Source organism: Pseudomonas sp. Au-Pse12 (assembly GCF_021341665.1).
Classification (GTDB): Bacteria; Pseudomonadota; Gammaproteobacteria; order Pseudomonadales; family Pseudomonadaceae; genus Aquipseudomonas.
In genome coordinates, this window is record NZ_JAJTTH010000002.1 from 115,344 (window position 1) to 170,695 (window position 55,352).

Annotated in this window: 53 protein-coding genes and 2 tRNA genes (2 of these 55 cut by a window edge); 29 read left to right on the top strand and 26 right to left on the bottom strand. The window is 63.7% G+C overall.

What is annotated here, in order from left to right; all coding sequences use genetic code 11:
• From LXM55_RS05055 to LXM55_RS05065, 3 genes are all read right to left on the bottom strand, one after another.
• A protein-coding gene (locus tag LXM55_RS05055; protein ID WP_442799737.1) for a fimbria/pilus outer membrane usher protein crosses the window boundary here: on the bottom strand, positions 1-2,045 show its 5' portion. The gene continues 640 nt to the left of window position 1, outside the view; the window shows 2,045 of its 2,685 coding nt (coding positions 1-2,045); the start codon lies at positions 2,043-2,045; the stop codon falls past the left edge of the window.
• A 67-nt stretch (positions 2,046-2,112) separates the two neighbouring features.
• Positions 2,113-2,856, bottom strand: coding sequence for a fimbrial biogenesis chaperone (locus LXM55_RS05060; protein WP_233319240.1), 744 nt, complete (start codon positions 2,854-2,856; stop codon positions 2,113-2,115).
• A 27-nt stretch (positions 2,857-2,883) separates the two neighbouring features.
• Positions 2,884-3,450, bottom strand: a complete 567-nt coding sequence (locus LXM55_RS05065) for a fimbrial protein (protein ID WP_233319242.1) — start codon at positions 3,448-3,450, stop codon at positions 2,884-2,886.
• A gap of 41 nt (positions 3,451-3,491) precedes the next feature.
• On the opposite strand from LXM55_RS05065, the gene LXM55_RS05070 reads away from it, so the two are divergent.
• Positions 3,492-3,686 (top strand): hypothetical protein, encoded by a 195-nt coding sequence (locus LXM55_RS05070; protein WP_233319244.1) that lies wholly within the window; start codon positions 3,492-3,494, stop codon positions 3,684-3,686.
• A gap of 325 nt (positions 3,687-4,011) precedes the next feature.
• Here the strand turns inward: LXM55_RS05070 and LXM55_RS05075 are convergent.
• The 5 genes from LXM55_RS05075 to dapA form a co-directional block, all read right to left on the bottom strand.
• A tRNA-Ser gene (locus tag LXM55_RS05075) sits at positions 4,012-4,101 on the bottom strand.
• 84 nt (positions 4,102-4,185) lie between these two features.
• Complete coding sequence (purC, locus tag LXM55_RS05080) at positions 4,186-4,899, bottom strand: phosphoribosylaminoimidazolesuccinocarboxamide synthase (RefSeq protein ID WP_016963914.1); 714 nt, start codon at positions 4,897-4,899, stop codon at positions 4,186-4,188.
• A 28-nt stretch (positions 4,900-4,927) separates the two neighbouring features.
• Positions 4,928-5,686 carry an MBL fold metallo-hydrolase gene (locus LXM55_RS05085; RefSeq protein ID WP_233319245.1) on the bottom strand — a complete coding sequence of 253 codons (759 nt, stop codon included), beginning with the start codon at positions 5,684-5,686 and terminating at the stop codon, positions 4,928-4,930.
• A gap of 4 nt (positions 5,687-5,690) precedes the next feature.
• A complete protein-coding gene (gene bamC, locus LXM55_RS05090) occupies positions 5,691-6,806 on the bottom strand; it encodes an outer membrane protein assembly factor BamC (protein WP_233319247.1) in 1,116 nt (371 codons plus the stop codon).
• A 17-nt stretch (positions 6,807-6,823) separates the two neighbouring features.
• On the bottom strand, positions 6,824-7,702 hold the full coding sequence (gene dapA, locus LXM55_RS05095) for a 4-hydroxy-tetrahydrodipicolinate synthase (RefSeq protein WP_233319249.1): 879 nt from the start codon (positions 7,700-7,702) through the stop codon (positions 6,824-6,826).
• Between the two features lie 326 nt (positions 7,703-8,028).
• Here dapA and LXM55_RS05100 point away from each other — a divergent pair, with 326 nt between their 5' ends.
• Both LXM55_RS05100 and LXM55_RS05105 read left to right on the top strand, forming a co-directional pair.
• The gene (locus LXM55_RS05100; protein ID WP_011059795.1) at positions 8,029-8,589 is read left to right on the top strand and encodes a glycine cleavage system protein R; all 561 of its coding nucleotides are present in this window, start codon (positions 8,029-8,031) and stop codon (positions 8,587-8,589) included.
• A gap of 9 nt (positions 8,590-8,598) precedes the next feature.
• On the top strand, positions 8,599-9,072 hold the full coding sequence (locus LXM55_RS05105) for a peroxiredoxin (RefSeq protein WP_060837998.1): 474 nt from the start codon (positions 8,599-8,601) through the stop codon (positions 9,070-9,072).
• A 36-nt stretch (positions 9,073-9,108) separates the two neighbouring features.
• Here LXM55_RS05105 and LXM55_RS05110 read toward each other — a convergent pair whose 3' ends face one another.
• Together LXM55_RS05110 and LXM55_RS05115 are read right to left on the bottom strand one after the other, a co-directional pair.
• The gene (locus tag LXM55_RS05110; protein WP_233319252.1) at positions 9,109-10,179 is read right to left on the bottom strand and encodes an AI-2E family transporter; all 1,071 of its coding nucleotides are present in this window, start codon (positions 10,177-10,179) and stop codon (positions 9,109-9,111) included.
• A 40-nt stretch (positions 10,180-10,219) separates the two neighbouring features.
• The gene (locus LXM55_RS05115) at positions 10,220-10,459 is read right to left on the bottom strand and encodes a sulfurtransferase TusA family protein (RefSeq protein ID WP_233319254.1); all 240 of its coding nucleotides are present in this window, start codon (positions 10,457-10,459) and stop codon (positions 10,220-10,222) included.
• 233 nt (positions 10,460-10,692) lie between these two features.
• Here LXM55_RS05115 and LXM55_RS05120 point away from each other — a divergent pair, with 233 nt between their 5' ends.
• A complete protein-coding gene (locus LXM55_RS05120) occupies positions 10,693-12,126 on the top strand; it encodes a M48 family metalloprotease (protein WP_233319256.1) in 1,434 nt (477 codons plus the stop codon).
• 75 nt (positions 12,127-12,201) lie between these two features.
• Here the strand turns inward: LXM55_RS05120 and LXM55_RS05125 are convergent, their stop codons facing one another.
• The 4 genes from LXM55_RS05125 to rpoE all read right to left on the bottom strand — a co-directional run bounded on the left by LXM55_RS05125 (position 12,202) and on the right by rpoE (position 16,022).
• Positions 12,202-13,632, bottom strand: a complete 1,431-nt coding sequence (locus LXM55_RS05125) for a DegQ family serine endoprotease (RefSeq protein ID WP_233319259.1) — start codon at positions 13,630-13,632, stop codon at positions 12,202-12,204.
• Between the two features lie 224 nt (positions 13,633-13,856).
• A complete protein-coding gene (locus tag LXM55_RS05130; protein ID WP_233319261.1) occupies positions 13,857-14,813 on the bottom strand; it encodes a MucB/RseB C-terminal domain-containing protein in 957 nt (318 codons plus the stop codon).
• Between the two features lie 8 nt (positions 14,814-14,821).
• The gene (locus LXM55_RS05135; RefSeq protein ID WP_047284332.1) at positions 14,822-15,409 is read right to left on the bottom strand and encodes a sigma-E factor negative regulatory protein; all 588 of its coding nucleotides are present in this window, start codon (positions 15,407-15,409) and stop codon (positions 14,822-14,824) included.
• 31 nt (positions 15,410-15,440) lie between these two features.
• On the bottom strand, positions 15,441-16,022 hold the full coding sequence (gene rpoE, locus LXM55_RS05140; protein ID WP_007930230.1) for an RNA polymerase sigma factor RpoE: 582 nt from the start codon (positions 16,020-16,022) through the stop codon (positions 15,441-15,443).
• A 558-nt stretch (positions 16,023-16,580) separates the two neighbouring features.
• Between rpoE and nadB the strand changes: the two genes are divergently transcribed.
• Positions 16,581-18,197, top strand: a complete 1,617-nt coding sequence (gene nadB, locus LXM55_RS05145) for an L-aspartate oxidase (RefSeq protein ID WP_233319263.1) — start codon at positions 16,581-16,583, stop codon at positions 18,195-18,197.
• Here the strand turns inward: nadB and LXM55_RS05150 are convergent.
• A complete protein-coding gene (locus LXM55_RS05150) occupies positions 18,166-18,618 on the bottom strand; it encodes a protein YgfX (RefSeq protein WP_233319265.1) in 453 nt (150 codons plus the stop codon). The genes nadB and LXM55_RS05150 overlap by 32 nt on opposite strands.
• On the bottom strand, positions 18,602-18,856 hold the full coding sequence (locus LXM55_RS05155; RefSeq protein WP_011059785.1) for an FAD assembly factor SdhE: 255 nt from the start codon (positions 18,854-18,856) through the stop codon (positions 18,602-18,604). The genes LXM55_RS05150 and LXM55_RS05155 overlap by 17 nt, the downstream gene beginning before the upstream one ends.
• Before the next feature lie 149 nt (positions 18,857-19,005).
• On the opposite strand from LXM55_RS05155, the gene ygfZ reads away from it, so the two are divergent.
• Both ygfZ and LXM55_RS05165 read left to right on the top strand, forming a co-directional pair.
• The gene (gene ygfZ / locus LXM55_RS05160) at positions 19,006-19,947 is read left to right on the top strand and encodes a CAF17-like 4Fe-4S cluster assembly/insertion protein YgfZ (RefSeq protein WP_233319267.1); all 942 of its coding nucleotides are present in this window, start codon (positions 19,006-19,008) and stop codon (positions 19,945-19,947) included.
• 37 nt (positions 19,948-19,984) lie between these two features.
• Complete coding sequence (locus LXM55_RS05165; RefSeq protein ID WP_233319269.1) at positions 19,985-20,806, top strand: HDOD domain-containing protein; 822 nt, start codon at positions 19,985-19,987, stop codon at positions 20,804-20,806.
• Here LXM55_RS05165 and LXM55_RS05170 read toward each other — a convergent pair.
• Together LXM55_RS05170 and LXM55_RS05175 are read right to left on the bottom strand one after the other, a co-directional pair.
• Positions 20,800-22,197, bottom strand: coding sequence for a sensor histidine kinase (locus tag LXM55_RS05170; protein WP_233319271.1), 1,398 nt, complete (start codon positions 22,195-22,197; stop codon positions 20,800-20,802). The two genes, LXM55_RS05165 and LXM55_RS05170, sit on opposite strands and share 7 nt — an antisense overlap.
• Positions 22,190-22,861, bottom strand: a complete 672-nt coding sequence (locus LXM55_RS05175; RefSeq protein ID WP_233319273.1) for a response regulator — start codon at positions 22,859-22,861, stop codon at positions 22,190-22,192. Before LXM55_RS05175 ends, LXM55_RS05170 begins: the two co-directional genes overlap by 8 nt.
• Before the next feature lie 236 nt (positions 22,862-23,097).
• Between LXM55_RS05175 and LXM55_RS05180 the strand changes: the two genes are divergently transcribed.
• The 5 genes from LXM55_RS05180 to LXM55_RS05200 all read left to right on the top strand — a co-directional run bounded on the left by LXM55_RS05180 (position 23,098) and on the right by LXM55_RS05200 (position 28,535).
• The gene (locus tag LXM55_RS05180) at positions 23,098-24,390 is read left to right on the top strand and encodes an OprD family porin (protein ID WP_233319275.1); all 1,293 of its coding nucleotides are present in this window, start codon (positions 23,098-23,100) and stop codon (positions 24,388-24,390) included.
• 101 nt (positions 24,391-24,491) lie between these two features.
• Positions 24,492-25,478, top strand: a complete 987-nt coding sequence (locus LXM55_RS05185) for a Bug family tripartite tricarboxylate transporter substrate binding protein (RefSeq protein WP_233319277.1) — start codon at positions 24,492-24,494, stop codon at positions 25,476-25,478.
• A 58-nt stretch (positions 25,479-25,536) separates the two neighbouring features.
• Positions 25,537-25,995, top strand: a complete 459-nt coding sequence (locus tag LXM55_RS05190; RefSeq protein WP_233319279.1) for a tripartite tricarboxylate transporter TctB family protein — start codon at positions 25,537-25,539, stop codon at positions 25,993-25,995.
• Position 25,996: 1 nt separating this feature from the next.
• Positions 25,997-27,511 carry a tripartite tricarboxylate transporter permease gene (locus LXM55_RS05195; RefSeq protein WP_233319281.1) on the top strand — a complete coding sequence of 505 codons (1,515 nt, stop codon included), beginning with the start codon at positions 25,997-25,999 and terminating at the stop codon, positions 27,509-27,511.
• On the top strand, positions 27,504-28,535 hold the full coding sequence (locus LXM55_RS05200; RefSeq protein ID WP_233319283.1) for an AbrB family transcriptional regulator: 1,032 nt from the start codon (positions 27,504-27,506) through the stop codon (positions 28,533-28,535). The genes LXM55_RS05195 and LXM55_RS05200 overlap by 8 nt, the downstream gene beginning before the upstream one ends.
• A gap of 17 nt (positions 28,536-28,552) precedes the next feature.
• Here the strand turns inward: LXM55_RS05200 and ung are convergent, their stop codons facing one another.
• Positions 28,553-29,245 (bottom strand): uracil-DNA glycosylase, encoded by a 693-nt coding sequence (ung, locus tag LXM55_RS05205; protein ID WP_233319285.1) that lies wholly within the window; start codon positions 29,243-29,245, stop codon positions 28,553-28,555.
• Positions 29,246-29,377: 132 nt separating this feature from the next.
• Here ung and LXM55_RS05210 point away from each other — a divergent pair, with 132 nt between their 5' ends.
• Positions 29,378-30,490 carry an enoyl-CoA hydratase/isomerase family protein gene (locus LXM55_RS05210; protein ID WP_233319287.1) on the top strand — a complete coding sequence of 371 codons (1,113 nt, stop codon included), beginning with the start codon at positions 29,378-29,380 and terminating at the stop codon, positions 30,488-30,490.
• 66 nt (positions 30,491-30,556) lie between these two features.
• Here LXM55_RS05210 and LXM55_RS05215 read toward each other — a convergent pair whose 3' ends face one another.
• Positions 30,557-30,952, bottom strand: coding sequence for a hypothetical protein (locus LXM55_RS05215; protein WP_233319946.1), 396 nt, complete (start codon positions 30,950-30,952; stop codon positions 30,557-30,559).
• A gap of 824 nt (positions 30,953-31,776) precedes the next feature.
• Here LXM55_RS05215 and LXM55_RS05220 point away from each other — a divergent pair.
• The 6 genes from LXM55_RS05220 (at position 31,777) to LXM55_RS05245 (ending at position 36,650) form a co-directional block, all read left to right on the top strand.
• Positions 31,777-33,264: a sensor domain-containing diguanylate cyclase gene (locus tag LXM55_RS05220; protein ID WP_233319288.1), complete on the top strand. Its 1,488-nt coding sequence runs from the start codon at positions 31,777-31,779 to the stop codon at positions 33,262-33,264.
• Positions 33,257-33,475: a cysteine-rich CWC family protein gene (locus LXM55_RS05225; RefSeq protein WP_233319290.1), complete on the top strand. Its 219-nt coding sequence runs from the start codon at positions 33,257-33,259 to the stop codon at positions 33,473-33,475. The genes LXM55_RS05220 and LXM55_RS05225 overlap by 8 nt, the downstream gene beginning before the upstream one ends.
• Positions 33,476-33,504: 29 nt before the next feature.
• Positions 33,505-34,197, top strand: a complete 693-nt coding sequence (locus LXM55_RS05230) for a 16S rRNA pseudouridine(516) synthase (RefSeq protein WP_233319291.1) — start codon at positions 33,505-33,507, stop codon at positions 34,195-34,197.
• Between the two features lie 323 nt (positions 34,198-34,520).
• Positions 34,521-35,405 carry an alpha/beta fold hydrolase gene (locus tag LXM55_RS05235; RefSeq protein ID WP_233319293.1) on the top strand — a complete coding sequence of 295 codons (885 nt, stop codon included), beginning with the start codon at positions 34,521-34,523 and terminating at the stop codon, positions 35,403-35,405.
• 155 nt (positions 35,406-35,560) lie between these two features.
• Positions 35,561-35,634 (top strand) — tRNA-Gly (locus LXM55_RS05240).
• 287 nt (positions 35,635-35,921) lie between these two features.
• Positions 35,922-36,650, top strand: coding sequence for a class I SAM-dependent methyltransferase (locus LXM55_RS05245; RefSeq protein ID WP_233319296.1), 729 nt, complete (start codon positions 35,922-35,924; stop codon positions 36,648-36,650).
• A 78-nt stretch (positions 36,651-36,728) separates the two neighbouring features.
• Here the strand turns inward: LXM55_RS05245 and LXM55_RS05250 are convergent, their stop codons facing one another.
• Positions 36,729-38,507: a sensor domain-containing diguanylate cyclase gene (locus LXM55_RS05250; protein ID WP_233319298.1), complete on the bottom strand. Its 1,779-nt coding sequence runs from the start codon at positions 38,505-38,507 to the stop codon at positions 36,729-36,731.
• Positions 38,508-38,803: 296 nt separating this feature from the next.
• Between LXM55_RS05250 and LXM55_RS05255 the strand changes: the two genes are divergently transcribed.
• The 4 genes from LXM55_RS05255 (at position 38,804) to LXM55_RS05270 (ending at position 42,829) form a co-directional block, all read left to right on the top strand.
• The gene (locus LXM55_RS05255) at positions 38,804-40,342 is read left to right on the top strand and encodes a DUF1800 domain-containing protein (protein ID WP_233319299.1); all 1,539 of its coding nucleotides are present in this window, start codon (positions 38,804-38,806) and stop codon (positions 40,340-40,342) included.
• A 26-nt stretch (positions 40,343-40,368) separates the two neighbouring features.
• Positions 40,369-41,574 (top strand): DUF1501 domain-containing protein, encoded by a 1,206-nt coding sequence (locus LXM55_RS05260; RefSeq protein WP_233319301.1) that lies wholly within the window; start codon positions 40,369-40,371, stop codon positions 41,572-41,574.
• A 338-nt stretch (positions 41,575-41,912) separates the two neighbouring features.
• Positions 41,913-42,200 carry a hypothetical protein gene (locus LXM55_RS05265; protein ID WP_233319303.1) on the top strand — a complete coding sequence of 96 codons (288 nt, stop codon included), beginning with the start codon at positions 41,913-41,915 and terminating at the stop codon, positions 42,198-42,200.
• 254 nt (positions 42,201-42,454) lie between these two features.
• The gene (locus LXM55_RS05270) at positions 42,455-42,829 is read left to right on the top strand and encodes a hypothetical protein (protein ID WP_233319304.1); all 375 of its coding nucleotides are present in this window, start codon (positions 42,455-42,457) and stop codon (positions 42,827-42,829) included.
• 58 nt (positions 42,830-42,887) lie between these two features.
• Here LXM55_RS05270 and LXM55_RS05275 read toward each other — a convergent pair whose 3' ends face one another.
• A complete protein-coding gene (locus tag LXM55_RS05275) occupies positions 42,888-43,424 on the bottom strand; it encodes a GNAT family N-acetyltransferase (RefSeq protein WP_233319306.1) in 537 nt (178 codons plus the stop codon).
• A 182-nt stretch (positions 43,425-43,606) separates the two neighbouring features.
• Here LXM55_RS05275 and LXM55_RS05280 point away from each other — a divergent pair, with 182 nt between their 5' ends.
• The gene (locus LXM55_RS05280) at positions 43,607-45,784 is read left to right on the top strand and encodes a TonB-dependent receptor (RefSeq protein ID WP_233319309.1); all 2,178 of its coding nucleotides are present in this window, start codon (positions 43,607-43,609) and stop codon (positions 45,782-45,784) included.
• A 75-nt stretch (positions 45,785-45,859) separates the two neighbouring features.
• On the opposite strand, the gene LXM55_RS05285 is transcribed toward LXM55_RS05280, so the two are convergent.
• The 4 genes from LXM55_RS05285 to LXM55_RS05300 form a co-directional block, all read right to left on the bottom strand.
• The gene (locus LXM55_RS05285; protein ID WP_233319310.1) at positions 45,860-46,870 is read right to left on the bottom strand and encodes an Ldh family oxidoreductase; all 1,011 of its coding nucleotides are present in this window, start codon (positions 46,868-46,870) and stop codon (positions 45,860-45,862) included.
• 127 nt (positions 46,871-46,997) lie between these two features.
• Entirely contained in the window at positions 46,998-48,563 is a 1,566-nt protein-coding gene (locus tag LXM55_RS05290) for an aldehyde dehydrogenase (NADP(+)) (protein WP_233319312.1), read from the bottom strand.
• Between the two features lie 32 nt (positions 48,564-48,595).
• The gene (locus LXM55_RS05295) at positions 48,596-50,167 is read right to left on the bottom strand and encodes an APC family permease (protein WP_233319314.1); all 1,572 of its coding nucleotides are present in this window, start codon (positions 50,165-50,167) and stop codon (positions 48,596-48,598) included.
• Between the two features lie 146 nt (positions 50,168-50,313).
• Positions 50,314-51,234, bottom strand: a complete 921-nt coding sequence (locus tag LXM55_RS05300) for a dihydrodipicolinate synthase family protein (RefSeq protein WP_233319316.1) — start codon at positions 51,232-51,234, stop codon at positions 50,314-50,316.
• 265 nt (positions 51,235-51,499) lie between these two features.
• Between LXM55_RS05300 and LXM55_RS05305 the strand changes: the two genes are divergently transcribed.
• The 5 genes in view from LXM55_RS05305 to LXM55_RS05325 are tightly spaced (at most 60 nt apart) and all read left to right on the top strand, a layout consistent with a single transcriptional unit that may run on beyond the window.
• Positions 51,500-52,432, top strand: a complete 933-nt coding sequence (locus LXM55_RS05305) for a 4-hydroxyproline epimerase (protein WP_233319318.1) — start codon at positions 51,500-51,502, stop codon at positions 52,430-52,432.
• On the top strand, positions 52,429-53,550 hold the full coding sequence (locus LXM55_RS05310; RefSeq protein ID WP_233319320.1) for an NAD(P)/FAD-dependent oxidoreductase: 1,122 nt from the start codon (positions 52,429-52,431) through the stop codon (positions 53,548-53,550). The genes LXM55_RS05305 and LXM55_RS05310 overlap by 4 nt, the downstream gene beginning before the upstream one ends.
• Positions 53,547-53,780, top strand: a complete 234-nt coding sequence (locus LXM55_RS05315) for a 2Fe-2S iron-sulfur cluster-binding protein (RefSeq protein ID WP_233319322.1) — start codon at positions 53,547-53,549, stop codon at positions 53,778-53,780. The genes LXM55_RS05310 and LXM55_RS05315 overlap by 4 nt, the downstream gene beginning before the upstream one ends.
• Positions 53,777-55,066, top strand: a complete 1,290-nt coding sequence (locus tag LXM55_RS05320) for an NAD(P)/FAD-dependent oxidoreductase (RefSeq protein WP_233319324.1) — start codon at positions 53,777-53,779, stop codon at positions 55,064-55,066. Before LXM55_RS05315 ends, LXM55_RS05320 begins: the two co-directional genes overlap by 4 nt.
• 60 nt (positions 55,067-55,126) lie before the next feature.
• A protein-coding gene (locus LXM55_RS05325; protein ID WP_233319325.1) for an AraC family transcriptional regulator crosses the window boundary here: on the top strand, positions 55,127-55,352 show its start. The gene runs 551 nt beyond the window's last position; 226 of the gene's 777 nt are visible here — the first part of the coding sequence; the start codon lies at positions 55,127-55,129; its stop codon lies beyond the right edge, outside the window.

The following is a 55,352-nucleotide window of genomic DNA, read 5'->3' on the forward strand; positions in this document are numbered from 1 at the left end:
GAAACCTCGGGCAGAAAGTAGTTGAAGCTGGCGTTGGTCGAGGTCTCGCGCTGCCGTTGATCATGGGAGGCGGAGACCGAATAGGTGGCATCGCCGGCCTTGTCCAGGGTCCCGGAAACCCCGCTGGTGTAATGCGCCCCGGAACTCTTGTCATGGCTGGCGTAGCTGTTGATCGTGGTTCCCCGGCGCCCCTCGCGCCCCAGGGGAATCGACAGGCTGACGCTGAAAAACGTGTTATCCGCCCCTGCGCTCGCCCCCGCCTTGCGGAACGAGGCACGCATGCGCTGGGCCATGAAGGAATAGCTGTTGCCGCGCCACTGATTGCTGTAGCCCAGGGCGAAGTTCAGGGTCTGGCCCTGGCGGTTCCAGTACTGAAGGCTGGAGCCGGTGGCATAGAGCTGTCCCGCGCCCTCGCCCAATTGCTGGTTGACGTTCACATCCAGACGGTCGCGGATCCGGGCAAAGGTATCGACGCTCTCGCCTCGGCTCACGTAATCCTGCAGGGTGACGGCATCGTGCAGGCCCAGGTAACCGCTGGTGGAGTAGCGGTACGCCAGCAATGAAAAGTTCGTGCCGCTGTTGGGCAAATTCTTGCTGTAGGAAAGACGCACGCTCGACCCCTGCATGCTGCCGCCCCGGGGCAACTCGGTCCTGGCCTGGGTCAGGTCCAGCCCAAAAGCGCCGAGGGAGGTATTCAGCGCGCTGCCGATCAGGCCCGACAGGTAGTTGCCGGTGAGCGCCGTGCCGGTGTAAGCGGTCAACTGGTTATCCAAGCCGTAGTGCAGGGTGCCCTGGGCCACATACTGTTCGCTGCCGCCAAGCCCCGGGTTCGCCACCTTGCCCGCGGTCAGGCTGTAACGCGATGTGCCAGGACGCAGTGTTTGCACGGTGGTGGCAAAAGGCACGGTGAAACGGCTGGTCTGCCCGTTGGCCTCGGTGACCGTCACTTCCAGGTCACCACCAAAACTGGCCGCTTGCAGGTCGGAGATTTCGAACGGCCCCGGAGCCACCGAGGTTTCGTGGATCAGATAGCCCCGCTGATAGACCGAGACCTTGGCGTTGGTGCTGGCCGTGCCACGGATCAGCGGAGCGAAATAGCGCTGGTTATCGGGCAGCATGCGTGGATCGCTGGCCAGCTGGACGCCACGAAACGACACCGAATCGAACAGATCGGCCTCGGTCGCGCTCTCCCCCACCAGCACCTGCGAACGCCAGGCAGGCAGTTCGGTTTGGGCGTAGATATAACCCCGCTGATAGCCGGCGCCAACCTCCGGCGACCAGGTGGCGGTGCCGCTGTGGCGCAGACGCCAGCCACCCAGGTTCAGCCCCAGGTTGAGTCCGGCATAGCCATCGGTCTGGCTGTGTCCATTGCTCTGGGAGCTGAACAGGCTGGTGTTGTAGTTGAGCACCGCGGCGGACACGCCATAGTCCCAGCTCGCCGGGTCGACATGGTTTTTCGACAGGTTCTGCTGCAGGAAAAACTGCGGCACCGACAGTTCGATCTTCTGCTGGGCAATATTCACCCGGGTCGTGACGCCAGGAATGTAGCTGCCCAGGTCACCGCAAAACAGCCCATCGCCCATGAGTGGGTGCGAGGTACTGGCGCCCAGGGTCGCATCGGTCTTTTCCAGGTCGATGCCCAGTTGCTGCAGCAGCGGACGGTCGTAGCACGGCTGGCTGCCCTGGGGGTCATCGCTAGCGCGGAACTGGATTTCCTGCAACGCCCGCCACTGACTGCTAACCAGCACATCAAGCAAGTACTTGCCGGGCGCGACATAGCCCAATTGTTGAAAGCGCGAAGTGTCGATGGGGGTGCCCTTACCTTGAAATAACATCTGGCTGTCGAACAGCAAATCCTGGCTGGAGCCCGCGTCCGGGGCTTCAGCCGCCGGTGCGCCAGCGTCCTGATCCGCCATCAGCATCATTGAGTGGCTCATCAGCACCGCCGCCAGGCACAGCCGCTGCAACGGCGCAGCGCCCCTCAGGCCGGCTGATGAACCCGAGCCGCTCGCCAGCACACGCCGACGGCACGCAATACGCGACATAACGAGGCCCCTGCCCCTCATGAAAACCAAGCCACTGAAAAGCCCACAGAAGTAACGAGGCACCCGCTCAAAGAAGTGACTTTTTCAGCAAGCCTCGGCCGCCAAAATCATCGATCACCTCATATTCAAGTGATGCCTTGGCCGGCTGCGACGGAGCACTGGCAGGCCAGGGGAAGGACTCATATCCGAACGGGCCGACCATGCCAGGCTTCAGGTTGAACCGGCGGCCTGACACATCAACTTCCATGCGCCCGAAGGACACGTAATAAGGGGTTGGGTTGAATACTTTGATATTCGCCACTTTCGAGCCCGCCGCGTGGCTCAACTCCCACTTGAGTTTTTCACCGGCCAAGTCCGCATTACCCACCAGGTTTTCAGGGCGAAAGAAGATCTTGATGCGTGTCCTGAAGGCAAACTGCAATACGTTTTCGTCCTGTTTTCGCCGTGGCGGTGTTTCCAGCACATTCAGCCAGAACAATGACTCGCGATCTTTTGCCAAGGGTTCTTTTGAATAAGAAACACGTAATATTGCCGAGTCTCCCGGTTCCACCCGACTGACCGCAGGGGCCAGCAGAAAAGGCACTTTTATATCTTCGGGTGACTGACTGGCATCGCCTTCATCAATCCAACTTTGCGCCAATAGAGCCACTGGCCCGGAGTTACTCAATCTCAATGTAACTTCACGAGCATCTGCTGGATAAACCAGGCGTGTGGCCTCTAGCACTATCCCGGCACGCGCGACTCCCGACACCCAGCCGAGGAACATGACACCGATAACGAGAGAATGAACAAAACGCGCCGTCGGCGTCATGACCTGCCCCTTAATAACTAACGGCTGTTATTGATACGCAAGGGTGTAGCGAATGTAGGAAACGCCCGAACCTGCCCCAACCGTAGCCTCCGTAGAGACGTAGGCGGCCTGGTACTTCAGGGTTGCCGTCTTGCCGGTGGAGACCTTAGCGATCTGTGGCGTGGCTTCCGCCTGGCCCAGGACAATTTTCTGCGGCTTAGCGCCATGGTCGTTGTAGATCTGGATCTGCACGCCGGTGGCCGGCTTGCTGCCGATCAGCTTGAGGTTGCCGGAGGCCGGGTCGACGTTGCCAAGCTGATCGAACTCGATGGAGACATTGCTACCGATCGTGCAGTTGGCACCCGAGAGATTCAGTACGAACGGTTTCAACGGAGAAGTTGTGCCGATCTCTTCGAATACGGTAGGTTTGACTGTACCGAGTTCAACGTTGATCTCGTTACCTTCGCCTGGTGCCTTGCCGTTGATATCGCAAGTTACGTCAGAGATGCTGCCGCTAAACTTCACCACACCATCAGTGGCTTGGGCAAACGTTGGAATCAATGCCGCGAGCATTATTCCGGAAGTCGCCATGGACAAGAGAGTATTACGTTTCATCTGATTTCCTTTTCAAAACCACCATAAGGAAGTAACAGCAAATGGCATTCCACCCAAAACAGGCCAGTAACAACACCGACCACTTGGAGAAATTATTTACCGCCCTTACAAGATTGATAAGTACTGCTATTCCCTGGCAGCCCAAGCAACTTAAAACACAAGTTTCGACTAGGTTTGCCAGCAGCGACCTAGGATATAGAAACATTGATTTTTTAGATCAAGATCGTGGCGATTGAACTTCTGGGAATATTCCCGCAGAGAAACAGGAAATTTCTCGGACTGAATAACTCAATTAAGTTTCGTGGGCAGAATAAGTCATTATTGGCGAGTTAATCGCCAGGAAAGTTCATGTGACAGCCGTCGAGCACTTCGGCCGGTCGCTATCAGCAACTGGCAACTGCATGACCGAGCGAACAGCGAAAAAACGACGCCTGTCGATATCGGCAACAGCAGCGATCCTGGAAACCGCAGGGAGGGGCCGTCACCTGGGCGGCGCTGGCGACAAATCGCGGGCAACAAAAAAGCCCCTGAAATCATCGATTTCAGGGGCTTTCATTTGTATGGCGGAGAGATAGGGATTCGAACCCTAGGTACCGGTGAAGGTACAACGGATTTCGAATCCGTCCCATTCGGCCACTCTGGCATCTCTCCAACGGCGCGCATCATAACAGCACATTTGCCTGAAGCGAAGCCCCCAGGGCAAAATTTTTCCGTGCTATCAGATGCTTGCGTCGATTACAGCGGTACGCCGAGGCGCTGGGCAACTTCTTCGTAGGCTTCGATCACGTCGCCGAGGCCCTGACGGAAGCGGTCCTTGTCCATCTTCTTCTTGGTGGCCTTGTCCCACAGACGGCAACCGTCCGGGCTGAACTCGTCGCCCAGGACGATGGAGCCGTCGCTGAACACACCGAACTCCAGCTTGAAGTCCACCAGCAGCAGGCCAGCGTCATCGAACAGCTTGCTCAGGACTTCGTTGACCTTGAGCGACAACTCTTTCATGCGCGCCAGTTGCTCGGCGGTGCCCCAGCCGAATGCCACTACGTGGGATTCGTTGATGAACGGGTCGCCCTTGGCGTCGTCCTTGAGGAACAGCTCGAAGGTGTAGGGGTTGAGCTTCATGCCCTCTTCCACGCCCAGGCGCTTGACCAGGCTGCCGGCGGCGTAGTTGCGCACTACGCACTCCACCGGAATCATGTCGAGCTTCTTCACCAGGCACTCGTTGTCGCCCAGCAGCTTGTCGAACTGGGTCGGAACGCCGGCGGCTTCGAGTTTCTGCATGATGAAGGCGTTGAACTTGTTGTTCACCATCCCCTTGCGGTCCAGTTGCTCGATGCGCTTGCCGTCGAACGCCGAGGTGTCGTTGCGAAACAGCAGGATCAAGCGGTCGGCGTCATCGGTCTTGTAAACCGACTTGGCTTTGCCGCGGTAGAGTTCTTCACGTTTTTCCATGATGGGCTCCGCTTGCTACGTAGGTGGGCTAGGCGATGTGGCGCCAGTCGAGCCCTGAATTTTGATCGGCCAGTTGCAGCCAGTCCGGGTCGCACCCGAGGGTGTCGACAAAACATTGCCGGGCCAGCTGCGGCAGGTTGTTCTTGCTGCTCAGATGAGCCAGGACCAGATGCTGCAGGTCCTGCCATCCCAATTCGGCCACCAGGCTTGCGGCCTGGTGGTTGTTCAAATGCCCTTCGTCGCCACCGACCCGCTGCTTGAGAAAGTACGGGTAATAACCGCGCGCCAGCAGGTCCCGGCAATGGTTGGCCTCGATCATCAAGGCATCCAGGCCACGGTAGCCTTGCAGTACGCCGGCACAGTAGGAACCCAGGTCGGTCAGCAGGCCAAAACGCCGCTGGCCGTCGCTGAAGACAAACTGCGTAGGTTCCTGGGCGTCGTGGGCAACGGCAATCACGTCAATGCACAAGGCGCCGATCTGCAATTGCTCGCCACCGCGGACAAAGCCCGCGGCCTCCACCGGCTTGCGCATCCCGCGCAACGTGCCCTGGCTGAGGTAGACCGGTAAATTGTAGCGCCGAGACAGCAAACCCACGCCATGCACGTGGTCGGCATGTTCGTGGGTTACCAGGATGGCGCTCAACTGCGAGGGGTGAACCCCCAGGCGCAGCAGGCGCCGCTCGGTTTCCCGCAGGGAGAAACCACAATCCACCAGGATACAAGTATCAGCACTGGCGATCAGCGTGCCATTCCCTTGGCTACCACTGCCGAGAACGGCAAAACGCATCTGATCAGCCCAGGTTGTCCTGAATCACGCCCAACACTTTGCGCGCCACGTCGGCCGGCGCCACGGTGTTGATGTTCTTCTCGACGGTCACCTGGACGTTGTCGCCCACCTTGCTCAGGCGAACCTGATAGCGCTCGGCACGGGCTTCGATCTCTTCCTTGGCCGGCTTGCTGCCGAACAACTTGCCGAAGAAGCCCGGCTCGTCGTTTTTCTTCTCGGCTTTTTCCGCCAGGTTGATGTAGTACAGGCCCAGGCTGCGGTTGATGTCTTCAACCCGCCACTCGCCCTGTTCCAGGGCACGGCCAACGCTGGACCAGGCGCGATCGAGGTCGGCGCCCAGGTTCAGCACCGGGTTGCCGCTGCCGTCTTCGCTGAGGCTGACCCGGCTTGGGGTATCGAAATCGCGGGCCGCCAGCAGGGACACCGAACCGCCCTTCTCGGAGGTGCGGCTCATGCTCGCGAGCATGTCGTCCACCAGCGCGGCATCCAGGCCGGTGTTGACCGAACGGTTGGTGAACTCCACATCGGCGGTGCTGCCGGCAGGACGCTCGGCGCTGACCACGTAGACTTCACTGGTGTTGCGCTGCACGCCCGGCTCGATGCGTACCCGCACGCGGGTTTCGCTGTCGGCGGCAACGCCGGCGCTGCTCAGGCGCTTGGCCACGGCCGCGGAAAGCTCGTCGGAACGCTGCCAGCGGGTGCTGAACTCGCCGGTTTGCGGGCGCTGTTGATCCAGGCGGAAACCGTTGTCCTGGAAGAACTGCACGGCCACTGGCCAGACTTCGGCCGGTGGATGCTGGGCCATGACCCAACGCGAATCACCGCTCTTCTGCAGGCTGTAGTCGCTGGCATCGGCAATGGCCGACAGTGGCTGTGGACGAGGTACCTGGTACTCGCCCTTGACGTTGTCGTCGGCCACGTTGCGTGGGATCGGCAGCAATGGATCCAGACGCTTGGCGGTCTGTACATCCGGCGGCAGTTGCATGGGTGCTGTTTGTTGCGCTTGCAGGTAATCGCTACCCCGGTCACGGAAGTAGCCTTCCGGGCCCCAGATCCAACCGCAGCCACTGGTGCTGGAGATAATCAAGGCAAGTGCGGAAAGTCCGGCCATTCGCTTCATGCGTTGTACTTCCTCAATTAAACCAAGACGCCGGACTGGCGCATGGCCTGCCGCAGCGGTTCGTGACAGGCGGCACTGAGCCAGGTGAGCGGCAGACGAATACCGTCCGGCATCAAGCCCATTTCGTGCAGGGCCCATTTCACGGGAATAGGGTTGGATTCGATGAACAGAGTCTTGTTCAGCGGCATCAGGGTCTCGTGGATCGCCCGAGCCTTGGCGGCGTCGCCGGCCATGGCTGCAGCGCACATCTGGCTCATGGCCCGAGGCGCCACGTTGGCGGTCACCGAGATATTGCCCTTGCCGCCCAGCAGGATCAGCTCGACCGCGGTGGCGTCATCGCCGGAGTACACCAGGAAATCGCTGGGCACGCCGGCCAGGATGGCCTTGGCCCGCTGCAGGTCGCCGGTGGCTTCCTTGATCCCGATGATGTTCTTCACGCTGGACAGGCGGATCACGGTCTCGGCCTGCATGTCACATGCGGTGCGGCCTGGAACGTTGTAGAGGATCTGTGGGATGTCCACGGCCTCGGCAATGGCGCGGAAATGCTGGTACAGGCCTTCCTGGGTCGGCTTGTTGTAGTACGGGGTCACCAGCAGGCAGGCATCGGCGCCGGCGATCTTCGCGTTGGTGGTCAGCTCGATCGCTTCACGCGTCGAGTTGGCGCCGGTACCGGCAATCACCGGAATGCGCCCTGCAACCTGGGCCACCACCCGACGAATCACTTCGATGTGCTCGTTGACATCCAGAGTGGCCGATTCACCTGTGGTGCCGACCGCCACGATGGCGTTGGTGCCCTCTTGCAGGTGGAAGTCCACCAGTTTGCTCAGGCTGTCCCAGTCGAGATTTCCCTGTGCATCCATGGGTGTGACCAGTGCCACCATACTGCCCGCAATCATGCAACCGCTCCTGCCGGAAAAAGAGAGCGGTAATGGTACTGGCGCCAAGTTCCTTGCACAAGCGAAGTCCCGCGCCGTGAGCATTCCCCTGAGCGATGGTTTTCGCTACCCTTCAGGCTTTGATCGCTACTGATAAGTGTGTAGACCGGGTTATCGCCTGCCTGTTGGATCTGCAAAGCCCCATTCCCGCGTTGCCAGCCTGTGTTCCGAGCGTTTCGGGGCCCGTCGCCGGTTTGTGGTTCAAGGGCCTGAAGTTCAGCTTGCAACGCGTGCCTGCTACTGGCTTGTCAAAAAGTACCGACCGCTCATCGCTTTAGGAATGCTGCATGTCCACCCCCACAGTTCGCGAACAATTCCTTGTCATCAGTGCCCTCGGCGCCAACCCCATGGAGCTGACCAACGTCCTGTGCCGCGCCAGCCATGAAAACCGTTGTGCCGTGGTGACCTCGCGCCTGACCCGGCATGGCGAGTGCAGCGCGCTGGTTCTGGAGATTTCCGGCAGCTGGGACGCCCTGGCGCGCCTGGAAAGCAGCCTGCCATTCCTGGCCAAGAAGCATGCCTTCACGGTCAACGTGGTGCGCAGCGCCGCCCTGGAAAGCCGCCCTCAAGCCCTGCCTTATGTGGCTTACGTCAGCGCCGCGTACCGTTCGGACATCGTCAATGAGCTGTGCCAGTTCTTCATCGACCATCAGGTCGAACTGGAAAACCTCACCTGCGATACCTACCAGGCTCCGCAAACCGGCGGCACCATGCTCAACGCCACCTTCACCGTGACCCTGCCCGCCGGCACCCAGATCAGCTGGTTGCGCGACCAGTTCCTGGATTTTGCCGATGCCATGAACCTCGATGCGCTGATCGAACCCTGGCGCCCACAGAACCCTATGTAAGGAAGCCCCATGGCCGTTGCTATCGATCAACCTGTTGCCGATTTCCAGGCCCCTGCCACCAGCGGCCAGACCGTCAGCCTGTCCGGCCTCAAGGGCAAGCAAGTGGTGATCTACTTCTATCCCAAGGACAGCACTCCGGGCTGCACCACCGAAGGCCAGGGCTTTCGTGATCAATACGCTGCCTTCCAGGCCGCCAATACCGAGATCTTCGGCATCTCCCGCGACAGCCTGAAGTCCCACGAGAACTTCAAGTGCAAGCAGGAGTTCCCCTTCGAACTGATCAGCGACAAGGACGAAGCCGTCTGCCAGCTGTTCGACGTGATCAAGCTGAAGAAGCTCTACGGCAAGGAATACCTGGGCGTGGACCGCAGCACCTTCCTGATCGACAAGGACGGTGTACTGCGCCAGGAGTGGCGTGGGGTGAAGGTTCCAGGCCACGTCGACGCCGTACTGGCCGCGGCCCAGGCCCTGAACAAGGCCTGAAATGACCGGGGCGGCTGAATCGGCCGCCCCGCGTATCTAGAGTAGAGGCGCCACCACCGGGTCCTTCCTTGGCCAAGCATCCAGCACCGCCTTGAACAAAGTGGCCAGGGGAATCGCAAAGAATATCCCCCAGAAGCCCCACAACCCGCCAAACAGCAGCACTGCACAGATGATCGCCACCGGGTGCAGGTTCACCGCGCCGGAGAACAGCAGCGGCACCAGCACGTTGCCATCCAGGGTCTGGATGATCCCGTAGACCGCCATCAGATAAATGAACTGGTCGCTCCAGCCCCACTGGAACAGCGCGATCAGCGCCACCGGCACGGTTACCACGACTGCGCCGACATAAGGCACCACCACCGAGATCCCCACCAGCAGGGCCAGCAGGGCCGCGTAGTTCAGGCCCAGGGCGACGAAGGCGATGTAAGTCACGCCGCCGCAGATGACGATCTCGATGACCTTGCCGCGAATGTAGTTGGCGATCTGCCGGTTCATCTCATGGGCGACCCGGGTAATCAACGTACGCTCACGCGGCAGATAGCTGATCACCCAGCGGCTGATCATCGCCCGGTCCTTGAGGAAGAAGAACACCAGGATCGGCACCAACACCAGGTAGATCATGATGTTCACCAGCAAGGGCAGGCTGGACAGAGAAAAAGTCAGCGCCCACTGGCCGAACTTGCCGATCTCGCCCCGGGCCACCTCGATCGCCTGCAGCACCTGCTCGTCGGACACCAGGTGCGGATAGCGCTCGGGCAACAGCAGCAACAGCGACTGCCACTTGGCGAGCATGCCCGGCAACTCGTTGAACAGGGTGACAAACTGATGCCAGAGCAACGGCACCACCACCAGGATGAACACCAGCAACAGCCCCATGAACAGGGCAAACACCAGGCCCACGGCCGCCCCGCCAGGCAGGCGCAAACGCTCCAGGCTCACCACCAGCCCCTGCATCAGGTAGGCCAGGACCATGCCCGCCAGCACTGGCGCGAGCATACCGCCCAGGGTCAGGACAGCGGTAAAGGCCAGGAACAGCAGAACCGCGAGCACCACCGCTTCTTCATCCGAGAAGTAGCGCTGAATCCAGTCACGTAGCACTTTGAACATCAATGATCCTTAGATGAAGGCCCTGAAGGGCAAACTGCGTTCAGGCCTTTCTCAACCAGTAGCGATACACCCCGGCCTCGTCCTCTTCGCGCAGCAGGGTATGACCGGCCAGCCGCGCGAAAGTGCGAAAGTCCCGCTGAGAGCCCGCATCGGTGGCTATGACCTTGAGCACCGCGCCACTGGCCAGGCGATTGAGTTCCATCTTGGCCTTGAGCAACGGCAGCGGACAATTCAGCCCACTGGCGTCCAGCTCGGCATCGTGGGCGACAACATCGGTCATTGGCTTAACTCCGCTGATCAATTCAAGACGCCTAGAATACCCCGCAAGGCAAACCCGGCGACAACAAAGAAACCCGATGCCAGAACACTGCTGCGCTCCGCCAGGGGCTCGATTAGGTAGACGCTGGAATTTACCCGAAAGCACTTTTTATCCTCAGAGTTTTCAGCGGCTTTGTCTGGTCCCCGGCCAGGTGTCCAGCTACAGTAGAGCCTTTGTCGATTAAGGCTTTGTGCATGAATTTATTGCGCCCTACCCTGCTGACGCTCGCTTGCCTGCTCGCCTCACCGGGCTTCGCCGACGACCTGCCGTCACTCGGTGATGCCAGTTCAGCCATTGTCTCCCCGCAACAGGAACACCAACTGGGCCGCGCCTGGCTGGCGTTGCTGCGCAGCCAGGTCTCGCAACTCAACGACCCGCAGCTCAAGGACTACGTCGAAACCAGCGTCTACAAGCTGGTGGAGACCAGCCAGGTCAACGACCGGCGCCTGGAATTCATCCTGATCAACAGCCCGCAGCTCAACGCCTTCGCCGCCCCCGGCGGGATTGTCGGGGTCAACGGTGGGCTGTTTCTCAACGCTCAGACAGAGGGTGAATACGCCTCGGTACTGGCTCACGAACTGGCGCACCTTTCCCAGCGCCACTTCGCCCGCGGCGTCGAAGCCCAGCAGCGCATGCAAGTGCCGATGATGGCCGCCCTGCTGGCCGGCATCGTGATCGCCGCCGCCGGCGCCGGAGACGCGGGGATCGCCACCATTGCCGGCACCCAGGCCGCAGCCATCCAGGAACAACGGCGCTTTTCCCGGCAGAATGAACAGGAAGCCGACCGTATTGGCATCCTCAACCTGGAAAAGGCCGGTTATGACCCGCGCTCGATGCCTACCATGTTCGAGCGTTTGATGCGCCAGTACCGCTTCGACGCCAAGCCACCGGAATTCCTCCTCACTCACCCGGTCACCGAATCGCGGATCGCAGACACCCGCAACCGCGCGGAGCAGGCCAGGCAGGGCGGCACCGAAGACAGCCTGCGCTATCAACTGATCCGCGCGCGGGTGCAGCTCAATTACGAAGAGTCTCCCGGCCTGGCTGCCAAGCGCTTTCGCGCCCAGCTCGATGAGAACCCGAAGAACGACATCGCCCGTTACGGCCTGGCCATCGCCCAGATCAAGGGCAGCCAGTGGAACGAGGCACGGGAAAACCTCAAGCCGCTGCTGGCCAAGTCGCCCAATGACATCACCTACAACCTGGCCCAGATCGAACTGGACATGGCCAACAGTCGCCTTCCGGACGCTCAGACCCGGACCGAACGGATGCTCAACCTGTATCCGGGGAATTATCCGCTGAACCAGGTCCGGGTGGATCTGCTGCTCAAGCAAAACCGCCCGGCCGATGCCGAAAAAGCCCTGGAAGGCCTGCTGAAAAGTCGCCCGGACGATCCGGATGTCTGGTATCTGGTGGCGGAAACCCGCGGCTTGTCGGGCAACATCATCGGCCTGCATCAGGCCCGGGCCGAATACTTCGCCCTGGTTGGCGACTATCGCCAGGCCATCCAGCAGTTGGACTTCGCCAAGCGCCGGGCCGGCAGCAACTTCCCCCTGTCGTCGAGGATCGATGCACGTCAACGCGAGATGATGGACCAGGAACAAATGGTCAAGGACATGATGCGCTGACCTTGCCGAAGGCCACAAAAAAGCCCGCCTCTTACGAGGCGGGCTTTTTATTGGGCGAGGCTTACGCTTGGCAGATTACTCGGCCAGCTTGAAGGTAATGAAGCTGGCTCGCCCCTGACGCAGCACCCGCATGGACACCGAACGGTTCTTCGGCAGCGCCTTGGCGATTTCGGTGAACTCCTTCGCCGTGGTGATCGCCTGGTTGTTCAGGTGAGTGATCACGTCGCCCGGTTGCAGGCCGATCAGCGCCGCAGGACCGTCCTGGACTTCCTTGATGACTACACCACCCTTGAGGTCGAAGGCTTTCTTCTGCTCATCATTGAGCTCGACCACAGCCACACCGAGGCGATTGCTGCTGCGCTCGACACCGGACTTGGGCAGCATGCTCAGGTCTTTGTCTTCCTCGGGGATCGCGCCGACAGTCAGTTCGACATTCTTGCGCTTACCGTCGCGAATCACTTCCAGATTGGCCTTGGCGCCGGCCTTCAGCGCGCCCACCAGGTGCGGCAGGTCAGCCGACATCACGATGGGCTGGCCATTGAGGCTGAGAATCACGTCGCCTACTTGCAAGCCGCCCTTGGCTGCCGGACCGCCATCCTGAACCTGCGCCACCAGTGCACCGGCAGGTTTTTCCAGGCCGAAGGATTCAGCCAGGTCTTTATTGACCTCCTGAATCACCACGCCCAGCCAGCCACGGCTGACCTTGCCACCGGTCTTCAGCTGATTGGAGACGTCCATCGCCACATCGATCGGGATGGCGAAGGACACCCCCATGAAGCCACCGGAGCGGGTGTAGATCTGCGAGTTGATCCCCACCACTTCGCCAGCCAGGTTGAACAACGGACCACCGGAGTTGCCCGGGTTGATCGGCACGTCGGTCTGGATGAACGGCACATAGTTTTCGTTCGGCAAGCTGCGACCGATGGCGCTGACGATGCCCTGGGTCACGGTATGGTCAAAGCCGAACGGCGAACCGATGGCCACGACCCACTGGCCGGCCTTGAGGTCCTGGGACTTGCCCAATTTCAGCACCGGCAGGTCTTTGCCATCGATCTTCAACAGCGCCACGTCGGAGCGTGGGTCGGTGCCGATCAGCTTGGCTTTCAACTCGCTGCGGTCGGCCAGGCGCACAAGGATCTCGTCGGCATCGGCGATCACATGGTTGTTGGTGAGGATGTAGCCATCCGAGGAAATGATGAACCCCGAACCCAGGGATTGCGCTTCACGCTGACGATCGCCGCGCGGAGAACGCTGCTGCGGCATGCCGCGCTCGAAGAACTCGCGCAGCATTGGCGGCAGACCTTCAAGATCGGGCATCTGCGCCGAGTTGGAAACTCGCCGGTCAGGCAGCTTCTGGGTGGTACTGATGTTCACCACCGCAGGCGAGGCCTGCTCGACCAGTTGGGTGAAATCAGGCAACTCGGCCGCCTGGGCAGAGACGGTCTGCCCAAGCACCAGCACGGTGGCGAGAATGGTGAAGTAAGACTTCAAGCGTGGTATCGACATACGGCTCCCGTTACGACGAGCGTGGTTAAGCGATATGGAACTGCAAACGCCAGAACTGCAGGGGCGGCATTTTTGTTCCAGGAACGACAAATAAGGTCAGAACCGAGGGGCTCTGACCTATAGAAAAACTTTGGGGATTTTGCAAATGAAATTGCTCACCAAACATTTCATCTTCTCAATTGTGGAGCGGGCATCACTGACCTCTTACACAACCAATTAAAGGTTCATTGCTTGGCGTTGGCATCAGAACGCATCGATAACGCAATACGCTCAGCAGTACCAATGGGGATCTCTCCCACCACCGTGACCATCATCTCGCCATCGGGGGTGGTCAGGCGGCGCGATACCGCAACGGTCGGACCAAGCTGCGTGCGGGTATCAGTGACCGTCGCCCCGTTGAGCGGCTCGAGAAACACCGAAAAACGCGCCAGCCCATCGTCATACAGCAGGCTGTTGACCATGGATTTGGTTTCCGGATCCTTGCGGGCGCTGCTGCTAGTCAATTCGAAACCAGGAGGCAGCCAGTCGGAATGCCAGGTTTGTGCAGTCTTGACCGCAGAGGCCTTGTCGCTGTCCAGGGCCACCGGCTTGCAGTCGGCGCTGGGGCGCAATTCGGCGTCTTCGGGCACGTCTGCGGTGTCCAGGCGAGTGAACTGGAAGCGCTCCAGCAACTGCCCCTTGTCATTGAGCAACAACGATTTGAGCGGCAGGCCGGTTTCACGGTCCAGATGCAGCTCGAAACCATAACGATGCTGGTCCTTGGGCGTAACCGAGACAATCACGGCCTGGCGCCCGGCCACGCGCGACTTGCCGATGACGGCAAGGTCGTACCAATTCTTGAGTTTTTGCGGATCAAGGGCGCGGGCTGCAGCGTCCGGGGAATCCCCCAGCCCTGCTACCAGCACGCCGCTCACGCATTGAGTACGGCCATCGATACGCACCACTTCCTGAGCAGACCCATCGAGCTGGATCAACCGCTCACGGACCTTTCCATCCTGGACGCGATGCCAGATGTTATGGGTAGAAAAACTACCGTTACGCTCGTATACGAAAGTGCCCTGAAAGCTTTGCTGCTGTTCGGCTTGCCCAAGACGCTGCAACCAGTCCTGGGCTTCGTCGGCGTGGGCTGGAACCACAAACCAGCCACTGAGCAGAAGCGTGAGTAGAGGTATGGCGCGCATGATCCTCCTTAGCGGTTTTCCAGGCTTGCTGCACGGGCATAAGGCAGAGCGCTTTCAGTGCCTTTGAGTGCAGCCTGCTGTGCATGCTGGCGCAGGTAGCTTGGCAGGCGCTGGTCGTGCCAGCCTGGCTGCCCTTGCAGTACGCCATTGGCCATAGGGCCAGTAGCTTCCGAACTTTCATTGTAGCCGGCCAATACCGCAGGGCCTTTGACTTGTGGGGTCGCCAGGGTTGGCTGGCCCGCTTGCTGCGCCAGCTCGACACCAGCAATCTCGTCCTGGTTGTACAGGCGAACACCTGCCAGCACGGCCACGGTCACCGAAGCGGCTACTGCCAGGCGGCCCAGGCTGCGCCAAGGTCCACGGGAGGCCTTGGCCGGCACGGCCTCATCAGCCAGAGCTGCAGAAACGGCAGCGGCGATGTCCAGACGCGGAAGCAGCAACTCCTTGTGCATGGCTGCCCGGGCGATTTGATAACGGGCCCAGGTCTCACGGGTTTCCACTTCGTCGACGGCATTCAATACCCGACGCAATTCCAGTTCGTCCGCTTCGTTATCCATCACCGCGGACAGCGATTCCTGCAGGGCTTCACGACTCATGGCGGTTCCTCTCTTGGCTGTCGCCGCTGTCTCAGGTTTCCTGCAACAACGGCTGCAGGGCTTTATCGATGGCTTCCCGAGCGCGGAAAATCCGGGAGCGCACGGTACCCACCGGACACTGCATGACGCTGGCAATGTCCTCGTAACTCAGACCATCGAATTCACGTAAAGTTAAAGCCGTACGCAAATCTTCAGGCAGTTGCTGGATGGTTCGATGGACGGTGCCTTCGATCTCATCCCGCAGCAACGCACGTTCCGGCGATTCGAGATCTTTCAGGCCATGATCGCCGTCATAGAACTCCGCATCCTCAGAACTGACATCGCTATCCGGCGGCCGACGGCCGCGTGAAACCAGATAGTTTTTCGCCGTGTTGATGGCGATACGGTACAGCCACGTGTAAAACGCGCTGTCACCTCGAAAATTACCTAGCGCACGGTAAGCCTTGATAAAGGCTTCTTGTGCAACATCCTGGGCTTCATGGGTGTCGTGCACGAAACGCACGATCAACCCGAGAATTTTGTGCTGGTATTTCAGCACGAGCAGATCGAACGCTCGCTTGTCGCCACGCTGAACGCGTTCGACCAGCTGCTGATCCTCTTCCTGGGTTAGCATGAACACTCCTCGATAAGCTCGGAGGAGGCTTGCATCACTAATCGATCAGGCTTGCAAACATAGACTCGGGCTTTTCGCAAAAGTTCTCCCCCTCCAAGCAAGTTTCCTGCGGGCTCTGATCCGGCACGCACGAAAAACGCAGCACGGGCAAAGCCGGCTGCGCGAATAATCCTGTCGTCGATTTCCGTCACAAGGGACACACTGTAAACCCTGGATATAACCGACGCTGTCCCTTCTTTCAGGCAACCTTCTATTGAGTTTGGGGCCTTGGCAAAAGTTCCCAATCTTTATAGCTGCGCTGGACGAAGATTGTGTAACGGTGGCGAGAAAAACCGCCCTATGTCTTCGATCAGCAGTTCCTGAAGCAGGAATGCTTCGAATGTCGGGCTGACCGAGAGCAACGCTTTTGCTCGATGAAGCTGCACAATGCCATGAAAGCGCGACTATTGTGCCGATCCCCCCCTCTATATACTAGTGGGCTGTGTGGCTGCCTTGACTTGCCGATTCAGGCGTCTTGCGCCAACCCCGTCCCGGGTCGCTTTGAGCGGAATCCTTCAAATGAGCCAACAGTTTCAACACGATGTTCTGGTGATTGGCAGCGGCGCCGCCGGCTTGAGCCTGGCCCTGACCCTGCCCAGCCACCTGCGTATTGCCGTCTTGAGCAAAGGCGACCTCGCCAACGGCTCGACCTACAGGGCCCAGGGCGGTGTTGCAGCCGTACTGGACGACACCGACACCGTCGAGTCTCACGTCGATGACACCCTCAACGCCGGCGGTGGCCTGTGCCACGAGGATGCGGTGCGCTTTACCGTAGAGCACAGCCGCGAAGCCATCCAGTGGCTGATCGACCAGGGCGTGCCCTTTACCCGCGACGAAGACGCCAGCAGCGACGACAGCAGTTTCGAGTTTCATTTGACCCGTGAAGGTGGCCATAGCCATCGGCGGATCATTCACGCCGCGGATGCCACCGGCGCCGCCATCTTCAAGACCCTGCTGGCCCAGGCCCGGCAACACCCCAATATCGAACTGCTGGAACAACGAGTCGCCGTCGACCTGATCACCGAAAAACGCCTGGGCCTGGAAGGCGAGCGTTGCCTGGGCGCCTACGTGCTCAACCGGGGCACCGGCGAGGTCGATACCTTTGCCGCACGCTTCGTGATACTTGCCTCAGGCGGCGCAGCCAAGGTCTATCTCTATACCAGCAATCCCGACAGTGCCTGCGGCGATGGCATCGCCATGGCCTGGCGCTCGGGCTGCCGGGTGGCCAACCTGGAATTCAACCAGTTCCACCCCACGTGCCTGTATCACCCCCTGGCCAAGAGTTTCCTGATCACCGAGGCCCTGCGCGGCGAAGGCGCGCACCTCAAGCTGCCGAATGGCGAACGCTTCATGCCACGCTTCGACCCACGAGCCGAACTGGCGCCACGGGACATCGTTGCCCGGGCCATCGACCATGAAATGAAGCGCCTGGGCATCGACTGCGTCTACCTGGACATCAGCCACAAGCCGGAAGCCTTCATCAAGAGTCATTTCCCGACGGTGTATGAACGCTGCCTGGAGTTTTCCATCGACATCACCCGGCAGCCGATCCCCGTGGTGCCGGCCGCGCACTACACCTGCGGCGGGGTGATGGTCGATCAACAGGGCCGCACCGACGTGCCGGGCCTGTACGCCATTGGCGAAACCAGCTTCACCGGCCTGCACGGTGCCAACCGCATGGCCAGCAACTCGCTGCTGGAGTGCTTCGTCTATGCGCGCTCGGCGGCGGCCGACATTCTCCGGCAACTGCCTCAAGTCTCGATCCCCGTCGCCCTGCCCGCCTGGGATGCCAGCCAGGTTACCGACTCCGATGAAGACGTGATCATTGCGCACAACTGGGACGAACTGCGGCGCTTCATGTGGGACTACGTGGGCATCGTGCGCACCAACAAGCGCTTGCAACGAGCCCAGCATCGGGTGCGCCTGCTGCTGGACGAGATCGACGAGTTCTACAGCAACTACAAGGTCAGCCGCGACCTGATCGAGTTGCGCAACCTGGCCCAGGTGGCCGAGTTGATGATCCTCTCGGCCATGGAGCGCAAGGAAAGCCGCGGCCTGCACTACACCCTGGATTACCCGCAGATGCTGCCCGAGGCCCGGGATACTATTCTGGTGCCGCCCACCTACGCCGGCTGAACTTGAGCCGCAGCCGCAGGCGCCGATGCTCGTCGGCGGCCTGCGCATCGCGCGGCACGCAGACCGAGCGCACCCAGCGCTCTCCCGGCAGACGAAAACGCAACAACACGATCAATGGCAGCGCCAGGCTGTCGGGGCGCAACTGCGCGGCCTGCCACCCCTTGTCGCGACTCCACAGTTGCCAGCCTGCCGGCGAATGCCGCAAGCCCGTGAACGCCCGGGGATGGCTCAATAGAATCTGCCGTGGCAGCACCCAACCCGCGTGCAGCAGGCACAGCACGCCGCCCGCCAGCTTGACGAAAGATGGAATATCCAGCAGGAACAACGCGCCCAGGGCGAACGCCTGAGCCAGCAGGTAGGCCGCCAGCAGGTGCCGTGAAGCACGCCAGCGGCACTCGAACAGCCTACTTGGGTTGGACACGATCCAGGATCATGCGGACCATGCGCTGCAGCTCGGGGTCCTCAGACTCGCTGCGTTCCATGAACCAGCCGAACATGTCCTGATCCTCGCACTCCAGCAGCTTGCGATAGCACTCGCGATCGGTCTCATTGAGATGCGGGTACACCTCCCTGACGAACGGCACCAGCAATACGTCCAGCTCAAGCATGCCGCGGCGGCTGTGCCAATAGAGGCGATTCAGTTCAACATCTTCAACCATGGAGCGCTCCTCAAATAGAGCGCAAGTATACAGCCCGAGGGAAGCGAGAACAGTCGGCTTTGGTCGGTGTCCACCCATCCTCTGTGAACTATCCATTTCAAGGGCGCCCCCTTATGATGTGCTCCAGACTTTTTACCCTGCGATGAACCATGGCTGACTCCGCTTTTTTCTGCCCCCTGTCCCACGAAGGCGTGCTCGCTGTGCGCGGGCCTGACGCCAGCAAATTCCTTCAGGGTCAGCTGACCTGCAACCTCAACTACCTCAGTGACAGCCAGTCCAGCCTCGGTGCGCGCTGCAACCAGAAAGGCCGCATGCAATCGAGCTTCCGCATCCTTCTGGAAGGCGACGGCTGCCTGCTGGCCATGGCCAGCGAGCTGATCGAGCCACAACTGGCGGACCTGAAGAAATACGCGGTGTTCTCCAAGGCCAAGCTGGCCGATGAAAGCCCCCGCTGGGCGCGTTTCGGCCTGGCCGATGGCCAGGCCAGCCTGAACAGCCTGGGCCTTGAGCTGCCCGAGACGGACGGCGCCGTGGCCCGCGCCGATGGCCTGATCGCCGTGCGCGTTTCCAGCCAGCGCGCCGAACTCTGGGTACCGGCCGAACGCGCCGCCGACCTGCGCCAGCAACTGGCCACGCACCTGCCCGAGGGCGAGCTGAACCAGTGGCTGCTGGGGCAAGTGCGCGCCGGCCTCGGCCAGGTCATGCCCGAGACCCGCGAACTGTTCATTCCGCAGATGCTCAACCTGCAGGCCGTTGGCGGCGTCAGCTTCAAGAAAGGCTGCTACACCGGCCAGGAAATCGTCGCCCGCATGCAGTACCTGGGCAAGCTCAAGCGCCGCCTCTACCGCCTCGCCCTGCCTGGCGACACCCTCCCCGCCCCGGGCACCTCGCTGTTCGCCCCCAGCCACAACAGCGCCATCGGCGAAGTGGTCCTGGCCGCTCGCGCACAGCAGGGCGTTGAACTGCTGGCGGTGCTCCAAGCCGAAGCCGCGGAAGCTGGCGAACTGCACCTGGAAACACTCGAAGGGCCGGCCCTGCAGTTGCTGGACCTGCCCTACCTGCTGGACCGTGATCGCGAAATCCAGCGCTGATTGCCTGCCTTTTATTGCAACACCCTAGAGAACTTACATGACTGAGCTGGCGCAAAAGGTCCAAAAGGATTTGGTGGAGGCCATCGACAACGATGACCTGGTTCTACCAACCCTACCGGAGGTAGCCATGCAGATTCGCCAGGCCGCCGAAGACCCGGAAATCAGCGTCAGCACCCTGAGCAAAGTGATCGGTCGTGACGCCGCGCTGTCCGCGCGGCTGATCAAGGTGGTCAACAGCCCACTGCTGCGGGCCGCCCAGGAAGTCACCGACCTGCATACGGCAATCACCCGCCTGGGGGTCAACTACAGCAGCAACCTGGCCATCGGCCTGGTGATGGAGCAGATCTTCAACGCCCGCTCCGAGGTGGTCGCGCAGAAAATGCACGACGTCTGGCGCCGCAGCCTGGAAGTGGCCGGGGTCAGCTATGCGCTGTGCCGCAGCTACACCCAGCTCAAGCCGGACCAGGCAGCCTTGGGCGGCCTGGTGCACCAGATCGGCGTACTGCCGATTCTCACTTATGCCGAAGACCACTACGAACTGCTCTCCGACCCGGTCAGCCTCAACCATGTGATCGAACGCATTCACCCGCTGCTGGGGGACAAGCTGCTGCGGGTCTGGGAATTTCCCGAGCAACTGGTGGAGATTCCCGGGCAATACCTGGATTTCACCCGCCAAACCAGCCAGATCGACTACGTCGACCTGGTCCAGGTGGCGACCCTGTATTGCCACAAGGACACTGACCACCCGCTGTCACGGATCGATGCCTGCAGCGTCCCGGCCTTCAAGAAGCTGGGCATAGACCCGGACAACAAGGCCATGTGCCTGGACCTGGAAGAATCCCGCTCAATGCTCTATTGAGGCCCCTGGCCAGCAACAAAGCTGACCCGGACCTTCAACCCCGACGGCTCGCCGTCATGCAGGCTGATCTGCGCCAGATGCGCCCGGCAGATCTCGCCAACGATCGCCAACCCCAGGCCGGACCCGGCAACCTGCTGGTTGCGCCGGTAGAAACGCTCGAACACCCGATCGCGCTCTTCCAGGGGAATCCCCGGCCCGTCGTCCTCCACCTCCAGGACCCCGGGTGGCGATACCCGCAACACCACGTTGCCACCTGACGGGGTGTGAGCCAGGGCGTTGTCCACCAGGTTGCTGAGCAACTCATTGAGCAGGGTCGGCTCGCCCTTGAGCCACACCTGTTCGTCGGCCTCCAGCGCCAGGGCTACGCCTCGGGCATGGGCCAATGGCGCCATGGCCATGCCCAGTTCCCGGGCCAGCTGGCTGAGGTCAAGCAACTGCGCCCCGCCCTCGGCAATGGCCCGGGCCCCGTTTTCCACCCGGGCCAGGGACAGCAATTGATTGGCCAGGTGAGTCAGGCGGTCGGTGCCCTGGGCGGCGCTTTCCAGGGTTGAGCGCCAGGTATCCGGCGCACTGGAACGCAAGCCCAGTTCCAGGCGGGCCTTGAGCGCCGCCAAGGGTGTGCGCAACTCATGGGCGGCCTCAGCGATGAACTGCGCCTGGCGCTCGAACTGCCCGCGCAGGCGCTCGGTGAAATGGTTCAAGGCGCGCACCAGCGGCCACAGCTCGCGCTGCACGGAAACCAGCGGCAGCGGCCGCAGATCGTCCGGCTGACGCTCCTCCACCGCACCGCGCAAGCGCTCCAGGGGACGCAAGGCCGCACTCACCGCGAACCACACCAACACCAGCGCGCCGATGGCCAACATGCCCAGGCGCAGCAGGGTATCGGCCATCAGGCTGCGGGCCATGGCCACCCGCGCCTCGTCCGTCTCGGCCACGCGAATTTCCGCCATGCCGTTCATGTTCGGCTCGCTGACCGCCTTGAGCAGGCTCACCACCCGTACGTTCTGCCCCTGATAGCGGGCATCGTAAAACCGCGCCAGGGCCGGGTAGTCATCGGTGCGCGGGGTGCCGGGAGGCGGCCCGGGGAGGTTTTCATATCCGGAAATCAGGTTCTGATGGATGTCGTTGACCTGGTAGTAGATACGCCCGGCACTGTCGTAGGCGAAGGTGTCCAGGGCCACATAGGGCACATTGGCGCTCAGGCTGCCGTCGCGCTGGGACAACCCGGCGGCGATGGTCCGCGCCGAGGCCAGCAGGGTCCGGTCGTAGGCGGTGTCGGCGGCTTCGCGACCGTTCCAGTAGGCGCTCAGGCCGCTGGCCAGCATCAGCACCACCAGCAACAGCGCGAGGTTCCACAACAACCGCCAGCGCAGGCTGCTGGGCTTATGCATCGCGGCTTTCCAGCAGGTAGCCGAGGCCACGGAACGTGACGATGGCGACCGTGTGACCATCGAGTTTCTTGCGCAGGCGATGCACATAGATCTCGATGGCATCGGGGCTGGCCTCCTCGTCCAGGCCGAAGACCTGGGATGCCAGCTGCTCCTTGCTCATGACCCGGCCAGGCCGGGCGATCAGGGCTTCGAGCACGGCCTGCTCGCGGGAAGTCAGGGTCAGCAGTTCCTCGCCCAGGGTGAAGCGCCGGGTGTCCAGGTCATACGCCAGCCCCCCGCAACGCTGCTGGCGCTCGCCCCCCAGCACGCTGCGGCGCAGCAGGGCCTTGACCCGCGCCTCCAGCTCGGTCAGCTCGAACGGCTTGGCCAGGTAATCGTCGGCACCCAGGTTGAGGCCGTGGACCCGGTCCTTGACGTCGCTGCGAGCGGTGAGCATCAGCACCGGGAGGTTCCTGCCCCGGGCCCGCAGGCGCGCCAGCACCTCGAAACCGTCCATCCGCGGCAAGCCGACATCGAGGATCGCCACCGCATATTCCTCGCTGCCCAGGGCCAGGTCGGCGGCCACCCCATCGTGCAGCACGTCCACGGTCAGGCCGGTGCTCTTGAGCGCCTGGGCGATGCTTTCGGCCAGTTGCAGATGGTCTTCGACGAGCAGGACTCGCATGGCTGTTTACCTCGTTTCAGGGGGGATCGACGCCGCTCTTTGGCGCGGAGTGTACCGCCGCAACCGTCGCTGTGAAGCCCGAAAACCGTGAAAGTGCGCTGAAAGGTTAGCGAAAGGTTGACCCTTTAGAGTCCCGCTACGGACAGTCTCGACTGCCCTGGCCGTAAAGGCCGCAGAGCCGCAAAACGCCTCGAAGCGTTTTCGTCAAAATAAGAACAATAACGGAGTACTCAAGGATGCCATCCACGCACCCTCAGGCTGTCCAGCCCGCGCGTTTTTCCCGTCTGACCCCGACTGCTCTTGCCAGCGCCGCCGCCCTTGCCGGTGTCGCGCCCTTCAGCCAGGCCGCCTTTTTCGAAGACAGCAGCGCCACCTTCGAAACCCGCAACATGTACTTCAACCGCGACTTTCGCGACGGCACCAGCGCCCAGCAATCCAAGCGCGACGAATGGGCCCAGGGCTTCATGCTCAACCTGCAGTCGGGCTACACCGAAGGCACCGTGGGCTTTGGCCTGGACGCCCTGGGCATGCTCGGGGTCAAGCTCGACTCCAGCCCCGACCGCACCGGCACCGGCCTGTTGCCGACCCACGACGACGGGCGCGCCGCCAACCAGTACTCCAAGCTCGGCCTGACCGGCAAAGTGAAGATCTCCGCCACCGAACTGAAGATCGGCAGCCTGATTCCGGAACTGCCGATCCTCAAGCCCAACGACGGGCGCATCCTGCCGCAAACCTTCGAGGGCGGTTTACTGACCTCTAAGGAGATCAAGAACCTGACCTTCACCGGCGGGCGCCTGGACAAGGCCAAGGACCGCGACGACAGCAACTACGAGGACATCCGCCTCAACAACAAGAACAGCCGTTTCGCCGGCAACGTGGCCAGCAAGCACTTCAGCTTCGGCGGCCTGGACTACAAGTTCACCGACAAGATCACCGGCAGCTACCACTTCGCCCAACTGGACGATGTCTACAACCAGCATTTCTTCGGCCTAGTCGCATCGCGCCCCATGGGGCCTGGCACCTTCGCCAGCGACCTGCGCCTGGCCATCAGTGACGACCAGGGCCAGGCCCGGGGCGGCAAGATCGACAACCGCTCCCTCAACGGCCTGGTGAGCTATGCCCTCAACGGCCACAAGCTCAGCGCCGGTTATCAGCACATGTCCGGCGACAGCGCCTTCCCCTACGTCGACGGCAGCGACCCGTACCTGGTGAACTTCGTGCAGATCAACGATTTTGCCGGGGCCGAGGAACGCTCCTGGCAGGCCCGCTACGACTTCGATTTCGCCAAATTGGGAGTGCCCGGCCTGAGCTTCATGACCCGTTACCTCAGCGGCGACAACATCGCCCTGAAAAACGGCGACACCGGCAAGGAATGGGAGCGCAACACCGAGATCAAGTACGTGGTGCAAAGCGGCACCTTCAAGGACGTCGCCGTGCGCCTGCGCAACGCCACCTACCGCTCCAACTATTCGGCTCGCGACGCGGATGAAGTGCGCCTGCTGGTGAGTTACGCCGTCGCCCTGTGGTAAGCCACCGAGCACGCCTCGTATTTCACGGTTTCAGCGTTTCGTGAAAAAGGGTCGGGGATGACCCGGACAGACCGATAACAACAACTCCTGTGGAGACAATCATGGACTTTTCACTGCGTAAACTAACCCTCGCCGCCGGCTGCATGCTGTTCGCCGGCCAGCTGCTGGCGGCCTCCGCCGAACCCAAGCGCCCGGAATGCATCGCCCCGGCCTCGCCAGGCGGCGGCTTCGACCTGACCTGCAAGCTGGCGCAAAGCGCGCTGGTCAACGAGAAGATTCTGACCAAGCCGATGCGCGTGACCTACATGCCCGGCGGCGTCGGCGCCGTGGCCTACAACGCCGTGGTGGCCCAGCGTCCCGCCGATGCCGGGACGCTGGTGGCCTGGTCCAGCGGCTCGCTGCTGAACCTGGCCCAGGGCAAGTTCGGCCGCTTCGATGAAAGCGCGGTGCGCTGGCTGGCGGCGGTGGGCACCAGCTACGGCGCCATCGCGGTAAAAAGCGATTCGCCCTACAAGACCCTCGACGATCTGGTCCAGGCCTTGAAGAAAGACCCGAGCAAAGTGGTGATCGGCTCCGGCGGCACCGTGGGCAGCCAGGACTGGATGCAGACCGCGCTGATCGCCAAGGCCGCTGGGATCAACCCTCGGGACCTGCGCTACGTGGCCCTGGAAGGCGGTGGCGAGATCGCCACGGCCCTGCTGGGTGGTCACATCCAGGTCGGCAGCACCGACATTTCCGACTCCATGCCGCACATCCAGGCCGGCGACATGCGCCTGCTCGCGGTGTTCTCCGAACAGCGCCTGGACGAACCGGAAATGAAGGACATCCCCACCGCCAAGGAACAGGGCTACGACATCGTCTGGCCGGTGGTGCGCGGCTTCTACCTCGGGCCGAAGGTCACGGACGAGGAATACGCCTGGTGGAAAAACGCCTTCGACAAGCTGCTGGCTTCCGAAGAGTTCGCCAAGCTGCGCGACCAGCGCGAGCTGTTTCCCTTCGCCATGACCGGCCCCGAGTTGGACGCCTATGTGAAGCAGCAGGTAGCCGACTACAAGACCCTGGCCAAAGAGTTCGGCCTGATCCAGTGACCTTCCCTTGCTGACGGCCCGGCCCTCGCGCATCGGGGGCCGGGCCCGGGAGTTAGCCATGCTCGTTCAACGTTTCTTCGCCGCGGTGTTGCTGCTGGCCTGTGCCGCCCTGGCACTGATGGCCTGGCCGTACCAGGCGGCCTTTTCCTACGAACCGGTGGGCCCGCGGGCCTTCCCCCTGCTGATGCTCGGGCTGATGGGCCTGGCCCTGCTGTACATGCTGTTGCGCCCGACCCCGATCAAGCACAGCGAAGAAGACCCGCCCCTGGACCGGGACACCCTGATCAAGATCGCCCTCTGCGTGGCCTTGCTGCTGGTGTTCGCCGGCGCCTTCGAACCCCTGGGCTTCATCGTCGCCAGCATCCTCATCGGCGTGCCCATGGCCCGCCTGTACGGCGGCCGCTGGCTACCCAGCCTGGTGATCATCAGCCTGCTCAGTGTCGGCCTCTACTGGCTGTTCGACCGGGTCATGGACGTGCCCCTGCCCCTCGGCCTGCTCGACGTTCTGGAGAATTGATATGGATACCCTGAGTTATCTGGGCCAGGGCTTCGGCGTGGCACTGACCCCTTACAACCTGGTCACCGCCCTGTCCGGCACCCTGATCGGCACCGTGGTCGGGCTGCTGCCGGGCCTGGGCCCGATCAACGGCGTGGCGCTGCTGATTCCCATCGCCTTCGCCCTGGGCCTGCCGCCGGAATCGGCGCTGATCCTGCTGGCCGCGGTGTACCTGGGCTGCGAATACGGCGGCCGCATCAGCTCGATCCTGCTGAACATTCCCGGTGAAGCCTCCACCGTGATGACCACCCTCGACGGCTACCCGATGGCGCGCAAGGGCCTGGCGGGCGTGGCCCTGTCGCTGTCGGCCTGGAGCTCGTTCATCGGGGCCTTCATCGCCACCTGCGGCATGGTGCTGTTCGCCCCGCTGCTGGCCAAATGGGCGATCGCCTTCGGCCCGGCGGAATACTTCGTGCTGATGGTGTTCGCCATCGTCTGCCTCGGCGGCATGGCCGGCGACCGGCCGTTGAAGACCTTCATCGCTGCGCTGATCGGGCTGTTCCTGTCGGCGGTCGGCATCGACGCCAACAGCGGCGTGTACCGTTTCACCGGGGACAACATCCACCTCACCGACGGCATCCAGTTCGTGGTGCTGGTGCTGGGCCTGTTCTCCATCAGCGAAATTCTGTTGCTGCTGGAAAAGACCCATCGCGGCCAGGAAGCGGTGAAAGCCACCGGGCGCATGATGTTCAACTTCAAGGAAGCGGCCTCGGTGTTCGCGGTGAATATCCGCTGCGGCCTGCTGGGCTTCATCATGGGCGTGCTGCCCGGTGCCGGTGCGACCCTGGCCAGCGCCGTGGCCTACATGACCGAGAAACGCATCGCGGGCACCAGCGGCACTTTCGGTGAAGGCGACAAGCGTGGCCTGGCGGCGCCGGAAACCGCCATCGGCGCGTCGGCCTGCGGCGCCCTGGTGCCGATGCTGACCCTCGGCGTGCCCGGTTCCGGCACCACCGCGGTGATGATCGGCGCCCTGTCGCTGTACAACATCACCCCCGGCCCGCTGCTGTTCCAACAGCAGCCGGACATTGTCTGGGGCCTGATCGCCTCGCTGTTCATCGCCAACATCATGCTGGTGATCCTCAACATCCCGATGATCCGCCTCTTCACCCGCATCCTCGCGGTGCCGAACTGGGCCCTGGTGCCAGTGATCGCGATCATCACCGGGATCGGCGTCTACGCGGTGCACGCCACCACCTTCGACCTGTTCCTGATGGTCGGCATCGGCATCTTCGGCTACATCCTGCGCAAGCTCGACTTTCCGCTGTCGCCAGTGCTGCTGGGCTTCATCCTCGGCGGCCTGATGGAGCAGAACCTGCGCCGGGCGCTGTCGATTTCCAACGGCGCCATGGAGATTCTCTGGTCGAGCCCGATCACCGTCGGGGTCTGGGTGCTGACCGTGATCATGCTGCTGATGCCGCTGCTGCGCATCTGGCGCAAGCGCGCGGCCCAGCAACGTGCCGTGGCCGATGTCTGAATCCACCTGGAAACAGTGGTGGGGCACGCCCCTGGTGGGTCTGGCTGGCGGTTACCTCGCCAGCCAGATCGGCTGGCCGCTGCCATGGATGGTCGGCTCGCTGCTGGCGATCATCCTGGTGCGCTGCCTGACACCCTGGCAATTGGCGGAAATCCCCGGCGGGCGCAAAGGCGGGCAATGGGTGGTGGGCATCGGCATCGGCCTGCACTTCACTCCGCAGGTGATGGAGCAGGTGCTGAGCCATTTCGGCCTGATCTTCTTCGGTGCCCTGGTCACCAGCCTGTCCAGTGTGGTCGGGGTCTGGCTGTTGCGGCGCACCGGCGAGGACCGCGCCACGGCGTTTTTCTCCAGCATGCCCGGCGGCTCCGGGGAGATGGTCAACCTCGGCGCCCGTAACGGTGCGGTGCTCAGCCGCGTGGCGGCCGGGCAGAGCCTGCGGGTACTGACGGTGGTGCTCTGCGTACCGGCGGCGTTCAAGTACCTGTTGGGGGAAGGCACCCCGTCCCTGCACGCAAGCACCGTGGACTGGCCGTGGCTGGCCCTGCTGTTCCCGGCCGGAGCCCTGCTGGCCTGGCTCTGGCAACGCCTGCGCCAACCCAACCCCTGGCTGTTCGGGCCCTTGCTGCTCAGCGCGACGGCGAGCATCGCCTGGGACCTGCACATCGGCCTGCCCGACGGTGCCAGCCAGATGGGCCAGTGGCTGATCGGCAGTGGCCTGGGCTGTCACTTCAACCGGCAGTTCTTTCGTCGGGCGCCCTCGTTCATGGGGCGTACCCTGATCGGCACCGCCCTGACCATGCTGATGGCTGGCCTCGCGGCCCTGGGCCTGAGCGTGTTGACCCGCCTCGATCTGCGCTCGCTGACCCTGGGCATGATGCCCGGTGGTATTGCAGAGATGAGCCTGACCGCGGAGGTGCTGCAACTGTCGGTGCCCTTGGTCACGGCGATGCAGGTGATGAGGTTGTTGTTCGTGCTGTTTCTCGCCGAGCCTTTGTTCCGCCACTGGAACAAAGGCCCTCTGTAACGGCTATAGGCTTGGCCTTACAACGCTGGCAGGCGCCACTCGATGGGCGTTTCGCCATTTTGCTCGAGGTACTTGTTGGTGCGGCTGAAGTGCCCGCAGCCGAGGAAGCCGCGATAGGCCGACAACGGCGAGGGGTGCACCGAGGTCAGCACCAGGTGCTTGGTGGCGTCGATCAGCTTCTGCTTGCTCTGGGCATGGGCGCCCCACAGCAGGAACACCAAGTGTGGCTGGTGCTCGCTGACCACTTCGATGATCCGGTCGGTGAAGAACTGCCAGCCCTTGCCCGCGTGGGAGGCGGCGTTGGCCCGCTCCACGGTCATGGTGGTGTTGAGCATCAGCACCCCTTGGTCGGCCCAGCTTTGCAGGTAGCCGTGGTTGGGGATGTCGATGTTCAGGTCGCGCTTGAGCTCTTTATAGATGTTCACCAGCGACGGTGGTGCCGGCACCCCGGGCTGCACCGAGAAGCACAAGCCGTGGGCCTGGCCCGGCCCGTGGTACGGGTCCTGGCCGAGGATCACCACCTTGACCTTGTCCAGTGGCGTCGAGTTCAGGGCGTTGAAGATCATCGGTCCCGGCGGGTAGATTTCCTTGCCGGCGGCATGTTCCTGGCGCAGGAATTCCCGCAGTTCGCTCATGTAGGGCTGATCGAATTCGGCACGCAGGGCCTCCTTCCAGCTCGGTTCGAGTTTGATACGATCGTCAGCAGTCATGGCCATGCCCGTGAAAAAACAATGGCCGCACCCTAGGAAAGCCGACTTCGCTTGTCAATTGATCTGACACAGAACCGGCACTTTCCCTTACAGCGATCATACTGACCGCTGAAGATTCCCATCGAGGTCACGATGAACCTGCACGTCGAAGAACTCACCGGCACCGATGGCGCACGCATTGCCATTGCCACCCTGGACGCCGAGAAATCCCTCAATGCCCTGTCGCTGCCGATGATCCAGCAGTTGAGCGAACGCCTCGACGCCTGGGCCAAGGACCCGCAGGTGGTCTGCGTGCTGCTGCGCGGCAACGGCGCCAAGGCCTTCTGCGCCGGCGGCGAAGTGCGCAGCCTGGCCCAGGCGTGTCTCGACCACCCGGGCGAAGTGCCCGCCTTGGCCGGGCATTTTTTTGCCGCCGAATACCGCCTCGACTATCGCCTGCACACCTACCCCAAGCCGCTGATCTGCTGGGGCCATGGCTATGTGCTGGGCGGTGGCATGGGGCTGCTGCAGGGGGCCAGCATTCGTATCGTCACCCCCAGCAGCCGCCTGGCGATGCCGGAAATCAGCATCGGCCTGTACCCCGACGTGGGCGCCAGTTGGTTCCTCGCGCGGATGCCCGGCAAGCTCGGGCTGTTCCTCGGGCTGACCGGCGCCCATATGAACGGCCGCGACGCCCTGGACCTGAACCTCGCCGATCGCTTCCTGCTGGATGAACAGCAAGAGGCGCTGATCGAGGGCTTGCTGCAGCTGAACTGGCAGGAACAGACCCCAAGGCAGCTCAACAGCCTGCTCAAGGCCTTGCAGCACGAAGCATTGGCACAGTTGCCGCAAGCCCAGTGGCTGCCGCGTCGGCCACAGATCGACGAATGGCTGGATGTCAGTGACGTGGCCTGCGCCTGGCGCGCTATCAGCGCGTTGCAGAACCACAACGACGCCCTCTTCAGCCGCGCGGCCAAGACCCTCACTGAAGGCTGCCCGCTGACCGCGCACCTGGTCTGGGAACAGATCCGCCGTGCCCGCTACCAGTCCCTGGCCGAAGTGTTCCAGATGGAATACACCCTGAGCCTGAACTGCTGCCGGCATCCGGAATTCGCCGAAGGCGTGCGCGCGCGGCTGATCGACAAGGATCATCAGCCGCATTGGCATTGGCCGGATATCGGCGCCGTGCCCGAGGCCGTGGTCGAGGCGCACTTCCACAAGGCCTGGGAAGGCCGCCACCCCCTGGCAGACCTGACGGACTACTAGGTCGTCACAGGCTGCGGGCTACCCGCAGCCTGTGGCAATGGCGCCAGGGCGCAGATCAATGCCGGCTCAATGACCGCGGCCACCTCGGCCACGGTCACCACGTCCGTGATCGCCGCGATCGTGATTGTCACGCCCACCGTGGCCCCCCCAATCCTGATTGCCCCAGTTGTTCGGCCGGTTATGCCCGCCCCAGCCCTGGTGCGGATAAGGCCGGTATTCCACACGCGGCGCCTGGTAATAGCGCGGAGCCGCCGGGTAGTAGCGCGGCGCGAGTTGGTAGTAGCGCGGCGAATAGTAGCTGCGGCCGGTTGAATAGTAGGAAGACCCGCCACCGTAGTAGTAGGCCGGTGCGGGAGCGCTGTAGACCTCCGAGCTGTAGTAACCGGAGCCTCCCTCGTAATAAGGGACGCACGCAGAAAGACTCAAACCCAGCACGGCAAGCAGTAGAAGTCGACGATACATGGCGGCCTCCTGGACCGCGAAGAAGCCACGCCAGCGACGCTGGCAGGCGGCAATCAGCAACAGGCTGACTGACGAAATATCTGACCGCGAAAAGCGCTTCTGGTGCGATTTGCGCAACAACTTGATACAAGTCCTGGCGGCGTCATTTCCCGCCGTTTTCCACGCCCATGAAAAAGCGCTGCCTCAGGCAAAGGCAGCGCTGTGGACAACGACTCTCGACCCTTGGCCTCTTGTCATTCGAGGCGGTGGCCTGTTGTAGCTGTCTGCTTACCGACTAGTGGTGCCAGCGCCGATAACCGCCGTGGTAGTGCGGCGCGTACCCCCCGTGATAGTAGGGCCGGTAATAGTAGTGAGGCGCGTATACACCTCCGTAGTAGGGGTAGCCACCGTAGTAATAGGGAGCCGGAACCGTATACACGTCAGTGCCGTAATACCCCGGCTCGACGTAATAAGGTACGCAGGCGGACAGGCTCAAACCCAGCACAACACCGAGCAAGATTCGACGGAACATGGCGGCCTCCCGGACCGCTTGCAGGCCGTGCCAGCGACGCTGGACGGCGCCAGCCGAAACGGCATGACTGGCATAGCATGAGACCGTAAAAACCCCTGGCGGTGCGCCGTGCAGCAGCGCCCCGAACACTTCGCCGACCAGTGGCGGGCCGCGTTCAGGCCGCCTCGCAGGCCCCGGTTGCAACGGGCCTCGTCCGAGCCAGCCAGCGCCTCGGGAACGTATCGAAATCGAGACAATTCAAGCGCGTGATGAACGAGTTATTTGCGCGCCGTGCCACTAGAATGCGTCATCGGGCCACTATCACGGAATCGCCATGCCCCTTCGCTCTCCCCTGTACTCCCAGCGTTCGCTGGTACTGGTCCTGATCGCCCTGTTGGGCAGCGGCTTTCTCGCCACCTCGCTGATCAGCTACTTCGCCTCGCGAGACTCGATCCGCGACAACATCGTCAACACCGAACTGCCCCTGACCTCCGACACCGTGTATTCGGAAATCCAGAAGGACCTGGTGCGGCCGGTGCTGATCTCCTCGATGATGGCCCGCGACACCTTCATGCGTGACTGGGTGGTGGCCGGCGAGCGCGACCCCAGCCAGATGACCCGCTACCTCAACGAGGTCATGACCCACTACGACGCCTACACCGCGTTCTTCGTCTCCAATACCAGCCTCACCTACTACCAGGCCAAGGGCGTGCTGAAGAAGGTCAAGGTCGATGAGCCGCGGGACGCCTGGTACTTTCGCGTGCGCGACATGGCCACGCCCTATGAAATCAATGTCGACCCAGACCTGGCCAACCAGGACAAGCTGACGTTCTTCATCAACTACAAGGTCTACGACTACCAGGACCGTTTCATCGGCGCCGCCGGGGTCGGCCTGACCGTGGACGCGGTGATCAAGCTGATCGACAAGTACCAGCAGCGTTACCAGCGCAGCGTGTACTTCGTCGACACCTTCGGCCGCATCGTTCTCACCGGCGCCGACGGTGGCCCCCAGGGGGCCCGCAGCGGCCAGTCCCTGCATGACCTGGCAAGCCTCAAGGAACTGATGACCCAACTGCCCAAGCCCCACAGCGGCCGCTATGAATACAGCTCCCAGGGCCAGGGGCACTTCCTCAATGTGCGTTTCATTCCCGAGCTGAACTGGTACCTGTTCGTCGACAAGCGCGAAGACGGCGCCCTCAACAGCATCCGCCAGTCGCTGTACCTGAACCTGCTGATCTGCCTGGTGATCACCGCCATCGTGCTGGTCCTGCTCAGCGCCGTGGTGCGGCGCTATCAACGCAAGATCGAAGCCCAGGCCACCCTCGACAGCCTGACCCAACTGCCCAACCGGCGAGGTTTCGACCTGCTGGCGGCCCAGGCCCTGCAAGAGGCCTGGCGCGACCTGACACCGCTGTGCGCCATGCTGCTGGACCTGGACCACTTCAAGCGCCTCAACGACACCTATGGCCACATGGCCGGGGACCAGGTGCTCCGCGGATTCGCCCGGGACCTGCAGGGCTGCCTGCGCCAGTCCGATATCGTCTGCCGCTGGGGCGGCGAGGAGTTCATCGTCCTGCTCAAGAACACCGACAGCAAGGCCGCCCTGGGCATCGCCGAGAAGATCCGCCTGCTCACCGAACAGCAGCGCTATCCCTATGAAGGGCAGCCGCTGCAACTGACCGTCAGCATCGGCTTGACCAGCCTGCAAGCTCAGGACACCCTGCACAGCCTGTTGTCCCGTGCCGACCACGCGATGTACCGTGCCAAACACACCGGACGCAACCGAACCTGCGTGGAAATGCCTTACTCCTGCCATGAATGAACCTGACCTGTGCCCGGCCTGCGGTGCCCGCAACGACTGCACCCTGGCCGACCCGCGCACTGCGGACCACGCCTGCTGGTGCTACAGCGTGAGCATCGACCCGGCCATCATCGAGGCCCTGCCGCCCCAGCTGCGCGACCGTGCCTGCCTGTGCCCGCGCTGCGCCGGGGTCGAGGCGCAGCTGCGCGCCGGTACCCTGCCCCGCTCCTGAAACCCGCCCACTGCCTGCGATCCCCCGCCATGCGCCTTGACCGTTTCCTCAGCAACCTGCCGCGCTTCAACCGCCAACAGGTGCGCCTGCTGCTGGTGCAGCGACGCGTCCGCATCGACGGTCAGCCCGTCAGCGATCCCCGGGCCGAGGTCCGCGAGTTCAGTCGGGTGGAGCTGGATGAAGAAGTGCTGCAGGCCGGCAAGCCGGCGCGCTATTTCATGCTGCACAAGCCCATGGGGTGCGTCAGTGCCACCCGTGATCCCGAGCACCGGACCGTTCTGGAGCTGATCCACGAGCCGGACCCGCAGGACCTGCATATCGCCGGGCGCCTGGACTACAACACCACCGGGCTGATGCTGATCACCAACGACGGCAACTGGTCGCGACGCCTGACCCAGCCGCAGACCAAACTGCCCAAGCTCTATTACGTGGAAACCGAAGACGAGATGACTCCCGAGTACATCCAGACCTTCGCCGAGGGCTTGTACTTCGCCTTCGAGGACCTCACCACCCTGCCCGCGCAGTTGCAGATCCTCGGCCCGCGCTGCGCTCGGCTGAGCATCGTTGAAGGGCGCTATCACCAGGTCAAACGGATGTTCGGCCACTTCAACAACAAGGTGTTGCGCCTGCACCGCGAACGCATGGGACCGCTGGTGCTGGACGAACGGCTGGCCCCCGGCGAGTACCGCCCCCTGAGCGCCGACGAAATCCGCCTGATCTGAAGCTCGCCCTGCCCGGACGACCGCTGAGCAGAAGCTGTCGAACAATTTGCCCAATCGACTTGCAGGTTGCCGATTGCCCTGCTTGAATCAGTCCGTCGGCCGAATTGTGACCGATGAGTCACGAACATACATCTAAGAAACCTTTTGCCGGCCTGAGCCCTGCCTGCTCTGCATTTCCCCGGTAAATCGCCCGCCTATAACAATACCCGTCGACCTGCATTACCGGATCGACATGGGCTCCAATTCCAGGCGTATGCCTACCTGTCACATTGCCCGTGCACACTCAAGTTGCGCGCATACCCGCTTGCCAGGAGTCTTATGACATGAGGCCAGAAATCGCTGTGCTGGATATACAGGGTCAGTATCGGGTTTACACGGAGTTCTATCGCGCAGATGCCGCAGACAAGACCATCATTCTGGTCAACGGCTCGATGGCCACCACTGCGTCCTTTGCCCAGACCGTGAAGAACCTGCACCCGCAGTTCAACGTGGTGCTTTACGACCAGCCCTACGCGGGCCGTTCCAAAGCCCACAACAAACACGAACGGATGCTCACCAAGGAAGTGGAGGGGCAGATCCTCCTGGAGTTGATCGAGCACTTCGCCGCCGAGCATGTGCTGTCGTTTTCCTGGGGCGGCGCCGCAGCCTTGCAGGCGCTTGCGCAGCGTCCACGGCGCATCGAGAAGGCGGTGATCAGCTCGTTCTCGCCGGTGATCAACGAACCAATGCGCGACTACCTGGAGCGCGGGGTCGACTACCTCGGCAGCCTCGACCGGCATCGCGTCGGGCACCTGGTCAACGACACCATCGGCAAGCACCTGCCGTCGCTGTTCAAGCGTTTCAACTATCGCCACGTCAGCAGCCTGGCGGAGCACGAGTACGGGCAGATGCATTTTCACATCAGCCACGTGCTCAATGGCGACCGCCAGTGCTACCTCAAGGCCGCGCGCAACATCCAGGTGCCGGTGCTGTTTCTCAACGGCGAGTGGGACGAATACACCTCGGCCAACGACGCCAAGCTGTTCGCCGACCATGTGCAGCACGCAAGCTTCAGCACCATCCAGGCCACCGGGCATTTTCTCGACATGGAACACAAGGCGGCCTGCCGCGACACCCGCCAGGCCCTGATGGGCTTCCTCAAGCCGGGCCAGTACGACAGCCGTCCGCGAACCCAGCCGATCCTGGAGCAGCATGCACGAGCCCTTTGAAAACGCATCTTCACAGGCCGGCCCGCACCTCGCGAACCCCGTTTTTCCGCGGTGCGGAGCCAGCCTGTGACGAATGCCAGAAGCACGCAAGCGCAAGTCAGCTAAAGAAAAACTTCAAATCTGTGGCCACATCTGGTACAAAGTCAGCCGTTCGAGCGGGTGTCGTATAATGGCATTACTCCAGCTTCCCAAGCTGATAACGAGGGTTCGATTCCCTTCACCCGCTCCACTTCCCCAATCTGCGAGTTAGCGCAGATCCGCAAAACAAGTTTCTCAGTCGCTGAACTCAAGCGACTTCTTCTCTTCCAAGCTTCAAGCCTGACGACTCAAGCCCCAGCCTGTGCCTAGCCCGGCCTGACAACTTGGCTAAGATATCCGACCTGTTTCCCTGCCCCCTGCCCGGCCATCGACGATACCTGCGTCGCGCCCTCCGAGGGAGAAGCCCCTCAGCCGTTTCAACTGCATGACCTGCCCTGCCCGCCAGGGCTGCACACGAACCTGAAGGAGCCTCCCGACATGACGCAAAACATCTACGACGACCCGACCTTTTTCCAGGCCTACAGCCAGATGGGCCGCTCTCTCGGCGGCCTCGACGCCGCACCGGAATGGCCGGCCCTGCAAGCCCTGCTGCCACCGATGAACGGCCTTCGGGTGCTGGACCTGGGCTGCGGCTATGGCTGGTTCAGCCGCTGGGCCAGCGAGCACGGCGCCCGCCAGGTACTGGGGCTGGATGTATCACGGAAGATGCTGGACACCGCGCGCGCCACGACCTCGGCAGCCAACGTCCACTACCAGCAAGAGGACCTGGAACAACTGCGCCTGCCCGCCTGCAGCTTCGACCTGGCCTACAGCTCCCTGGCCCTGCACTACATCAAGGACCTGCGCGGCCTGTTCGAACAGGTCCATGCGGCGCTGGTGCCCGGCGCGCGCCTGGTGTTCTCCATCGAGCACCCGATTTTCATGGCGCCGCGCAATCCGGGCTGGCAGGTGGACGCGCAAGGCCGCAAGTCCTGGCCGGTGGACAGCTACCAACTGGAAGGTGAACGGGTGACCCACTGGCTGGCCCCAGGGGTGATCAAGCAGCACCGCACCCTCGGCACCCTGCTCAATACCCTGATCGACACTGGCTTCAACCTGCACCATGTACAGGAATGGGGCCCCACCGCACAGCAGGTAGAAGCCCAGCCAGCGCTGGCGGAGGAGCGGGAACGGCCGATGCTGTTGCTGCTGGCCGCACAGCGCTAGAGATGGCGGTCGCCGCAGGCCCCGTGGCGCCATGAAAACGCAGCGCGCTTGCCGCTCGTTCGCAACCTGCGCCAGCGACTACAGGCCGCTCGGCTGCAGCGGAAAACGCTGCGCTTCGCTGCGAGCGAGGAATTTCTCCTGGACCATGGGCCGCGCCAGAAAGTAACCCTGGGCCTCATCACAGCCGAAAGTGCGCAGCATCTGCAGGCACTTGAAGCTTTCAATGCCCTCGGCCACGGTGCGGTAGCCCAGCTCCCGGGCCAGGGCGATTACCGAACGGGTGATCTTCTGGTGCTGGGCGCTGCTTTCAAGGTCAGTGACCATGGACTTGTCGAGCTTCACCACATTGGCCGGTATCTGGTGCAGGTAGGCGAAGTTGCTGTAGCCGGTGCCAAAGTCGTCGATGGCCACGTCCATGCCCAGGCCGCGAATCTTGCTCAGTTGTTCCAGCACCTTGGGGTTGGACCGCAGCCAGGCCCCTTCGGTGATTTCCACCTCCAGGCGCTGCGGGTCGATGCGATGACGCCGGCAGGCATCGCGCAGCACATCGGCGATGTCCTGATCCTCGAAATCCTGGGGCGAGAGGTTGATCGACAGCCGCTGCACGTCGCTGGAATTCCAGCGTTGCAACCTTTCCAGCACCGCATCGATCACCCAATGGGTCACGCGGTGGATCAGGGCGTTGCGCTCCATGACCGGAATGAACTCCGCGGGCGAAATCGGCCCCAGCCACGGGTGATCCCAGCGGATCAGTGCTTCGGCGCTGACCTGGGCGCCATCGGGCAGGGCAAAGCGCGGCTGGAACATCAGGTAGATCTGCCCGCTGTCCAAGGCTTCGCTGATGTCCGAGGCGAGGTTGAAGGCCCGTCGATAAGCCTGGTCCCGCACCACGTCGTAGGGCGCCCAGGTGCTGCGGTTGAGCGTCGCCAGCTCCAGGGCGAACATCGCCTTGCGCAGGACGTCGGGCACCGCGTCGCGGTCCGTGGAAAACTCCACCGTGCCCGCGCACACCGCAGGAATCATCGGCAGTTCCAGGCCCGGTGGCTGGCGGCGCAAGCGGCGCACCAAGCCTTCCAGGAAGCGCTCGATCCCGGGGGACGCCGGCAGCAGGAAACCGAAGCGCTTGACCGACACGTGATACACCCGCACATGCCGCCCCAGGTAGGCAAGCAGTTGCTGGGCCAGGAAGCGCACGATGGTTTCAAACGGTGCCAGGCCCATGGCCAGGGTCAGTTCGTGGGCCACGGTCATGTCCACCGCGTCCACCAGCACCAGCACGCGCCTTTCTCCCGGGTTTTCGTCCGCCAGGTCGTACAGGTCGCTCTGGAACTGTTCACGGTTGGGCAGGCAGCTCACCGGGTCGCGCCGGGTCAAGCGCTGGCGATGCTCGATCTGCTCCATCACCAGCGACGCCAAGTCGCGCAATTGCTGGCGCTCGGCGGCGTTCAGGCGCTGGGGCTGCTTGTCGATGACGCACAGGCTGCCAATCGCATGCCCGGTGGACGTAATCAGTGGCGCGCCGGCATAGAAACCGATTCCCGGTTCATCGGTCACCAGAGGATTGGCGTGGAAACGCACATCCTGGCGGGCGTTTTCCACCTCGAACACATCATCGGTTCTGATGGTGTAAGCACAGAACGATTGCTCGATGGGGGTCTGCTCGGCTGCAAACCCCACCCGTGACTTGAACCACTGCCGATCACGGTCCACCAGAGTAATCAGCGCCGTGGGCACCTTGAAATACTCCGCGGCCAGCCGGCAGATACGATCGAAACGCTCGCAACGGGCGGTATCCAGCAGTTCCAGTGCATACAGGGCAGCCAGGCGCTGCTCTTCGGCCAACGCCTTATCGGGCATACGCCGCCTCGGGCAGGATCAACACACTCATCAGAAACCTATCTCACCAACGCAGGGATATAACGACGCCCGGAAACCGGGTCGAGCCTTGAAGTAGTGGCACTACGACATCCATCGACAGCATGACGCAGTGACTAGTGCTTGCCAATTCCATCCGTCGGACGAACGGTCGACGGCCAGCGCCCGAACGCTTCGTTGAAACACTTGATCTAGAGCGTTCTACTCTGAAACGCAGGGCTGCGCCGAGCCGGCCTGCGACGCTATAACGCTGCCCTCACCCCCCGGGAAACCCACCCATGCCAAGGCCCCATCCGCTGCATCGCTGCCTGTACCTGTCGAGCGCCCTGGCCGTGCTCCTGCCGATCCTCGCGCAGGCCGCCGAGCCCCAGGCCCCCAGCGCCGCCGACATTGCCTGGCTCAGGCGCGACGGCTTCGACCTGGACACGGCGCAACTCCAGCGCCTGCGCAGCCTGGGCCGCGACGGATTGCTCGAAGCACAACTGCAAGATCGCCTGCGCGAGCCGCTGCCAGCGGCAATCGACACCCTGCTGCGCAGCTACCCGGCCCTGAATGGCTCGACCCCGGCCTTGCTGCAAGACTTCAAGCAGCGCCAGGAGCAGCTCAAGGCGATGCCCGAGGGCGATGCACGCAACCAGGCCAGGCAAGACCTTCGCCAGCGGGCCAACCAGTTGGCCGAGCAGACCCAGTCTGCGGTGTTGCTGCAAGCCATCTATGGCCCCAACCAGCTCAAGGAGCAGCTGGTGCTGTTCTGGCTCAATCACTTCAGCGTGTTCCAGGGCAAGGGCCGGGTGCGGCTGCTGAGCGCCGACTACGTGAACAAGGCGATTCGCCCGCACGCCCTGGGCTCGTTCAGGGACCTGCTGCTGGCCACCCTGCAAAGCCCGGCCATGCTCGAATACCTCGACAACAGCCAGAACGCAAAGGGCCGGGTCAACGAAAACTACGCCCGTGAGCTGCTGGAGCTGCACAGCCTGGGCGTGGCGGCCGGCTACAACCAGGAGGATGTGCAGCAATTGGCAGTGATCCTGACCGGTGCCGGGCTGATGCCCCTGGACGGTCGCGAGCAACACTGGCCCCGGCCCTTGCAGCCGCTGGTGGTGCAACAGGGGCTGTTCCAGTTCAACCCCAGGCGCCATGACTTCAGCGACAAGCACCTGCTTGGCCACACCATCAAGGGCAGCGGCTACGACGAAATCACCCAGGCCATCGACCTCATCACCCGGCAACCGGCCTGTGCCCAGTTCATTTCGCGCAAGCTGGCCCAGTACTTCGTCGCCGACGAACCGCCCGCGGCCCTGGTGGCCCGCATGGCCAAGACCTTCCACGACAGTGACGGCGACATCGCCCAGGTCATGCGCACGCTGATGCAGTCACCGGAGTTGCTGCAATCGGCCGGCAAGAAATTCAAGGACCCGCAGCAATTCGTGGTCTCGGCGCTGCGCCTGACCTACGACGGCAAGCCCGTGGCCAACCCGCGGCCGCTGCTCAACTGGCTGAATCAGCTGGGCCAGCCGGTGTTCGGCCGGATTACCCCCGACGGCTGGCCGCTGCTGGCCAGTGGCTGGTCGAGCTCCGGGCAGATGGCCAAGCGCTTTGAAATCGCCCGGGCCATAGGTTCGGGCAATAACCGGCTGTTCACCGCCGAAGGCAGCACGGTGCCGGGGCCGGGTTTTCCGATGATCACCACCCCGATGTATTACCAGGCGATCGCGCCTCACCTCTCCAGCGCCACCCGCAACGCCCTGGAGCAGGCCGTCTCGCCCCAGGAATGGAACACCTTCCTGTTGTCCTCGCCGGACTTCAACCACCGCTGAGCGCGCCCACCTGATCAGGAACCGCCATGAATCGTCGCCAACTGCTGATTGCCGCGGCCGCCGCAGCCGCCCTGCCCGGCCTGCCCGGCCTGTCGTTTTCCGCCCGGCTGTTTGCCGCACCGGCCACCGCGCCGCGAACCCTGCTGGTGTTCCTGCGTGGCGGTTACGACTGCAACAACCTGCTGGTGCCCTACAGCAGCGACTTCTACTACGAGTCGCGCCCGAGCCTGGCGATCGCCCGCCCCGACGCGCGCAACCCGCAAAGCGCCATCGCCCTGGACAGCCACTGGGGCCTGAACCCGGTGCTGCGGGACTCGCTGTACCCGCTGTGGCAGCGCAAGGAAATGGCCTTCGTGCCCTTCGCCGGCACCGACGATCTGTCCCGCAGCCACTTCGAAACCCAGGACAGCATCGAGGCCGGCCAGCCAAGCCAGCAACGCCGGCGCTACGACTCGGGCTTTCTCGCGCGCCTGGTCCGGCAAGTGCCCGACAGCGCGCCGATGGCTTTCACCGATGCCCTGCCGCTGAGCTTCCAGGGTGGCCGGGACATTCCCAACCTGTCCCTGCGCAGCACCGGCAAGCCGCCCTTCGATGCGCGCCAGGCAAACATTCTGTCGTCCATGTACCAGCACACGCCCTACGCCGCGGCAGCCAGCGATGGCCTGGCGTTGCGCCAGAAAGTCTCGCAAGAGCTGCAGCAAGAGATGCTCGCGGCCAATCGCGGGGCCGCCAATGCGCAGAACTTCGCCACCCAGACCCGGCGCATGGCCAGCCTGATGCGCGAGCAATACCGCCTGGGCTTCGTCGATGTCGGCGGCTGGGACACCCACGTCAACCAGGGCAGCACCCAGGGCCCGTTGGCCAACAACCTGGCCAACCTCGGGCAAGGGCTGGCGGCCTATGCAGAGGCCATGGGCGAGCACTGGAAAAACAGCCTGGTGGTCGTGGTGTCCGAATTCGGCCGGACCTTTCGCGAGAATGGCGCCAAGGGCACCGATCACGGCCATGGCACGGTGTACTGGGTGCTCGGCGGCGCTGTGCGCGGTGGGCGCCTGGCCGGCGAGCAAGTGCCGGTGAATGCCCAGGGCCTGCTGCAGAACCGCGACTACCCGGTGCTCAACAACTACCGGGATCTGCTCGGAGGCTTGCTGGGCGCTACCTGGGGGCTGACGCGCGCGCAGGTGCAGGAAGTGTTCCCCAGCTCGCGGCCCAATGCCCTGGGGCTGGTCTGACGCCTCGACCAGGCAGCCGGATAAACACGAAAAAAAAGAGCGATCCGAAGATCGCCCCGCGGCTTGCCAGCCGATGCATCGGGCCACTGGCCGCGACAGCCGCTTGGCGATCTGTCGTGCATCCGCTGGAAGCCATTTGCCCCCTGTTACCGCCCCGCTCCTGCTTGGCGTGTTGCACTTTTTAACAGTTGGCCACTGTCTGTTTGCTGAACCCGGTGCAACCCGGCCCAGGATGCCTACGCCCCCAGCGACCCGAAACGCTTGCCAAGCGGCGCAAAAAACTCAAGCATGCGCCGCCCGCGCCCTGGGCGCCCCTCGTTCACGGAAGGAGCCGTGCCTTGAAAAAACTGCTGTTCCTGCTCTCCCTCATCCTGTTGCTGATGCTCAATGTCGGTTACTACACCGAGCTTGAAGAGGCCGAAACCCACACCCGCTGGTTTCTCAAGCGAGCCCCGACCCTGCGCCTGGAGTTTTTCAACCTCCACGCCAACGACGGCGATTACCGGCGCGTGGAAAAACTCAGCGACGAACAACGGCAGATGATCATCGACTACTGCAAGTACCGCCTGGGCATCGACACCCAGGTCACGACCCAGGCCGATGTGGAGCGTTGCGCCAAGCTCTAGGCCAACCCTCTGCGAGCATTCCAGGGCCCTCGCCCGCCCCTTTGGTACTTGTCTCATGTTGGCCGGGCAAGCCCGCGCCTATGGTCGCAACAGCCCCGCCGCGGCCCGCCCCGTGATGGCCGGCAGGCCGCTGACCCGGCCCGCCCCGCCTCCCGGGGTGGTATGGTGGCCGGCTGCCCTGCGTGCCGGGGCTCACTGGAGGAGCAATACGCTGAACGCCTGGTCGTGAAGCTTGAGGAGGTCACTGAAGAGATATGTGTAACGCCAAAGATATCTACACAGCGGGTTGGGTCCTGGTGGTCATGTCCGGGCTGGTGTCCCTGGCGATCCAGGTGTACCTGGGCTATTTCAGGCTCGATGACATGGTCAAGCACCTGGCGCGCTGCCGGGTCATCGCCATCCGCATGCCGCTCCTGGGCAAGGATCCCCTGAGCCGCTTCTTCATGCTGCTGTGCATCGGCGCGATGTTCGCCATGCCCCACCTGTTCCTGCGCAACGGCGGCCTGAACGTGAAGGACTACCGGAAATTCCCTCTGGGCCTGAAGTGGCTGATCAATCTGTTCCAGCTCGCGGCCCTGGCCGCCGCCATCGCCTTCCTGGTGCTGTGGTGGGTCAGCCGTCACCTCTGACGGCCATCATCGAGCATGCGGGGCACCAGACAGCAGTGCCCCGCACTTGAACGGCGCTTTAGCCGGCCGCCGCTTGTTGCTGGAAATCCTCACGGGTCATTGCAAAGAAGCGGCAGGGCAAGCCTTCGAAATCGGCGTCGTGGGTGAAGTGAAAACCGATCTTGCGCGCCACCGCCAACGACGCCTCGTTATCGACATGGGCATCGGCGACTATCCGCTCCACGGCCGGGTCGGCAAACGCATGGGCGACAATCCGGCGCGCGGCCTCGCTGGCAAAACCCCGCCCCCAGGCCCGCCGCACCAGGCGCCAGCCCATTTCCAGCTCAGGCCCGACGGCGTCAAAGGGAATGAACGACACCCAGCCCAGCAATTCATCCGGCGCGTCCTTGGCGAAGATCGCCCAATAACCGCAACGCGGGCCGAAGTCCTTGGTCATGCGCGAATGCAGGAAATCCCGGTGCCATTGGCCGCCGTCCCAGGTGCCCGGGATAAAGCGCGTGACGTCGGGGTCCTGGTCCATGCGCAGGCAGGCCTCGAAATGCTCAAGGGTACGTGGGCGCAAGAACAGCCTGGGGGTTTCGAGAGGAGGGTTCATCCGTGAGCGTCCGAAAAAAAGGGGGCACCCATGAAATCGCAGCACGACGAAAAATAGAAGAGGCGGCGAGCGGACGACCGCAACGCATACACTTTTCGACACTATTGTTCAGACAGTTCTGATTGAATGACACGGATTCGCAGATGAGAATCACTTCCAAATAAAACGGAGGTCTTTTCTCAATGTCCAGTTCTGCCCGTCCACATCCCTGGAAGCTGTGGTCCACATCCCTTGGTTTGATGGCGCTCAGCGAAGCCAGCATCGGCGCCAACGCGCAAGACGTCGCTGCCCCGTCCGGGCCGACGTCCGTCACCCTCGGCACCACCCAGGTCAAGGGCGAACACCAGCCGGGATACCGACGCGAGGCCTCGGACTCGGTGAAGTTCACCGCGCCGCTGCGCGAAACCCCGAAATCGGTGACCATCATCACCGAATCGCTGATGCAGGAACGCGCGGTGTCGACCCTGGCCGATGCCCTGCGCACCACGCCGGGGATCACCTTCGGTGCCGGCGAAGGCGGTACGCCGCTGGGCGACCGGCCCTTCATCCGGGGGTTCGAAGCCAGCACCGACATCATGATCGACGGCATCCGCGATGTCGGGCGCATGACCCACGAAGCCTTCAACGTCGAACAGATCGAGATCGTCAAGGGCCCGGGCTCGGCCTACTCGGGACGCGGCTCCACCGGTGGCACCATCAACCTGGTGAGCAAGGTGCCGCAACAGGAAACCTTCGCCGCCGGCAGCCTGACCCTGGGCACCGATCAACTGCGCCGCAGCACCGTCGACCTCAACCAGTACCTGCCCGAACAGAACATGGCGCTGCGCCTGAACGCCATGAAGCATGAAGCCGATACCCCCGGGCGCGACGAAGTGGAAGTCACCCGCTGGGGCCTGGCGCCAAGTGTTTCCTTCGGCCTCAACACCGATACCCGCGCCACCCTCAGCTACTACCACCTGCAGAGCGACGACATTCCCGACCAGGGCCACCCGGTGTCGGCCATCAGCGGCAAGCCGGTCAAGGTCGACCGCGACAACTTCTATGGCTTCAGCAAACGCGACTTCCGCAAGACCTCGGCCGACCTGTTCACCCTGCAACTGGAACACGACGTCAACGACCACCTGACCCTGCGCAACACCACCCGCCAGGGGCGCAGCATGCAGGACTACATCATGAGCCGCCCGACCTTCGGGGCCGACAAGGACAGCGTCAAGAATGAACTTGCCGGCGTGGTACTTCGCGGCCCGGCCCGGGGGCGCAACGTGGTCAACACCTCGCTGATCAACCAGACCGACATCTTCGGCACGTTCGACACCGGCTCCATCGGCCACCGCTACAGCGCCGGCCTGGAGTTCTCCCGCGAGCGGATCGACGTGAAGAACCGCTATGCCCCGAAAAGATCCGAGACCGACCCGGGCGACCTCAACCACCCCAACCCGCAAGACCCGTACGCCCCCGTGCCACGGGGCGACGGCAGCCACGACGTCACCCGGCACAACAACCGCGCCCTGTACGTGATGGACACCCTGGCCCTGCATGAGCAATGGGACCTGAACCTGGGAGCGCGCTTCGACAACTACCACGTGCGCGATGACGCCCAGAGCAACCGCAACAACATCTGGACCTACCAGAGCGGCATCGTCTTCAAGCCCTTGCCCTACGGCAGCATCTACCTGTCCTACGGCACCTCGTTCAACCCATCCGGGGAAACCGCCGGGCAATCGGGCGGTGCCGACGGCGCCGCGGGCGGCCGCTTGAGCAACCTGGACCCGGAAAAGAGCCGCAGCCTCGAACTGGGCACCAAGTGGGACCTGTTGAACGAACGCCTGTCCCTGACCGCGGCGCTGTTCAAGACCGAGAAGACCAACGCCCGCACTGCCGACCCGATCACTGGCACCGTATCGCTGGACGGCAACGTCGAAGTCAAAGGCTTTGAAATGGGCGCCACCGGCCACCTCACCGATCAATGGGAAGTGATGGCGGGCTACACCTACCTGGATGCCAAGACGGTCAAGTACGCGTCCGGAAAAAACACCCACTTCGACGGCAACCAGGCCAAATTCATCGCGCCCAACAGTGGCTCGATCTGGACCACCTACGCGCTCACCGACCGCTGGAAGATCGGCGGCGGCGCCAACTACGTCGGCGAGCGCTACACCGATGACACCAACACCCGTACCCTCGACGCCTACTGGCGCTACGACGCCATGCTCGCCTACCGGGTGAACAAGAACCTGGACCTGCAACTCAACGTGCTCAACCTCACCGACGAGACTTACTACGACGCCTCCCACGTCGGCATGTTCGCCATCGTCGCCCCTGGCCGCTCGGCGGAGCTGGCGGCCAACGTCCGCTTCTGATGCCGTGAACCGCCTTTCGCCAGCCCGCCCGCTCCTGCACTCATCCGCAGGAGCCGGCTGGCCGGCGAACAGGCCTTAGAGCAGCCCGCGAATTTCCTCCAGCAATTCCCGGGGAACCTGCACCCCATGCTCCAGGCTCCGGGCCCGGGCCTCGAACCGGCGCTGGGATGGCAACCTGGCTCCGTCCCGGGCCATGTCGGCAAACAAGCCCTCCGCCCGCTCCAGCCCGGCTTGATAGCCCTCCCCCAAAAACACCTTGGGATCGAAGGCCAGCACCAGCTCGCCATGGCAAGGCGTGGCCCCGACACCCTCATCGAAGGCCATGGATTCGGCACTGGTCAGGTCGCCGATCAAGGCCCCCGCCAGCAACTCGATCATCGCCGCCAGGGCCGAGCCCTTGTGCCCGCCAAAAGTCCGCATGGCGCCCTGCAACGCCGCCTTGGCATCCGTGGTCGGCCGGCCCAGGGCATCGATTGCCCAGTGCTCGGGAATCGGCTGGCCCTGGCGCGCATGCAGCTCGATGTCGCCCCGGGCAATGGCGCTGGTGGCGAAATCGAAGACAAAGGGTTGGCCCCCCGGGCGCGGCCAGGCAAAGGCCAGAGGGTTGGTGCCGAACACCGGGTGGCGCCCGCCGGCCGGGGCCACCCAACTGTGGCTGGGGTTCATCGCCAGCCCCACCAGGCCGCTGGCTGCAATGGCCTCGACCTCCGGCCACAGCGCGGAAAAGTGGAAGCAGCGCTTGATCACCATCGCCGCAATGCCCTGGCTGCGGGCCTTGTCCACCAGCAACGGCAAGCCGGTGTGAAAGCCCAGCAACGAGTAGCCGTAATGGGCATCCACCTCCAGCACCGCGGGGGAAACATGCCGCAGGCTGGGTTCGGCGCGTGGGTCGATCTTGCCCTCGCGTACCGAGCGTACGCAGCCCAGCAGGCGGTACACCCCATGGGAGTGGCACTCGTCACGCTGGCCCTGGGTAATGACCTCGGCGATTGCCCGGGCATGGGCGTCGGACAGGCCGTGATGGCTGAGAACCCGATACGCCAGGGCGTGGACGTCATCCAGGGACAGGCTGATGTGTTCAGACATGCTGCAACCTCTATGGCAGGTGGGGAACGCTCCTGTGGGAGAGTTTTTACGGATGGGTAAAGCGAATGAAGGAGCAAGCGGGCTGGCACTCCCCGGTGGAGCCCAGCCTCGCCTCAGGTCAAGCCGATCACTGGCCGTCGAGCAGTTGCGGCACCTGCAACGGATTGGCGCTGTGCAGCTCGGCCGGCAACAACGCCTCGGGCAGGTCCTGGTAGGCCACCGGGCGCAGAAAGCGCTGGATCGCCAGGCTGCCCACCGAGGTGCTGCGGCTGTCGGACGTGGCCGGGAACGGCCCGCCGTGGACCATGGCGTGAGCCACTTCGACGCCGGTGCCGAAACCGTTGGCCAGCAGGCGCCCGGCCTTGCTCTCCAGCAACGGCAACAACGCCCGCACCTGCGGCTGGTCGCCGTCGCTCAAGTGAACAGCGATGGTCAACTGGCCCTCCAGGCTCTGCAGGACCTGCTGCAAGGCCGCGACGTCCTCGCAGCGAACGATCAGCGAGGCCGGGCCAAAGACTTCCTCGCGCAATTCGCGGCAGGCCATGAAGGCCGTGGCCGAGGTGGCGAACAGTGCCCCGCGCGCCTGCGGCCCCTGCCCTTCCGGGCCCTGGGCCAGGGCCTGCACCCGGGCATGCGCGGCGAGAATGGCCACGCCTTGGCAGTAGCTGCGGTAAATGCCCGGCGTGAGCATGGTCTGTGCCGCCACATGGCCGAGGGCCTCGGCGGCGGCCCGCTCAAAACGCTGCAACGCCGGCCCATCGACGGCCAGGATCAGCCCCGGGTTGGTGCAGAACTGCCCGGCGCCCAGGGTCAGCGAGGCAACGAACGCCGAGGCCATCGGTTCCGCGCGTTCCTCCAGGGCATGGGGCAACAGCAGCACCGGGTTGATCGAACTCATCTCCGCATAGACCGGGATCGGTTCGGGGCGCGCCGCGGCGATCTGCATCAGGGCCATTCCGCCGCTGCGCGAGCCAGTGAAGCCCACGGCCTTGATCCGCGAATCCGCCACCAGCCCCTGGCCGATGCTCCGGCCACTGTCGAACAGCAGTGAAAACACCCCCTCGGGCATGCCCTGCTGCCGGGCGGCCCGAGCGATGGCCCGGGCCACCAGTTCCGAGGTCCCGGGGTGGGCCGAATGCGCCTTGACGATCACCGGGCAGCCCGCTGCCAGGGCCGAGGCGGTATCGCCACCGGCCACGGAAAAGGCCAGGGGAAAGTTCGACGCGCCGAACACCGCCACCGGCCCCAGGCCGATCTGCCGCAAGCGCAGTTCGACCCTGGGCAGGGGCCGGCGCGAAGGTTGCGCCGGATCGATCCGCACCCCGAGGAACCCGCCGTTGCGCACCACGGCGGCAAACAAGCGCAACTGGCCGACGGTACGTCCGCGCTCGCCCTCCAGGCGGGCGCGGGGCAGGCCGGTTTCCAGCTGGCAGCGCTCGATCAGCTCATCGCCCAGCTCAAGGATATGGCTGGCGATACTCTCCAAAAATGCCGCCCGCTGCTCCAGCGGCAACTGCCGATAGGGCTCGAAGGCCGCCTGGGCCAGGGCGCAGGCGCGCTCCAGGTCGGCCTGTTCGGCACCGCCAAAGGCCGGTTGCAGCACCTCGCCGCTGGCGGCGGCCAGCCCGTGGATCCGCCCATTGGCGCCGAAGCGGGCGCGTTGGCCGATCAGCATCTGTCCAGTCACTGTCATGGCTTGCCTCGTCTGTTGAAAAATGCGCACGCTCATTCCACCTCATCGCCGTCCAGCACCAGCTTGGCGCCGGGCACCCCGGTGTTGGCGCCCCAGGTGTAGATGCACAGGGCCATGAGGGTCACGGTCAGGGTGTCGAAGGGGTGAGCCAGGACGCCGATGCCGCCGAAGCTGCCCAGGTAGGAAATGACGATGGTCAGGGCATAGAAGGCGATCAGCCACAGCGACGAGCGCACCTGTTCGCCAAGGCTCAGGTGGTCGGTCGGCACCAGGCGCTTGCACAGCAAGTAGATCACGAACATCAGGATCTGCAGCCCCAGCAGCCAGGACACCGTGCCCCAGCCGGACCAGTAGACAATCAGCGCCGCAATCACGAAGGACACCGGCCCGAGCAAGGCAAAACCGCGCACCCGGAACGGCCGCGCCAGCTCCGGCGCGCTCTTGCGCAAGGCCGCGACACTGACCGGCGCCACGGCGTAGCTGAGCACCAGGGCTGCCGAGACCACGTTGATCAGCGCCTCCCAGGAGGGAAACGGCAGGGTCCAGAACACCGACAGGCCGAAGGTCAGCCACAGCGCCGGGCGCGGGATGCCGGACTGCTCATCGATGCGTGTGAAGACCTTGAAGAAGGTCCCGGTGCGAGCCCAGCCATAGACCACCCGCGGCGTGGCGTTCATGTAGATGTTGCCGCAGCCGCTGGGGGAGATCACCGCATCGGCCACCACCAGGTAGGCCAGCCAGCCGACACCGAGGGTCAGGGCGATATCGCGGTACGGCAGGGAGAACTCCTTGCTGATGCCGCTCCAGCCGTTGGCCAGCATTTCCGTGGGAATGCTGCCCAGGAAGGCCAGTTGCAGCAGGCCGTAGATCAGGGTCGAAAGCAGCACCGAGAGAATCAGCGCGATGGGAATGGTGCGCTGCGGATTGCGCACTTCACTGGCCACGGAAATGATCGGCGTCAGCCCCAGGTAGGCAAAGATGATGCCCCCCGCCGAGACCGCCATCTCGATCCCCGAGAGGCCGAACGGAGCAAAGCCCTGGACATGAAAGTTGTCGGGCTTGAAGAAGGTGAACAGCACCGCGATCACCAGCAGCGGCACGACGAACTTGAACAGGCTGATGAAGTTGTTGGATTTGGCGAAGGTCTTGACGCTGTAGTAATTGAGCCAGAAGAACAGGCACAACAGGGCGAACTGCAACAGCCAGCCGATGATCGTCGGGTTGCTGGAACCTTCGTGGGTCAATACCGGAAACCAGGCCGCGGCGTACTGCCGGGCCGCCACCACTTCGATCGCCACCAGGCTGGAAAACGCGATCAGGGTGATGAACCCCATCAGGTAGCCCAGCAGCGGCCCGTGGGAGAACACCGGGTAGCGCACCACCCCGCCAGCACGGGGCAGGGCTGCCCCCAGCTCGCAGTAGACGATGCCCAGCAGCAATACGGCAAAGCCGCCCAGCAGCCAGGAAAAGATCCCCGCCGGACCGGCAATCGCCGAAACGTGGCTGGCGGCGAACAGCCAGCCGGAACCGAAAATCGCACCCAGACCGATGAAGGTCAGGTCCACCAGAGAGAGTTGTTTCTTGAATTTGCCTTTGCCTGACATGGGGCTGCGCCTGTTTTGGATTATTGGAATGGGCAGGGGGAATGTCACGTCGGTGGGGCCGTCCGACGCTTGCAGCGTTGCACCCGGAAGGTGCCTGGTTGTTTTTGCGCAGTGGGCGCCCTTCACCCTGGGCGCCCGCAACCGCCTTACAAGCCGACGTCCGGCAGGCTTGGGCGCGTGGCCAGGGCCTTGGCGACTATCGCCTTGACCTCGGCCAGGGTTTCGCCCTGCAGCGCCAGACGCGGCGGCCGGGTGATGGACGAACCACGGCCCACCAGTTCCTCGCAGAGCTTGATGCACTGCACCAGGTCCGGGCGGGCATCCAGGTGCAGCAGCGGCATGAACCAGCGGTACAGGGCCAGGGCCTCCTCGAAGCGCTTTGCCTTGGCCAGGCGGAACAGCGTCTCGCCCTCCTTGGGGAAGGCCACCGACATGCCGGAGACCCAGCCCTCGGCGCCCACCGCGACGCTTTCCACCACCACGTCATCGAGCCCGGCGAACAGCACGAAGCGATCGCCGACGGCATTGCGCAAGTCGATGAAGCGCCGGGTATCACCGGAGGAATCCTTGAAGCAGACGATGTTCTCGCAGTCCTGCAGGGCGATCAGCACGTCGGGGGTGACGTCGTTCTTGTAGATGGGCGGGTTGTTGTAGACCATCACCGGCAGGTCGGTGCCGGTGGCCACGGCGCGAAAATGCGCGGCGGTTTCATGGGGCTTGGCCGAGTACACCAGGGCCGGCATCACCATCACCCCATCGGCCCCGGCCCTGGCGGCCTCGCGCACGGTGTTGCGGGCAAAGTCGGTGGTGAATTCGGCCACCCCGGCAATCACCGGCACCCGGCCGCCAGCGGCGTCCTTGGCGACTTCGATCACCGCGAGTTTTTCCGCGGTGCTCAACGAGGTGTTTTCCCCCACGGTGCCGCACACCACCAGCCCCGAGACGCCATCGTCCACCAGGCTGCGCATGACCTTGTGGGTGGCTTGCAGGTTCAGGGAAAAGTCGGCGTTGAACTGAGTGGTCACCGCGGGAAACACACCGCTCCAATGGATGGCTTTACGGCTCATGGTTTTGTCCTTGTATGAGGTCGGCCGGGCCGACAGGCGTTGGATACGCAATCCAGAGTCGCCTTTTATCCCCCTCGCAGCTTGAGACTTTTCGCCCCTGAAGGGGACGAAATCGGCACACTTGCCCGGCGCGCGCACCCTCCTCCAGCGGCGTTTCCACAGCCCCGCTAACTGTGCCGATTTCGTCATCCGCCACAGCGAAAACCCACAAGCGGCGCCCCCCTCGCCAAGGCCACTCTGTAGCTCTTTGCCCTCAGGTGCCCTCATGAAAAAAATAACCGTGATCGACTCCCACACCGGGGGTGAACCCACCCGCCTGGTCATCGACGGCTTCCCCGAACTGGGTGACGGTTCGATGGCCGAGCGCTTGCAGATTCTGCAGCGCGAGCACGACCACTGGCGTCGCGCCTGCGTGCTCGAACCCCGAGGCAGCGACGTGCTCGTAGGGGCCCTGCTGTGCCAGCCGCAGGCCAGCGACGCCTGTGCCGGAGTGATCTTCTTCAACAACAGCGGCTACCTGGGCATGTGCGGCCACGGCACCATCGGCCTGGTGCGCTCGCTGTATCACCTGGGCCGCATCGGCCAGGGCGTGCACCGTATCGAAACCCCGGTGGGCACCGTCGAGGCCACCCTGCACGAAGACCTCTCGGTCAGCGTGCGCAACGTCCCCGCCTACCGCTACCGCACTCAGGTGGCGCTGCACCTGCCCGGCCAGGGCACGGTGCACGGCGACATCGCCTGGGGCGGCAACTGGTTCTTCCTGATCAGCGACCATGGCCAGCGCATCGCCCTGGACAATGTCGAGGCCCTGACCCAGTACAGCTGGAGCGTGCGCCAGGCCCTGGAAGCCGCCGGCATCACCGGCGCCGAGGGCGGGTTCATCGACCATATCGAGCTGTTCGCCGACGACCCACAGGCCGACAGCCGCAACTTCGTGCTCTGCCCCGGCAAGGCCTACGACCGCTCGCCCTGCGGCACCGGCACCAGCGCCAAGCTGGCCTGCCTGGCGGCCGACGGCAAACTCGCCCCGGGCCAGGCCTGGCGCCAGGCCAGCGTCATCGGCAGCCAGTTCAGCGCCCACTACGAACTCGCGGGCGAACGGCTGATTCCAAGCATTCGCGGCAGTGCCCACATCAGCGCCGAAGCCACCCTGCTGCTCGACGACAGCGATCCGTTCGCCTGGGGCATCGGCTCGTGAAGCCAGTGGCCGAGGCCGAAGTGCTCGTGGTCGGGGCCGGCATCATCGGCGCTGCCTGCGCCCATGAGCTGGCCCGGCGCGGCCTGCGGGTGCAGGTGCTCGACGATGGGCGTGGCGGCGCCACCGGGGCCGGCATGGGGCACCTGGTGGTGATGGACGACAACCCCGCGGAACTGGCCCTGAGTCACTACTCCCTCGGCCTTTGGAGGCAGCTGCGCGAACGCCTGCCCGAAGCGTGCGCCTACCGCAACTGCGGCACCCTGTGGCTGGCCGCCGATCACCACGAAATGGACCTGGCGCGGGCCAAGCAGCAGGCCCTGGCCGATCATGGCGTCAACGGCGAGCTGCTGGAGCACAACCGCCTGGCGACGCTGGAGCCGATGTTGCGCAACGGCCTGGCCGGTGCGCTGAAGATCCCCGGCGACGCGATCCTCTACGCCCCGGCCACCGCCCACTGGATGCTCGGCAACCACCCGCTGATCAGCCAACTGGCCGCCCGGGTGTGCCGCGTCGCCGGGGATCAGGTGGAGCTCGCCGACGGCCGCGTACTGCGTGCGCAACGGGTATTGCTGGCCAACGGCTTCGCCGCTCGGGAACTCGTGGCGGCACTGCCGCTGCGGCCGAAGAAGGGCCATCTGCTGATCACCGACCGCTACCCGCAACAGGTCAGCCACCAACTGGTGGAGCTGGGCTACGCCGCCAGCGCCCACGCCAGCAATGGCACTTCGGTGGCTTTCAATGTCCAGCCCCGGCCCACTGGCCAACTGCTGATCGGCTCGTCCAGGCAGTTCGACAGCCTTGATCCGGCCATCGACCCCAGCGTACTGGCGCCCATGCTGCGGCGTGCCGTGGAATATCTGCCCGCGCTTGCCGAACTCAACGGCATCCGCGCCTGGACCGGTTTTCGCGCCGCCACCCCGGACGGTTTGCCGATCCTCGGCGAACATCCGCAACAGTCGGGCCTGTGGCTGGCTGTCGGCCATGAAGGACTGGGCGTCACCACCGCCCCCGGCAGCGCGCGACTGCTGGTGGACCTGATGCTTGGCGAATGCCCGGCGATCGACCCGCGCCCCTATCTGCCCGAGCGCTTCGCCGCCCTGACTGGAGACTTGCCATGATCATCTACCTGGACCAACAGGCCCTGCAGGTGGCCAACGGCCTCAGCGTGGCCGCCGCCGTGGCCGGCAGCGCTGACCCGCGCACCCGCACCTCCTGCAGTGGCCAGCCACGCAGCGCGTTCTGCGGCATGGGCATCTGCCAGGAATGCCGGATGACCATCGACGGCCGGCGCCAGCTGGCCTGCCAGACCCTGTGCCGCGACGGCATGCGCGTGGAGCGCAGCCAATGAGTGCCCAACACCTGCAGTGCCAGATTCTCATCGTCGGCAGCGGCCCGGCCGGGCTGGCCGCCGCCCAGGCCGCCAGCCACCGCGCCCGTTCGATCCTGGTCGTCGATGACAACCCGCGCCCCGGCGGCCAGATCTGGCGCAACGGCCCCGAGCATCCGCCCAGCGCCGCCCAGGCCGAACGCTTCAAGGTGCTGCAGCACCCGGCAGTGCGCTACCTCAGCGCCACCCGCATCGTCTCCAGCCTGGGTAGCCACAGCCTGTTGCTGGAGGATGCCCGGCAAGCCTGGCACCTGACGTTCGAACAGCTGATTCTGTGCTGCGGTGCCCAGGAACTGCTGCTGCCCTTCCCCGGCTGGACCCTGCCCGGGGTGACTGGTGCCGGCGGCCTGCAAGCCCTGCTGAAGAATGGCCTGCCGGTGGCCGGAAAGGCCCTGGTGGTCGCCGGCAGTGGCCCCTTGCTGCTGGCCAGCGCCGCCACCGCGCGCCGCGCCGGCGGCCGCGTGGTGCGGGTGCTGGAGCAAGCCCCCGCGGCCTCCCTGCTGAGGTTCGCCGGCCAACTGTGGCGCTGGCCGAACAAGCTGGCCCAGGCCCTGAGCCTGGCCACCCCGGCCTACCGCTGCAACACCCACGTGGTCGAGGCGCTGGGCGAACAGCGCCTGCAGGCCGTGCGCATTCGCCAGGGCCGGCGCACCCTGGAAATCCCCTGCGACTACCTGGCCTGCGGCTTCGGCCTGGTGCCCAATGTGCGCCTGGCCAGCCACCTGGGCTGCCGCCTGGAACAGGGCGCCATCGCCGTCGACTCGCAGCAGCGCAGCAGCCTGCCCCAGGTCCTCGCCGCCGGCGAGTGCACAGGCATCGGTGGCAGTGAACTGGCGTTGATCGAAGGCCAGATCGCCGGTTGTGTCGCCAGCGGGCAGGCCGACCGGGCCGCCGCGCTGATCCGTCAGCGCCGTCATTGGCAGCGCTTTGCCGACAGCCTGCAACGGCATTTCGAGCTGCAACCGCAGATCCTGCAACTGGCCCGAGCTGATACTCTGCTGTGCCGGTGCGAGGATGTGCCCTACGCCGCGGTGGCCGAGGCCGCCGACTGGAGCCGCGCCAAACTGCACAGTCGTTGCGGCATGGGCGCCTGCCAGGGCCGGGTTTGCGCCAGCGCCGCGCAACGCCTGTTCGGTTGGGCGCCAACCCCGCCACGGGCGCCGCTGGTGCCGGCGCGGGTGGCGACGCTGCTGCTCGACGGCCAGCCGCCATTCCCCGGCGTCGGCGATGCGCACACCGGCCCATGAGCACCCTTGGCTTTATCGAAGCAGATTCATCCCCCAAGCCCCCCTAGAGAGAGGCAGACGATGATCGATAGCGCACAGCTGCAGCACTTGCCCCGGGCCATCGCCGCCCACGCCCCCCGGGACCTCAATGGCCTGCTGGCCAACATGGCGCCGATCACCCCGCTGCTGGACTGCATCCCCAGCGCGGTGTTCTTCATCAAGGACCTGCAAGCCCGCTACCGGGTGGCCAACCTGACCCTGGCCCAGCGCTGCGGCTTCAAGAACGTGCGCCCCCTGCTGGGCAAGA

Bases quoted from the DNA above. Each gene is read 5' to 3' on its own strand.
- LXM55_RS05060 (WP_233319240.1), bottom strand. From the start codon at position 2,856: ATGACGCCGACGGCGCGTTTTGTTCATTCTCTCGTTATCGGTGTCATG.
- LXM55_RS05065 (WP_233319242.1), bottom strand. From the start codon at position 3,450: ATGAAACGTAATACTCTCTTGTCCATGGCGACTTCCGGAATAATGCTC.
- LXM55_RS05070 (WP_233319244.1), top strand. From the start codon at position 3,492: ATGGCATTCCACCCAAAACAGGCCAGTAACAACACCGACCACTTGGAG.
- purC (WP_016963914.1), bottom strand. From the start codon at position 4,899: ATGGAAAAACGTGAAGAACTCTACCGCGGCAAAGCCAAGTCGGTTTAC.
- LXM55_RS05085 (WP_233319245.1), bottom strand. From the start codon at position 5,686: ATGCGTTTTGCCGTTCTCGGCAGTGGTAGCCAAGGGAATGGCACGCTG.
- bamC (WP_233319247.1), bottom strand. From the start codon at position 6,806: ATGAAGCGAATGGCCGGACTTTCCGCACTTGCCTTGATTATCTCCAGC.
- dapA (WP_233319249.1), bottom strand. From the start codon at position 7,702: ATGATTGCGGGCAGTATGGTGGCACTGGTCACACCCATGGATGCACAG.
- LXM55_RS05100 (WP_011059795.1), top strand. From the start codon at position 8,029: ATGTCCACCCCCACAGTTCGCGAACAATTCCTTGTCATCAGTGCCCTC.
- LXM55_RS05105 (WP_060837998.1), top strand. From the start codon at position 8,599: ATGGCCGTTGCTATCGATCAACCTGTTGCCGATTTCCAGGCCCCTGCC.
- LXM55_RS05110 (WP_233319252.1), bottom strand. From the start codon at position 10,179: ATGTTCAAAGTGCTACGTGACTGGATTCAGCGCTACTTCTCGGATGAA.
- LXM55_RS05115 (WP_233319254.1), bottom strand. From the start codon at position 10,459: ATGACCGATGTTGTCGCCCACGATGCCGAGCTGGACGCCAGTGGGCTG.
- LXM55_RS05120 (WP_233319256.1), top strand. From the start codon at position 10,693: ATGAATTTATTGCGCCCTACCCTGCTGACGCTCGCTTGCCTGCTCGCC.
- LXM55_RS05125 (WP_233319259.1), bottom strand. From the start codon at position 13,632: ATGTCGATACCACGCTTGAAGTCTTACTTCACCATTCTCGCCACCGTG.
- LXM55_RS05130 (WP_233319261.1), bottom strand. From the start codon at position 14,813: ATGCGCGCCATACCTCTACTCACGCTTCTGCTCAGTGGCTGGTTTGTG.
- LXM55_RS05135 (WP_047284332.1), bottom strand. From the start codon at position 15,409: ATGAGTCGTGAAGCCCTGCAGGAATCGCTGTCCGCGGTGATGGATAAC.
- rpoE (WP_007930230.1), bottom strand. From the start codon at position 16,022: ATGCTAACCCAGGAAGAGGATCAGCAGCTGGTCGAACGCGTTCAGCGT.
- nadB (WP_233319263.1), top strand. From the start codon at position 16,581: ATGAGCCAACAGTTTCAACACGATGTTCTGGTGATTGGCAGCGGCGCC.
- LXM55_RS05155 (WP_011059785.1), bottom strand. From the start codon at position 18,856: ATGGTTGAAGATGTTGAACTGAATCGCCTCTATTGGCACAGCCGCCGC.
- ygfZ (WP_233319267.1), top strand. From the start codon at position 19,006: ATGGCTGACTCCGCTTTTTTCTGCCCCCTGTCCCACGAAGGCGTGCTC.
- LXM55_RS05165 (WP_233319269.1), top strand. From the start codon at position 19,985: ATGACTGAGCTGGCGCAAAAGGTCCAAAAGGATTTGGTGGAGGCCATC.
- LXM55_RS05170 (WP_233319271.1), bottom strand. From the start codon at position 22,197: ATGCATAAGCCCAGCAGCCTGCGCTGGCGGTTGTTGTGGAACCTCGCG.
- LXM55_RS05175 (WP_233319273.1), bottom strand. From the start codon at position 22,861: ATGCGAGTCCTGCTCGTCGAAGACCATCTGCAACTGGCCGAAAGCATC.
- LXM55_RS05180 (WP_233319275.1), top strand. From the start codon at position 23,098: ATGCCATCCACGCACCCTCAGGCTGTCCAGCCCGCGCGTTTTTCCCGT.
- LXM55_RS05185 (WP_233319277.1), top strand. From the start codon at position 24,492: ATGGACTTTTCACTGCGTAAACTAACCCTCGCCGCCGGCTGCATGCTG.
- LXM55_RS05190 (WP_233319279.1), top strand. From the start codon at position 25,537: ATGCTCGTTCAACGTTTCTTCGCCGCGGTGTTGCTGCTGGCCTGTGCC.
- LXM55_RS05195 (WP_233319281.1), top strand. From the start codon at position 25,997: ATGGATACCCTGAGTTATCTGGGCCAGGGCTTCGGCGTGGCACTGACC.
- LXM55_RS05200 (WP_233319283.1), top strand. From the start codon at position 27,504: ATGTCTGAATCCACCTGGAAACAGTGGTGGGGCACGCCCCTGGTGGGT.
- ung (WP_233319285.1), bottom strand. From the start codon at position 29,245: ATGACTGCTGACGATCGTATCAAACTCGAACCGAGCTGGAAGGAGGCC.
- LXM55_RS05210 (WP_233319287.1), top strand. From the start codon at position 29,378: ATGAACCTGCACGTCGAAGAACTCACCGGCACCGATGGCGCACGCATT.
- LXM55_RS05215 (WP_233319946.1), bottom strand. From the start codon at position 30,952: ATGTATCGTCGACTTCTACTGCTTGCCGTGCTGGGTTTGAGTCTTTCT.
- LXM55_RS05220 (WP_233319288.1), top strand. From the start codon at position 31,777: ATGCCCCTTCGCTCTCCCCTGTACTCCCAGCGTTCGCTGGTACTGGTC.
- LXM55_RS05225 (WP_233319290.1), top strand. From the start codon at position 33,257: ATGAATGAACCTGACCTGTGCCCGGCCTGCGGTGCCCGCAACGACTGC.
- LXM55_RS05230 (WP_233319291.1), top strand. From the start codon at position 33,505: ATGCGCCTTGACCGTTTCCTCAGCAACCTGCCGCGCTTCAACCGCCAA.
- LXM55_RS05235 (WP_233319293.1), top strand. From the start codon at position 34,521: ATGAGGCCAGAAATCGCTGTGCTGGATATACAGGGTCAGTATCGGGTT.
- LXM55_RS05245 (WP_233319296.1), top strand. From the start codon at position 35,922: ATGACGCAAAACATCTACGACGACCCGACCTTTTTCCAGGCCTACAGC.
- LXM55_RS05250 (WP_233319298.1), bottom strand. From the start codon at position 38,507: ATGCCCGATAAGGCGTTGGCCGAAGAGCAGCGCCTGGCTGCCCTGTAT.
- LXM55_RS05255 (WP_233319299.1), top strand. From the start codon at position 38,804: ATGCCAAGGCCCCATCCGCTGCATCGCTGCCTGTACCTGTCGAGCGCC.
- LXM55_RS05260 (WP_233319301.1), top strand. From the start codon at position 40,369: ATGAATCGTCGCCAACTGCTGATTGCCGCGGCCGCCGCAGCCGCCCTG.
- LXM55_RS05270 (WP_233319304.1), top strand. From the start codon at position 42,455: ATGTGTAACGCCAAAGATATCTACACAGCGGGTTGGGTCCTGGTGGTC.
- LXM55_RS05275 (WP_233319306.1), bottom strand. From the start codon at position 43,424: ATGAACCCTCCTCTCGAAACCCCCAGGCTGTTCTTGCGCCCACGTACC.
- LXM55_RS05280 (WP_233319309.1), top strand. From the start codon at position 43,607: ATGTCCAGTTCTGCCCGTCCACATCCCTGGAAGCTGTGGTCCACATCC.
- LXM55_RS05285 (WP_233319310.1), bottom strand. From the start codon at position 46,870: ATGTCTGAACACATCAGCCTGTCCCTGGATGACGTCCACGCCCTGGCG.
- LXM55_RS05290 (WP_233319312.1), bottom strand. From the start codon at position 48,563: ATGACAGTGACTGGACAGATGCTGATCGGCCAACGCGCCCGCTTCGGC.
- LXM55_RS05295 (WP_233319314.1), bottom strand. From the start codon at position 50,167: ATGTCAGGCAAAGGCAAATTCAAGAAACAACTCTCTCTGGTGGACCTG.
- LXM55_RS05300 (WP_233319316.1), bottom strand. From the start codon at position 51,234: ATGAGCCGTAAAGCCATCCATTGGAGCGGTGTGTTTCCCGCGGTGACC.
- LXM55_RS05305 (WP_233319318.1), top strand. From the start codon at position 51,500: ATGAAAAAAATAACCGTGATCGACTCCCACACCGGGGGTGAACCCACC.
- LXM55_RS05315 (WP_233319322.1), top strand. From the start codon at position 53,547: ATGATCATCTACCTGGACCAACAGGCCCTGCAGGTGGCCAACGGCCTC.
- LXM55_RS05320 (WP_233319324.1), top strand. From the start codon at position 53,777: ATGAGTGCCCAACACCTGCAGTGCCAGATTCTCATCGTCGGCAGCGGC.